At 70.7% G+C, this 49,394-nt stretch carries 38 protein-coding genes; 14 read left to right on the top strand and 24 right to left on the bottom strand.

Going from position 1 to position 49,394, the window contains the following annotated elements; translation table 11 throughout:
• Window positions 1-545 precede the first annotated feature (545 nt).
• The 3 genes from A3Q37_RS31170 to thyX all read right to left on the bottom strand — a co-directional run bounded on the left by A3Q37_RS31170 (window position 546) and on the right by thyX (window position 4,174).
• Entirely contained in the window at window positions 546-2,231 is a 1,686-nt protein-coding gene (locus tag A3Q37_RS31170; protein WP_010072342.1) for a ribonuclease J, read from the bottom strand.
• Between the two features lie 153 nt (window positions 2,232-2,384).
• Window positions 2,385-3,284, bottom strand: coding sequence for a 4-hydroxy-tetrahydrodipicolinate synthase (gene dapA, locus A3Q37_RS31165; RefSeq protein WP_032789265.1), 900 nt, complete (start codon window positions 3,282-3,284; stop codon window positions 2,385-2,387).
• Between the two features lie 152 nt (window positions 3,285-3,436).
• Window positions 3,437-4,174, bottom strand: a complete 738-nt coding sequence (thyX, locus tag A3Q37_RS31160; protein ID WP_006128002.1) for an FAD-dependent thymidylate synthase — start codon at window positions 4,172-4,174, stop codon at window positions 3,437-3,439.
• 216 nt (window positions 4,175-4,390) lie between these two features.
• Between thyX and A3Q37_RS31155 the strand changes: the two genes are divergently transcribed.
• The gene (locus A3Q37_RS31155; protein WP_065489748.1) at window positions 4,391-4,630 is read left to right on the top strand and encodes a hypothetical protein; all 240 of its coding nucleotides are present in this window, start codon (window positions 4,391-4,393) and stop codon (window positions 4,628-4,630) included.
• Between the two features lie 109 nt (window positions 4,631-4,739).
• On the top strand, window positions 4,740-5,291 hold the full coding sequence (locus tag A3Q37_RS31150) for a hypothetical protein (protein WP_065489746.1): 552 nt from the start codon (window positions 4,740-4,742) through the stop codon (window positions 5,289-5,291).
• Window positions 5,292-5,403: 112 nt separating this feature from the next.
• On the opposite strand, the gene A3Q37_RS31145 is transcribed toward A3Q37_RS31150, so the two are convergent.
• The 6 genes from A3Q37_RS31145 to eccD all read right to left on the bottom strand — a co-directional run bounded on the left by A3Q37_RS31145 (window position 5,404) and on the right by eccD (window position 12,703).
• The gene (locus A3Q37_RS31145; RefSeq protein WP_065489744.1) at window positions 5,404-5,967 is read right to left on the bottom strand and encodes a hypothetical protein; all 564 of its coding nucleotides are present in this window, start codon (window positions 5,965-5,967) and stop codon (window positions 5,404-5,406) included.
• 8 nt (window positions 5,968-5,975) lie between these two features.
• A complete protein-coding gene (gene dapB / locus A3Q37_RS31140; RefSeq protein WP_065489742.1) occupies window positions 5,976-6,728 on the bottom strand; it encodes a 4-hydroxy-tetrahydrodipicolinate reductase in 753 nt (250 codons plus the stop codon).
• A gap of 31 nt (window positions 6,729-6,759) precedes the next feature.
• Window positions 6,760-8,139, bottom strand: coding sequence for a pitrilysin family protein (locus A3Q37_RS31135; protein WP_065489740.1), 1,380 nt, complete (start codon window positions 8,137-8,139; stop codon window positions 6,760-6,762).
• Complete coding sequence (locus A3Q37_RS31130; RefSeq protein WP_065489738.1) at window positions 8,136-10,349, bottom strand: polyribonucleotide nucleotidyltransferase; 2,214 nt, start codon at window positions 10,347-10,349, stop codon at window positions 8,136-8,138. Before A3Q37_RS31130 ends, A3Q37_RS31135 begins: the two co-directional genes overlap by 4 nt.
• Before the next feature lie 343 nt (window positions 10,350-10,692).
• A complete protein-coding gene (rpsO, locus tag A3Q37_RS31125) occupies window positions 10,693-10,983 on the bottom strand; it encodes a 30S ribosomal protein S15 (RefSeq protein ID WP_006127995.1) in 291 nt (96 codons plus the stop codon).
• 217 nt (window positions 10,984-11,200) lie between these two features.
• The gene (gene eccD / locus A3Q37_RS31120; protein ID WP_065489755.1) at window positions 11,201-12,703 is read right to left on the bottom strand and encodes a type VII secretion integral membrane protein EccD; all 1,503 of its coding nucleotides are present in this window, start codon (window positions 12,701-12,703) and stop codon (window positions 11,201-11,203) included.
• A gap of 366 nt (window positions 12,704-13,069) precedes the next feature.
• Between eccD and eccCa the strand changes: the two genes are divergently transcribed.
• Entirely contained in the window at window positions 13,070-17,047 is a 3,978-nt protein-coding gene (gene eccCa / locus A3Q37_RS31115) for a type VII secretion protein EccCa (protein ID WP_079138068.1), read from the top strand.
• A gap of 185 nt (window positions 17,048-17,232) precedes the next feature.
• Here the strand turns inward: eccCa and A3Q37_RS31110 are convergent, their stop codons facing one another.
• From A3Q37_RS31110 to eccB, 7 genes are all read right to left on the bottom strand, one after another.
• The gene (locus A3Q37_RS31110) at window positions 17,233-17,529 is read right to left on the bottom strand and encodes a WXG100 family type VII secretion target (protein WP_065489736.1); all 297 of its coding nucleotides are present in this window, start codon (window positions 17,527-17,529) and stop codon (window positions 17,233-17,235) included.
• Between the two features lie 36 nt (window positions 17,530-17,565).
• Complete coding sequence (locus A3Q37_RS31105; RefSeq protein WP_065489734.1) at window positions 17,566-17,910, bottom strand: WXG100 family type VII secretion target; 345 nt, start codon at window positions 17,908-17,910, stop codon at window positions 17,566-17,568.
• A gap of 72 nt (window positions 17,911-17,982) precedes the next feature.
• A complete protein-coding gene (locus tag A3Q37_RS31100) occupies window positions 17,983-19,230 on the bottom strand; it encodes a S8 family serine peptidase (RefSeq protein ID WP_065489750.1) in 1,248 nt (415 codons plus the stop codon).
• Window positions 19,231-19,258: 28 nt separating this feature from the next.
• Window positions 19,259-20,911, bottom strand: a complete 1,653-nt coding sequence (locus A3Q37_RS31095) for a hypothetical protein (RefSeq protein WP_065489732.1) — start codon at window positions 20,909-20,911, stop codon at window positions 19,259-19,261.
• Window positions 20,908-21,363 (bottom strand): hypothetical protein, encoded by a 456-nt coding sequence (locus tag A3Q37_RS31090; protein ID WP_065489730.1) that lies wholly within the window; start codon window positions 21,361-21,363, stop codon window positions 20,908-20,910. Before A3Q37_RS31090 ends, A3Q37_RS31095 begins: the two co-directional genes overlap by 4 nt.
• A 172-nt stretch (window positions 21,364-21,535) precedes the next feature.
• Complete coding sequence (mycP, locus tag A3Q37_RS31085) at window positions 21,536-22,789, bottom strand: type VII secretion-associated serine protease mycosin (RefSeq protein ID WP_065489728.1); 1,254 nt, start codon at window positions 22,787-22,789, stop codon at window positions 21,536-21,538.
• 2 nt (window positions 22,790-22,791) lie between these two features.
• Window positions 22,792-24,318 (bottom strand): type VII secretion protein EccB, encoded by a 1,527-nt coding sequence (eccB, locus tag A3Q37_RS31080; RefSeq protein WP_065489726.1) that lies wholly within the window; start codon window positions 24,316-24,318, stop codon window positions 22,792-22,794.
• Between the two features lie 195 nt (window positions 24,319-24,513).
• Between eccB and eccE the strand changes: the two genes are divergently transcribed.
• The 9 genes from eccE to A3Q37_RS31035 all read left to right on the top strand — a co-directional run bounded on the left by eccE (window position 24,514) and on the right by A3Q37_RS31035 (window position 36,689).
• Window positions 24,514-25,878: a type VII secretion protein EccE gene (gene eccE, locus A3Q37_RS31075; protein WP_065489724.1), complete on the top strand. Its 1,365-nt coding sequence runs from the start codon at window positions 24,514-24,516 to the stop codon at window positions 25,876-25,878.
• Complete coding sequence (locus A3Q37_RS31070) at window positions 25,875-26,585, top strand: hypothetical protein (protein WP_032770050.1); 711 nt, start codon at window positions 25,875-25,877, stop codon at window positions 26,583-26,585. The genes eccE and A3Q37_RS31070 overlap by 4 nt, the downstream gene beginning before the upstream one ends.
• A gap of 112 nt (window positions 26,586-26,697) precedes the next feature.
• Complete coding sequence (locus tag A3Q37_RS31065) at window positions 26,698-26,931, top strand: DUF397 domain-containing protein (RefSeq protein ID WP_010061864.1); 234 nt, start codon at window positions 26,698-26,700, stop codon at window positions 26,929-26,931.
• Window positions 26,932-27,293: 362 nt separating this feature from the next.
• On the top strand, window positions 27,294-30,410 hold the full coding sequence (locus A3Q37_RS31060) for an SCO5717 family growth-regulating ATPase (protein ID WP_065489722.1): 3,117 nt from the start codon (window positions 27,294-27,296) through the stop codon (window positions 30,408-30,410).
• Between the two features lie 219 nt (window positions 30,411-30,629).
• The gene (locus A3Q37_RS31055) at window positions 30,630-32,504 is read left to right on the top strand and encodes an ABC transporter substrate-binding protein (protein ID WP_065489720.1); all 1,875 of its coding nucleotides are present in this window, start codon (window positions 30,630-30,632) and stop codon (window positions 32,502-32,504) included.
• A 3-nt stretch (window positions 32,505-32,507) separates the two neighbouring features.
• A complete protein-coding gene (locus A3Q37_RS31050; RefSeq protein ID WP_065489719.1) occupies window positions 32,508-33,599 on the top strand; it encodes an ABC transporter permease in 1,092 nt (363 codons plus the stop codon).
• Complete coding sequence (locus A3Q37_RS31045) at window positions 33,596-34,570, top strand: ABC transporter permease (RefSeq protein WP_079138067.1); 975 nt, start codon at window positions 33,596-33,598, stop codon at window positions 34,568-34,570. The genes A3Q37_RS31050 and A3Q37_RS31045 overlap by 4 nt, the downstream gene beginning before the upstream one ends.
• Window positions 34,567-35,643: an ABC transporter ATP-binding protein gene (locus A3Q37_RS31040; RefSeq protein ID WP_065489715.1), complete on the top strand. Its 1,077-nt coding sequence runs from the start codon at window positions 34,567-34,569 to the stop codon at window positions 35,641-35,643. Before A3Q37_RS31045 ends, A3Q37_RS31040 begins: the two co-directional genes overlap by 4 nt.
• On the top strand, window positions 35,640-36,689 hold the full coding sequence (locus A3Q37_RS31035; protein ID WP_065489713.1) for an ABC transporter ATP-binding protein: 1,050 nt from the start codon (window positions 35,640-35,642) through the stop codon (window positions 36,687-36,689). Before A3Q37_RS31040 ends, A3Q37_RS31035 begins: the two co-directional genes overlap by 4 nt.
• A gap of 12 nt (window positions 36,690-36,701) precedes the next feature.
• Here A3Q37_RS31035 and A3Q37_RS31030 read toward each other — a convergent pair whose 3' ends face one another.
• Entirely contained in the window at window positions 36,702-37,262 is a 561-nt protein-coding gene (locus A3Q37_RS31030) for a dihydrofolate reductase family protein (RefSeq protein ID WP_065489711.1), read from the bottom strand.
• Between the two features lie 174 nt (window positions 37,263-37,436).
• Here A3Q37_RS31030 and A3Q37_RS31025 point away from each other — a divergent pair, with 174 nt between their 5' ends.
• Window positions 37,437-38,060: a transcriptional regulator gene (locus tag A3Q37_RS31025; RefSeq protein ID WP_065489709.1), complete on the top strand. Its 624-nt coding sequence runs from the start codon at window positions 37,437-37,439 to the stop codon at window positions 38,058-38,060.
• Entirely contained in the window at window positions 38,060-39,382 is a 1,323-nt protein-coding gene (locus A3Q37_RS31020) for an MFS transporter (protein WP_065489707.1), read from the top strand. Before A3Q37_RS31025 ends, A3Q37_RS31020 begins: the two co-directional genes overlap by 1 nt.
• On the opposite strand, the gene A3Q37_RS31015 is transcribed toward A3Q37_RS31020, so the two are convergent.
• The 7 genes from A3Q37_RS31015 to infB all read right to left on the bottom strand — a co-directional run.
• Entirely contained in the window at window positions 39,377-40,495 is a 1,119-nt protein-coding gene (locus A3Q37_RS31015; protein ID WP_065489705.1) for an XdhC family protein, read from the bottom strand. The two genes, A3Q37_RS31020 and A3Q37_RS31015, sit on opposite strands and share 6 nt — an antisense overlap.
• Before the next feature lie 49 nt (window positions 40,496-40,544).
• Window positions 40,545-41,501, bottom strand: a complete 957-nt coding sequence (locus A3Q37_RS31010; RefSeq protein WP_079138066.1) for a bifunctional riboflavin kinase/FAD synthetase — start codon at window positions 41,499-41,501, stop codon at window positions 40,545-40,547.
• A 43-nt stretch (window positions 41,502-41,544) separates the two neighbouring features.
• The gene (locus A3Q37_RS31005) at window positions 41,545-45,096 is read right to left on the bottom strand and encodes a hypothetical protein (protein WP_065489701.1); all 3,552 of its coding nucleotides are present in this window, start codon (window positions 45,094-45,096) and stop codon (window positions 41,545-41,547) included.
• Window positions 45,097-45,342: 246 nt separating this feature from the next.
• On the bottom strand, window positions 45,343-46,242 hold the full coding sequence (gene truB, locus A3Q37_RS31000; protein ID WP_065489699.1) for a tRNA pseudouridine(55) synthase TruB: 900 nt from the start codon (window positions 46,240-46,242) through the stop codon (window positions 45,343-45,345).
• Window positions 46,239-46,715, bottom strand: a complete 477-nt coding sequence (gene rbfA, locus A3Q37_RS30995; RefSeq protein WP_006127970.1) for a 30S ribosome-binding factor RbfA — start codon at window positions 46,713-46,715, stop codon at window positions 46,239-46,241. Before rbfA ends, truB begins: the two co-directional genes overlap by 4 nt.
• Window positions 46,716-46,751: 36 nt before the next feature.
• The gene (locus A3Q37_RS30990) at window positions 46,752-47,045 is read right to left on the bottom strand and encodes a DUF503 domain-containing protein (RefSeq protein WP_065489697.1); all 294 of its coding nucleotides are present in this window, start codon (window positions 47,043-47,045) and stop codon (window positions 46,752-46,754) included.
• A gap of 179 nt (window positions 47,046-47,224) precedes the next feature.
• Window positions 47,225-49,394 (bottom strand): translation initiation factor IF-2 (gene infB / locus A3Q37_RS30985; RefSeq protein ID WP_107471624.1); only part of this gene is annotated, 2,170 nt, incomplete at its 5' end.

Genomic DNA, 49,394 nt, shown 5'->3' with positions numbered 1-49,394 from the left:
TCTCCGTGAATGTTTACCCGTAATCGGGTGCACACACACACGAGAGCGGAACAACCGGCCGGAATAAGACCCGTTGTTCACAGCGTCCTCGCTGTGTATTTCAAAAGGAACCACGTCCCGACCAAACCGGCCGGAGACGGGGTATCAACATATCTGGCGTTGACTTTTGGCACGCTGTTGAGTTCTCAAGGAACGGACGCTTCCTTCGGTCCCGTATCACCGGGGCCCTCCGGGCGCTTCCCTTCGTTTCACTTCTTTGTCCTGCTGTCTTGCGTTTCCGACTCTATCAGACTCTTTCTTGTCCGATTCCCGGTCGAAGCGGGCCGTGCAGTTTCGCTTTCCAGGTTCTCCGCTTTCGCGCTTTCCCTTTCCGGCGGACCCGACTTTATCAGAGATTCTGAGTCGGAATTCCCACCCCCGGCGGGGTGTTCCGGACGCACGAGTGCGCGCGGTGCTTCCCGTTCAGGCGGAGACGTAAACGTACTGGAGCGGGGCTCCCCGATGCAAATCGAGGGCCCCGCTCCAGGTCAGGCGGTCGTGAGGGGTCAGACCTCGACGACGACCGGAAGGATCATCGGGCGGCGGCGGTAGGTGTCGGACACCCACTTGCCGACCGTCCGGCGGACCATCTGCTGGAGCTGGTGGGGCTCCATCACGCCGTCCTGCGCCGACTTGTCCAGGGCTTCCTGGATCTTCGGGGTGACGCCGGCGAACGCGTTGTCGTCGATGCCGGAGCCGCGGGCCTGGATGTGGGGGCCGCCCACGATCTTGCCCGAGGAGCTGTCGACCACGATGAACACCGAGATGATGCCCTCGTCGCCGAGGATGCGGCGGTCCTTGAGGGAGGTTTCGGTGACGTCGCCGACGGAGAGGCCGTCGACGTAGACGTAACCGGCCTGGACCTTGCCGACGATCTTCGCCTTGCCGTCGATGAGGTCGACGACCACGCCGTCCTCGGCGATGACGATGTGGTCCTTCGGTACCCCGGTGAGGGCGCCCAGTTCGGCGTTGGCCCGCAGGTGGCGCCATTCGCCGTGGACCGGCATCAGGTTCTTCGGCTTGCAGATGTTGTAGAAGTACAGCAGCTCGCCGGCCGAGGCGTGGCCCGAGACGTGGACCTTGGCGTTGCCCTTGTGGACGACGTTGGCGCCCCAGCGGGTCAGGCCGTTGATCACGCGGTAGACCGCGTTCTCGTTGCCGGGGATGAGGGACGACGCCAGGATCACCGTGTCGCCGGGAACGATCCGGATCTGGTGGTCGCGGTTGGCCATCCGGGAGAGGGCCGCCATCGGCTCGCCCTGCGAACCCGTGCAGACCAGCACGACCTCGTCGTCCGGGAGGTCGTCGAGGGTCTTGACGTCGACGACCAGGCCGGCGGGGACGTTCAGATAGCCCAGGTCACGGGCGATGCCCATGTTGCGGACCATCGAGCGGCCGACGAAGGCGACCCGGCGGCCGTACTCGTGGGCGGCGTCCAGGATCTGCTGGATGCGGTGCACATGGCTGGCGAAGCTCGCCACGATGATGCGCTTCTGGGCGTTGGCGAACACCGTGCGCAGGACGTTGGAGATGTCCCGCTCCGGCGGCACGAAGCCGGGGACCTCGGCGTTCGTGGAGTCGGAGAGGAGAAGGTCGATGCCCTCCTCGCTGAGGCGCGCGAACGCGTGCAGGTCGGTGAGACGGCCGTCCAGCGGAAGCTGGTCCATCTTGAAGTCACCGGTGGCCACGGCCATGCCCGCGGGGGTGCGGATGGCGACGGCCAGCGCGTCCGGGATCGAGTGGTTGACCGCGATGAACTCGCAGTCGAAGACGCCGATGCGCTCCCGCTGCCCTTCCTGCACCTCAAGGGTGTAGGGGCGGATGCGGTGCTCCTGGAGCTTCGCCTCGATGAGCGCGAGGGTCAGCTTCGAGCCGATGAGGGGGATGTCCGGCTTCAGGCGCAGCAGGTACGGGACGCCACCGATGTGGTCCTCGTGGCCGTGCGTGAGGACGATGCCCTCGATGTCGTCCAGGCGGTCCCGGATCGTGGTGAAGTCCGGCAGGATCAGGTCGATGCCCGGCTGCTCCTCCTCGGGGAAGAGAACGCCGCAGTCGACGATGAGCAGGCGGCCGCCGTACTCGAAGACCGTCATGTTGCGGCCGATCTCGCCCAGGCCGCCGAGCGGGGTGACCCGCAGGGCGCCCTTCGGGAGCTTCGGCGGGGTACCGAGTTCAGGGTGCGGATGACTCAAAAGACTCTCCTTACCACGCACGCCACGTACCGCTGAGGCACGTGGCGCGCATGTCATTCGTGCACTTGCTGTTGTCTGGGGTGGTGCCCTGGCGAGTCGCCTCGCCTGTTCGGCTGTTCAGTTGTGAAGTCTGTTCAGTTGTGAAGTCCGTGATCAGAGCTCTACCCCGCCGGCGGCGAGATCGATCTTGAGCTGGGCCGTCTCCTGGGCGCTGAGCTCCACCAGCGGCAGGCGCAGCGGTCCGGCCGGGAGGCCCTGGAGGGTCAGGGCGGCCTTCGTCGTGATGACGCCCTGGGTGCGGAACATGCCGGTGAAGACCGGGAGCAGCTTCTGGTGGATCTCGGTGGCCTTCTGGACGTCGCCGCTCAGGTGCGCCTCGATCAGGGCCCGCAGGTCGGGGGTGACCATGTGGCCGACGACGGAGACGAAGCCGACCGCGCCGACCGAGAGGAGCGGCAGGTTGAGCATGTCGTCGCCGGAGTACCAGGCGAGGCCGGATTCGGCGATGGCCCAGCTGGCGCGGCCCAGGTCGCCCTTGGCGTCCTTGTTGGCGACGATCCGCGGGTGGTCGGCGAGCCGGACCAGGGTCTCCGTGTCGATCGGCACGCCGCTGCGGCCGGGGATGTCGTACAGCATCACGGGGAGGCCGGTGGAGTCGGCGATGGCCGTGAAGTGGCGGAGGAGGCCCTCCTGCGGCGGCTTGTTGTAGTACGGCGTCACCGCGAGCAGGCCGTGGGCGCCGGTGCGCTCGGCCGTCCGGGCGAGCTCGACGCTGTGCCGGGTGTCGTTGGTGCCGATGCCGGCGACGACGTGGGCCCGGTCTCCTACGGCCTCGAGGACCGCTCGTACGAGCTGGTCCTTCTCCGAATCACTGGTGGTCGGGGACTCACCGGTGGTGCCGTTGACGATCAGGCCGTCATTGCCTGCGTCCACCAGGTGGGCGGCGAGCCGCTGGGCGCCGTCGAGGTCGAGAGCGCCGTCCGCCGTGAAGGGCGTGACCATAGCGGTGAGGACCCGCCCGAAGGGGGTCTGCGGAGTGGAGATCGGAGCCATGGGTAACACGCTACTCGCTGCTCAGCGCGCGGGGTCCCCTCGGGGGGACGGGGAAGAGGAGCCCGGCACTGCCTGCTCGGGGGTTCAAGCAGTGCCGGGTCCGTTTGATCAGCCTAGATGAACTTCTCGAAACGCCGCAATACGGACACCGCCTATGGGGCGACCCGTCCATTTTTGTTGAAGGCGGCATGAGTGAGCGGCATGAGCTGCTGCCAGTGGGTTTCCATCTGTTCGCCGACCATCTCGATCTCGCGCTGCGGGAAGGACGGCACCTTCGCCAGCTCGTGCTGGGTGCGCAGGCCGAGGAAATGCATCAGGGAGCGTGCGTTGCAGGTGGCGTACATCGAGGAGAAGAGGCCGACGGGGAGGACCGCGCGGGCGACCTCGCGGGCCACGCCCTTCGCCAGCATCTCCTGGTACGCCTCGTAGGAGGCCCGGTAGGACTCCTCCATGGCGCGGGTCGTGACGTCGTACTGCTCCTCGGTGCCCTGGACGAACTCGTACTTGCCGGGGCGGCCCTGCTGGACGAGCTTGCGGGAGGTTCCGGGGACGTAGAAGACCGGCTCCAGCTCCCGGTAGCGGCCCGATTCCTCGTTGTACGACCAGCCGACGCGGTGCCGCATGAACTCGCGGAACACGAAGATCGGGGCGCTGATGAAGAACGTCATCGAGTTGTGCTCGAACGGGCTGCCGTGCCGGTCCCGCATGAGGTAGTTGATGAGTCCCTTGGAGCGCTCGGGGTCCTTGGTGACCTCTTCGAGCGACTGCTCGCCCGCGGTGGAGACCCGGGCGGCGAACAGCACGTCCGCGTCGCGCGCGTCGCTCTTCACCAGCTCGACGGTGACGTCACTGCGGAAGTGGGGCTTTGCGGGTTCGGGGGTGTCGGTCACCGACGGGGGTCCTTCCAGGGGCGGCGCGGGAGGCCCGGCGGCGTGGCTCGGGCGGCGACCACTCTACGGGCCGCGGGACCGTGCATGTACGCGGCGGTCTCGGGCAGCCGTTCGTGGAGTTCCCCCAACAAGTACGGCGATTCGGGCACCGATTCGGGCTGTCGTACGTCTGACTCAATAGCAGCACCCGTCAAGCAGATCAAGGAGAGTTTCCTCATGTTCCGCCGGCGTGAAGCCGTCCCGTTCTCGTTCGTCGCCGAGTCCGAGCGGTTCCGCAGTAATGTCACTCCGCCTCCCGCCGCCCGTGCCACCGTTCCCGAGCTGCTGGGGCGGTCCCTCGTCGGGCTGACCGTGGTCGCCGGTCTCGTGGGCTCTCTGCTGCTGGGCCTCCCGGCGCTGGATTCCGGACAGCCCGCGGAGCACGGCAAGCAGTCGACCGCGTCTCAGGGCCGCTGAGCCGTAGGCCGTCGACTCGTACGGACCCCCTGGGGTGGTCGGGCCGGGGGCTGCCTCGGTAGCCTCACCGGGCACAGCAATCGAGCGTGCTTGTGAGTGAGGATGAGTCGTGCCCCTGCCCTTTCTGACGGCCGACCGCGCATTCGACGCGAGCGCGGAGGACGTCGCCCTGCCGTTCGACGACCACGACAGCTGGCGGCGGCCCTACCGCCCCGGTCCGTGGCGGGTCGCGGCGGCGGCCACCCTGTTGTTGCTGGCCTCGTTCGTTCTGCTCGCGGCCATGATCATTGGTGTGGCCGGAGCGCCTTCGGGTGCCACGGTGTGTCTGGTGCTGGCCGGTGTCGTGATCGCCGCCGCCCTGCGGCTGCTGCGGGCGGGTGCGTGGGTCAGCCGCCACGGTGTGCGGCGCGTCGGCTTCTTCCGGACCGTCACGGTGGCCTGGAGCGACACGTCGGCGGTCCGTACGGTCCAGCAGCCCGTGAAGTGGATGGGCTTTCCCCGTACGGTCCAGGGCCAGGCGCTCGTCGTGGTCCGGCGGAGCGGTGAGACGTTGGCGCCGCTGGCCACGGACCACAATGCGGATTTCCTCGGGCGTGAGGAGGCGTTCGAGCGGGCGACGGATTCCGTTGAGGCCTGGGCGGATGAGTATCGGCTCGGGTGAGCCGGTTTTTGTCGGCTGTACGTGAGTGAGCCCGGGCCCATCGTGGGTGCCGGGCTCACTTGCGTACGGGCTGAAAGATGTCCTCAATCGCCGGACGGGCTTGATTTTGCCCTCAAGCGCCGGGCGGGCTGGAAGGTGCGGCCGGGCTTGAGGATGCGGGCTCGCCAGGCGCGGGCGAAGGTGCGGGCTCATCCGGCGCTGGCGAGGGGGCGCTCGGGGTGGAAGGTGCGGCCTTCGGGGGCGTTTTGTGCAAAGCGATGGCCCTCTGCATGGCCTTGCGGGCCCTTGGGGTGTCCCTTGCGTCCTGGTAGGCGATCGCCAGTCTGAACCAGGTGCGCCAGTCGTCCGGGGCGTCCTCGGTCTCCTCGCGGCGCTGGGTGAAGACCGCGTCGGCGGCGTCCCGGTCGATGCGGCCCGACGGGGTGCGGGCCAGGTCGTCGACCGGGAGGCCGCCCTCCGCGTCCAGCTCGGCGGCCAGGGCGTTGGCGCGGCGGACGAACTGGGTGTTCTTCCACAGGAACCAGACGCCGATCAGCGGCAGGATCAGCACGGCGACGCCGAACGTGACCGTGAGCAGGGTGCCGTGCCGGATGAGCATCAGGCCCCGGCTGCCGACCAGGACGAAGTAGAAGACCAGGACGGCGGCCGTGATGAAGTAGGTGATCTTTGCGCGCATGGGGGCCGTCAGTTCAGGTCGAGGAAGTGTTCCAGGCCGAACGTGAGGCCGGGAGTGGTCACCACGCGGCGGACGCCGAGCAGGATGCCCGGCATGAAGCTGCTGTGGTGGAGGGAGTCGTGGCGGATGGTGAGGGTCTCGCCCTCGCCGCCGAGCAGCACTTCCTGGTGGGCCAGCAGGCCGCGGAGCCGGATCGCGTGGACCGGGACGCCGTCGACGTCCGCGCCGCGCGCGCCGTCCAGGGCGGTGGTCGTGGCGTCGGGCTGGGGGGCGCTGCCGGCCTTCGCGCGGGCCGCCGCGATGAGCTGGGCGGTGCGGGTCGCGGTGCCGGAAGGGGCGTCGACCTTGTTGGGGTGGTGGAGTTCGACGACCTCGACGGATTCGAAGTAGCGGGCGGCCTGCTCCGCGAACTTCATGGTCAGGACCGCGCCGATAGAGAAGTTCGGGGCGATGAGGACACCGGTCTCCGGGGAGTTGTCCAGCCAGGTGGTCAGCTGCGCGAGCCGTTCGTCGGTCCAGCCGGTGGTGCCGACGACGGCATGGATGCCGTGCCGGACGCAGAAGTCGAGGTTGCCCATCACCGATGCGGGGGTGGTCAGCTCGACGACGGCCTGGGCGCCCGCGTCGGCGAGGGTCTCCAGCTTGTCGCCGCGGCCCAGGGCCGCCACCAGCTCCAGGTCGTCGGCGGCCTCGACGGCTCGTACGGCCTCGGAGCCGATACGGCCCTGAGCACCGAGAACGGCTACGCGCAGCTTGCTCATGGTGATTCCTTAGGGTGCGAGCGCTTGGGGGTTAGGAGACCGCTTCGTGGAGGCGGTCCGCCTGCTTGTCCTTGAGCGGGCCGATGACCGAGAGCGAGGGGCGGTGGGTGAGGAGTTCGCCCGCCACCTCCCGTACGTCGTCGGGGGTGACCTCCGCGATACGGGCCAGCATGTCGTCGACCGACATCTGCTCGCCCCAGCACAGCTCGCTCTTGCCGATACGGTTCATCAGCGCGCCGGTGTCCTCCAGGCCGAGGACGGTGGAGCCGGAGAGCTGGCCGATGGCGCGGGTGATCTCGTCGTCGTCCAGGCCGTGGGTGGCGACCCGGTCCAGTTCGTCGCGGCAGATCTTCAGGACGTCGTGGACCTGGCTGGGCCGGCAGCCCGCGTAGACGCCGAAGAGGCCGCAGTCGGCGAAGCCCGAGGTGTACGAGTACACGCTGTAGGCCAGGCCGCGCTTTTCTCGTACCTCCTGGAAGAGGCGCGAGCTCATTCCGCCGCCGAGGGCCGTGTTGAGGACCCCGAGGGCCCAGCGGCGGTCGTCGGTGCGGGCGAGGCCGGGCATGCCGAGGACCACGTGGGCCTGTTCGGTCTTGCGGTTGAGCAGCTCGACCTTGCCTGCGGCGCGCAGGGTGCGGGAGCCCTGGCGGGGCGCCATGGGCACCGCGTCCGTACGGGAGAGGGCGCCGGCCCTCTCGAAGGCGCGGCGGACCTGGGTCACGACCGTGGCGTGGTCGACGTTGCCCGCGGCTGCGACGACCAGGTGCGTGGGGTCGTAGTGCTTCTTGTAGAAGCGGGCGATCTGGCCCCGGTTCAGGGCGTTGATCGTGTCGACGGTGCCGAGGACGGGGCGGCCGAGCGGGGTGTCGCCGAGCATGGTGTGCGCGAACAGGTCGTGCACGCAGTCGCCCGGGTCGTCCTCGGTCATCGCGATCTCTTCGAGGATGACGCCGCGCTCGGCGTCGACGTCCTCGGGGGCGATCAGCGAGCCGGTCAGCATGTCGCAGACGACGTCGATGGCCAGCGGCAGGTCGGTGTCGAGGACCCGTGCGTAGTAGCAGGTGTACTCCTTCGCCGTGAAGGCGTTCATCTCGCCGCCGACCGCGTCGATCGCGGAGGAGATGTCGAGGGCGCTGCGCTTGCCGGTGCCCTTGAAGAGGAGGTGTTCGAGGTAGTGGGTCGCGCCGTTCAGGGTGGGCGTCTCGTCGCGGGAGCCGACGTTCGCCCAGATGCCGAAGGTGGCGGACCGGACGGAGGGCAGGGTCTCGGTGACGATCCGCAGACCGCCGGGGAGCACGGTCCGGCGGACCGTTCCGATGCCGTTGCTGCCCTTGAGAAGCGTTTGGGTACGGGCGACGGCCCGCCCCTCCGAGGAGGTGCGGGCCGTCGTCGCGGAACTACGGGACGTCACTTGTCGGTGTCGTCCTTCTTGTCGTCCTCTTCACCCTCGATGACGGGGATGAGGGAGAGCTTGCCGCGGGAGTCGATCTCGGCGATCTCGACCTGGACCTTGGCGCCGACGCCGAGCACGTCCTCGACGTTCTCCACGCGCTTGCCACCGGCGAGCTTGCGGATCTGCGAGATGTGCAGCAGACCGTCCTTGCCCGGCATGAGCGACACGAACGCACCGAAGGTGGTGGTCTTGACGACCGTACCCAGGTAGCGCTCGCCGACCTCCGGCATGGTCGGGTTGGCGATGGCGTTGATCGTGGCGCGGGCGGCCTCGGCCTGCGAGCCCTGCTGGGCACCGATGTAGATGGTGCCGTCGTCCTCGATCGTGATGTCGGCGCCGGTGTCCTCCTGGATCTGGTTGATCATCTTGCCCTTGGGGCCGATGACCTCACCGATCTTGTCCACCGGGATCTTGACGGTGATGATCCGCGGGGCGTTCGGGGACATCTCGTCCGGGACGTCGATGGCCTCGTTCATGACGTCCAGGATGTGCAGACGGGCGTCACGGGCCTGCTTCAGCGCGGCGGCCAGGACCGAGGCGGGGATGCCGTCGAGCTTGGTGTCGAGCTGGAGCGCGGTCACGAACTGCTTCGTACCGGCGACCTTGAAGTCCATGTCGCCGAAGGCGTCCTCCGCACCGAGGATGTCGGTGAGGGCGACGTAGTGGGTCTTGCCGTCGATCTCCTGCGAGATCAGGCCCATGGCGATACCGGCGACGGCGGCCTTGAGGGGCACACCGGCGTTCAGCAGCGACATGGTGGAGGCGCAGACCGAGCCCATGGACGTCGAGCCGTTGGAGCCCAGCGCCTCGGAGACCTGGCGGATCGCGTAGGGGAACTCCTCGCGGGTCGGGAGGACCGGCACGATGGCACGCTCGGCGAGCGCACCGTGGCCGATCTCGCGGCGCTTGGGCGAGCCCACGCGGCCGGTCTCACCGACGGAGTACGGCGGGAAGTTGTAGTTGTGCATGTAGCGCTTGCGGGTCACCGGGGAGAGGGTGTCCAGCTGCTGCTCCATGCGGAGCATGTTGAGGGTGGTGACGCCCAGGATCTGGGTCTCGCCACGCTCGAACAGCGCCGAGCCGTGCACGCGCGGGATGGCCTCGACCTCGGCGGCGAGCGTACGGATGTCCGTGACGCCGCGGCCGTCGATGCGGACCTTGTCCTTGATGACGCGCTCGCGGACCAGCTTCTTCGTCAGCGCGCGGTACGCGGCGGAGATCTCCTTCTCGCGGCCCTCGAACTCCGGGAGGAGCTTCTCGGCGGCGATCTCCTTGACGCGGTCCAGCTCGGTCTCGCGCTCCTGCTTGCCAGCGATGGTGAGCGCCTGCTTCAGCTCCGGCGTGACGGCCTTGGCCAGGGCGTCCAGGACGTCGTCCTGGTAGTCCAGGAAGACCGGGAAGTCACCCTCGGGCTTGGCGGCCTTGGACGCCAGGTCCGACTGCGCCTTGCAGAGGGTCTTGATGAACGGCTTCGCCGCTTCCAGACCGGCGGCGACGACCTCCTCGGTGGGAGCCTCGGCGCCGTCCTTGACGAGCTGGATGGTCTTCTCGGTGGCCTCGGCCTCGACCATCATGATCGCGACGTCGCCGTCCTCCAGGACGCGACCGGCGACGACCATGTCGAAGACGGCGTCCTCGAGCTCGGTGTGCGTCGGGAAGGCGACCCACTGGCCCTTGATCAGGGCGACGCGGGTGGCGCCGATCGGGCCGGAGAAGGGCAGGCCCGCGAGCTGGGTGGAGCAGGAGGCGGCGTTGATCGCGACCACGTCGTACAGATGGTCGGGGTTGAGCGCCATGACCGTCTCGACGATCTGGATCTCGTTGCGCAGGCCCTTCTTGAAGGACGGGCGCAGCGGGCGGTCGATCAGACGGCAGGTGAGGATCGCGTCCTCGGAGGGGCGGCCCTCGCGGCGGAAGAAGGAGCCGGGGATCTTGCCGGCCGCGTACTGCCGCTCCTCGACGTCCACCGTGAGGGGGAAGAAGTCGAGGTTGTCCTTGGGCCGCTTGGAAGCGGTGGTGGCCGACAGCACCATGGTGTCGTCGTCCAGGTACGCGACGGCGGAGCCGGCGGCCTGCTTGGCCAGGCGGCCCGTCTCGAAGCGGATGGTGCGGGTGCCGAAGGTGCCGTTGTCGATGACGGCCTCGGCGTAGTGGGTCTCGTTCTCCACTAGTGATTTCTCCATACTCGTCGTCTTTCGTCCGCGCGCCCGTGTGGCGCGGGACGGTGCGGGAGAGGCGCACCGTGGATGCGGGCCGGTCTTCGATCGAAGCTCCCGGGCATGTTCCCGGGGGCCACTACCGAGGACCGGCGGCGGCGTCGTAGCGCCTCTCCCTGAATCTTGCTCGTTCCGGTCTTACTCGTTCTTGCGATCGCGCGTGTTCGTCGCGCGGGTCTTACGGGTCCTACGGGTGTCGCTGCACCCAGGTTACTGAGCTTGACACCGGTCCTGCACGTACGGCAAAGGGAGCGGTCCCCTCAAACGCGGGAACCGCTCCCTCTCCACAGCGTCCTTACTTGGCGCCGCCGGCCGCGCCACGGCGGATGCCGAGGCGGTCGACGAGCGCACGGAAGCGCTGGATGTCCTTCTTGGCCAGGTACTGCAGGAGGCGGCGGCGCTGGCCGACCAGGATCAGCAGACCACGACGGGAGTGGTGGTCGTGCTTGTGCGTCCGGAGGTGCTCGGTCAGGTCCGAGATCCGGCGGGAGAGCATGGCGACCTGGACCTCGGGGGATCCGGTGTCACCCTCCTTCTGGGCGAACTCGGCCATGATCTGCTTCTTCGTAGCGGCGTCGAGCGGCACGCGTACTCCTCTTGATGTTCGAAGCGCCCACGAGTGCCCCTGGTCTTGGTCTCAGGGGAGCTTCCGTGACTCGGAGGCGAAGGTCCGATGAGCGCAGCCCCCAGGATGATCCGGGGGCGCGTACACAAACGGCCACCGCACAGACTACCAGCCGTTCGGGTCACGCCCCGCCGGTCATCGGCTTGACGGGGCGGTCATCGGCTTGACGGGCCGGTCATCAGCTGGTGAGGGACCGGATCGAGTGGTAGACGTCGAAGACCGCGAGGCAGAGCGGGAGCAGTGTCAGCAGGACGACCGTCTCGGCGATCTCCAGGAAGCGGCCCCAGAACGGGGTCACGCCCTTGCTCGGCACGATCAGGCCGATGGCGGTGATCAGAACGGCGACGCCCGCGACCGCCGCGGCGAGCCACACCGTACGGAGGTCGAGTGCGGCCCCGTCGCCGCGCAGCGCGTCGCGCACGATGGCGGCCGGCGGGTTCAGGGACAGCCCGAGGCCCAGGAACACCAGGGAGGCGAGGCCCGCGGCGAGCGCGCAGCCGACCTGGGCGGTGTAACGGAACAGGTGGGCGCGCATCAGCATGGCGACGCCGGTGGCCAGGGCGAGCAGCTGGCCCCAGACGTTGTCCGAGAAGCCCAGTACGGCGGCGGCCGCCACGGCGACCAGGGCGCAGCCGCCGACCAGGCCGAGGAGCAGTTCGTGGCCGCGGCGGGCCTGGGCGGCGAGGCGTACGGCGTCGACCGGGCCGGTGGCCGCGGGCTCGGAGGTCCCGTAGTCGCCGACCGTGGTGCGGGGCGGCTCGAATCCGATGGGGATCCGGGCGAAGCGGGTGGAGAGCCCCGGCAGGAAGGCGAGGGCTCCGACGGCGAGCGGGGAGCACACGGCGGCGGCCTCGATCGGCCTCATGTCGGTCATGATCGCGATGAAGGTGACCAGGAGGCCGACGGCGCTCGCGAAGACGAACGCGACGAACGGACCGTCCCCGCCGGGCGCGACGATCATCAGGATGACCGCGACGACGAGGACCGCCGCGCAGGCGAGCAGGAACTGGAGCCGTCCGATGCCCTGCCCGGTACTCAGGGGCAGCAGGCCGGAGCCGGCCACGGCCGCGTTCACCAGGGCGCCGGTACCGAGCGCGATCGACGAGGCCCGGTCGTCGTAGATCCGCGCACGCACGCACGCGAACGCGAGGAGGAGCAGGGCGACGACGGCGGCCAGGATGCCGGGCAGCCCGTTCATGTCGTGGCGCGGGTCGGCGGTCCACAGGACGAAGCCGAGCAGGGCGAGCAGGACGGAGCCGCCGAAGAGCCCGGCACCGCGCATCAGCGCGTCGCCCCAGAGGGTGCGGTCCTTGGCCACGGCGGTGGCGACGGCGTCCGAGACGTCGTCGAAGACCGCGGGGGGCAGCGATTCGGAGAAGGGCCGCATCGACAGCAGCTCGCCGTCGAGGATGCGGTGGCCGGCGAGCGTACGGGCGCTGTCGAGGACGGTGCCGTCGCGGCGCACCAGGTGGTAGCCGACCGGTGCGCCGGGGGCGGGGCTCTGTCCGGACAGCCGGAGGATCTCGGGGTAGAGGTCGGCGACGGGGATGTCCTCGGGCAGGGCCACATCGACCCGGCCGTCGGGCGCGACGACCGTGACCCGGCAGAATCCGGTGCTGCTGCCGGACGGGGTCCCGAGACTCGGCCGACCGGATCCGGTGGCTGCCGCTTGGGCCGTCATGGTCACCTGGTGCTCCCCCTGCTGGCTGCTACTGGCTTTTGCTGCGCGTTACTGGTTCTGGCTCTTGCTGCGCGTTACTGGCTTTTGCCGCGCTTGCTTGGCTTTACTGCGCTTGCTTTTGCTGCGCTGTATCGCACGTGCTCTGCGCTGCTCCGCTGTCCGTTCCGCGCTTCGGGTTCCGCGTTCGTCCCGAATGACCGTCTTCTCGCGACAGTTACGCGAGAGTTAGCGGATGCGTACACGCGTCGCGACACCCTACCGCCATGGGGGTGGCGCCACGCCAGTAGGATCCATCCCGCGGATGGAGCCCGTCGCCACGGGGGCGCCGATAGGAACACTTCCGTCCGGCAAGGGAATTGGTGAGCTGTGAGCCAGATCGTCGTCAAGCGCCCACCGCGGGCTCTGCCCACCGAAGTGCCGGTCGAGCAGGTGCAGTTGCAACCTCCGCCGGAACTCCCCCGGGGCCAGCAGGAGGGGGCGCTGATGCAGCTCCTGCCGATGCTGGGCATGGGTGGTTCGGTCGTCTTCTTCTTCATGACGCCGAACCCGGTCATGCGCATCATGGGCATGGTGATGATCGCCTCGACGCTCGGTATGGCCGTCGCGATGCTCGTACGGTACCGACGGGGCACCCAGGGCGAACTGGCGGATATGCGCCGCGACTACCTGAAGTACCTGACGCAGACCCGGCGTACGGTGCTGAAGACGGCCCGCAAGCAGCGCGACGCGCAGTTCTACCTCCACCCCTCTCCCGACCAGTTGTGGGCGCTCGTCGCCGAGGGCAGCCGGGTGTGGGAGCGGCGCGCGGGTGACGCGGACTTCGCGCAGGTGCGTATCGGTCTCGGCAGTCAGGAGCTGGCGACGCCGCTCGTCGCGCCCGAGACGGCGCCCGTGGACGAGCTGGAGCCGCTGGCGGCCGGGGCGATGCAGCAGTTCCTGGCGACGCACTCCACGCTGGACGGTCTGCCCATGGCCGTCTCGTTGCGGGCGTTCTACCACCTGACGATCAGCGGCCACGCGGAGTCCGCGCGCTCCGCGGCGCGGGCGATGGTCGGCGGTCTTGCCTCCCTGCACTCCCCCGAGGACCTGGTGATCGCGGTCGCGACGGGGGCGGAGGCGGCGCCGCAGTGGGAGTGGACGAAGTGGCTGCCGCACGCGCAGGCTCCGGGTCCCGCGGACGGGGCGGGGAGCAGGCGGCTGATCACCACGAGTCTGCCGGCCCTGGAGGATCTGCTGGCCGGCCGGCTGGAGGGCAGGCCGCGCTTCCAGCCCGGCGGGCAGCCGCTGGTGGAACAGCCGCATGTCGTCGTGGTCCTGGACGGTGAGTCGGTGCCGCCCATGTCGGTGCTGGCGTCGGCGGAGGGCCTCCAGGGTGTGACGGTCATCGAGGTGGTGCCGGGTGAGGTGACCGGGGCGCGCGGGGGCCTCTCGATCGTGGTGCAGCCGAAGACGTTGCAGCTGGAGTCGGGCCAGGGGCTGGTGTACGACGGGGTTCCGGACCTGCTCAGTTACGAGGCGGCCGAGGCGCTCGCCCGGCAGCTGGCCCCGCTGCACATGGCGACGGGCGGGGACGACGACGAACCCCTGCTGGCCAACCTGGAGTTCACGGATCTGCTGAACCTGGGGGACGCCGCGTCGATCGAGGTCAGCCGGACCTGGCGGCCGCGGTCGCAGGCGGAGCGGCTGCGGGTGCCGATCGGTGTGGGCGAGGACGGCTCGCCCGTGATGCTGGACCTGAAGGAGGCGGCGCAGGAGGGCATGGGCCCGCACGGCCTGTGCGTGGGTGCCACCGGTTCCGGTAAGTCCGAGCTGCTGCGCACCCTGGTGCTCGGCCTGGCCGTCACGCACACCTCGGAGACGCTGAACTTCGTCCTCGCCGACTTCAAGGGCGGTGCGACCTTCGCCGGTATGGCGCAGATGCCGCACGTCGCGGCCGTGATCACCAACCTCGCGGACGACCTGACGCTGGTCGACCGTATGGGTGACTCCATCAGCGGTGAGCTCAACCGCCGGCAGGAGATGCTGCGCGACGCGGGCAACTACGCCAACATCCACGACTACGAGAAGGCGCGGGCGGCCGGTGCGCCGCTCCAGCCCATTCCCTCGCTCGTGCTGGTCATCGACGAGTTCAGCGAACTCCTCACCGCGAAGCCCGACTTCATCGAGATGTTCGTCCAGATCGGGCGTATCGGCCGTTCGCTGGGCGTGCATCTGCTGCTGGCGTCGCAGCGGCTGGAGGAGGGGCGGCTGCGCGGTCTGGAGACGTATCTGTCGTACCGGGTGGGTCTGCGGACGTTCTCGGCGGCGGAGTCGCGGGCCGCGATCGGGGTGCCCGACGCGTACCACCTGCCGAACGTGCCCGGTTCCGGGCTGCTCAAGTTCGGTACGGAGGAGATGGTCCGGTTCAAGGCCGCGTACGTCTCCGGGGTGTACCGCTCGGGCGCGCACCGGGCGGCGGCGGCCCCGGGTGCTCCCCTGCCGGTGGACCGCAGGCCGGTTCCGTTCACGGCCGCCCCGGTCGCGGTGCAGTACGTTCAGCCGGCGGCGCAGGCCGGGGGCGTACCGGAGCAGCGCACGGCGGAGGACGACGCGCTGGCGGACACGGTGCTCGATGTGATCGTGCGCCGGCTGGAGGGCCGCGGGGCCTCCGCCCACCAGGTGTGGCTGCCGCCGCTGGACAATCCGCCGTCGCTGGACGAGCTGCTGCCGGGGCTCTCCTCGGTGCCGGGCCGGGGGCTGACGCAGCCTGGTTTCGAGGGCGCGGGCCGGCTGGTCGCGCCGATCGGTGTCATCGACAAGCCGTTCGAGCAGCGGCGCGACACCCTCTACCGGGATTTCTCCGGTGCGGCCGGTCATATGCAGATCACCGGTGGTCCGCAGTCGGGGAAGTCGACGCTGCTGCGGACGATCATCGCCGGTTTCGCGCTCACGCACACGCCGCACGAGGTCCAGTTCTACGGGCTCGACTTCGGTGGCGGCGGCATGTCCTCGATCGCGGGTCTGCCGCACGTCGGTGGGGTGGCGTCCCGTCTCGACCCCGAGCGGGTCCGCCGTACGGTCGCCGAGGTGTACGGCGTCATGGCGCGGCGCGAGGAGTACTTCCGCAGCGCCGGGATCGACTCCATCGCCACGTACCGCCGGCTGCGGGCGCGCGGCGACATCTCGGTGACGGACCAGCCGTGGGGTGACGTCTTCCTGGTCATCGACGGGTGGGGCAACTTCCGGACGGACTACGAAGGTCTTGAGGACGCGGTCATGGACATCGGCGCCCGTGGACTGGGTTACGGCATCCACCTGATCATCACGGCGTCGCGTTCCATGGAGGTGCGGGCCAGCCTCAAGGACCAGCTCATGAACCGCCTGGAGCTGCGGCTCGGTGATGTCATGGACTCCGAGCTGGACCGCAAGGTGGCGGCCAACGTGCCCGCCGGGGTGCCGGGTCGCGGCCAGACGCCGGAGAAGCTGCACTTCATGGCGGCGGTGCCGCGGATCGACGGCATCAACTCCGACAGCGACCTCTCCGAGGCCACCGCGGCGATGAACCAGGAGGTCACCCGCCACTGGACGGCGGCGCCGGCCCCCGCGGTACGTCTGCTGCCGCGCGAGCTTCCGGCGAGCGAACTCCCGGCCGGGTACGCGGTACCGGAGCGCGGTATCGCCTTCGGCATCGACGAGAACAACCTGGAGCCGGTGTACCTGAACTTCGAGCAGGACCCGTTCTTCCTGGCGTTCGGCGAGAGCGAGTCGGGGAAGTCCAACCTGCTGCGGTTGATCATCAAGCAGCTGACCGAGCGGTACGACGGTGATTCCTGCAAGCTCTTCGTCATCGACAACCGGCGTTCGCTGCTGGACGTGACTCCGCGCTCGCACCTGGCGGAGTACATCCCGATGTCCAACAACATGGAACATCACATGACGGCGCTGTACGACCTGATGAAGCGCCGCACCCCGTCGGCCGACGTCACGGCGCAGGAACTGCGCGACCAGAGCTGGTGGCAGGGCCCCACGGTGTACGTCGTCATCGACGACTTCGACCTGGTCGCCACGTCGAGCGGCAACCCGCTGGCACCGATCACGGAGATGCTGCCGTTCGCCCGCGATGTGGGCGTCCGCTTCATCATCGCCCGCAGTTCGGCGGGGGCCAGCCGCGCCCTGTACGAACCCTTCCTCCAGCGCATGATCGAGCTGGGCGCCCAGGGTCTGATGCTGTCGGGCGACCCGGCCGAGGGCGACATCATGGGCAACGTACGGCCGCGGCCGATGCCGTCGGGGCGGGGCATCTTCGTGAGCCGGCGGCGGGGGAATCCGTTGGTGCAGACGGGGGTTATGGGCGGGGAGGGGTAGGACCGGGTCCCGGGGTCGGTCCGGGGCCGGGTTGCACTCACTCGGATCGTGGAAGGGAGAAGGTGCGGGGCCGTTGGGGCTCCGCACCTTCTTGGTTTCCGTCGCGCTTGCGACGGCTCAGGGTGGACATCTCCCGCGCATGTCCACCCTGATGTGCTGTGCTGTGCTGTGCTGTGCGAACTAAGTTAGAAGTTCGCCGCCGCGCGCTTGTCACCGCTGCGGTAGGTGGGCGACGCCTCCAGGACCTTCGTGGCGATGGAGTCAAGGTTGGCGCGGATAGCGTTGGCGTCCGCCTTCCACTTGTTCTGCGCGGCGACGTAGGCCTGCTTGGCCTCACCTTCCCACAGCTCCGAAACGTTCGCGATCATGGCCCTGATCTCATCGAGATCCCTCGCGAGTGCTGCGGCCTGCTTCTTGATCTCGCCGGCCGCGAGATCCAGGCTCGCGTAAGTGACGACCGTCGTACCGTCGTTCTTGCCCATGTGGTCCTCCGCTGAATTCTGTTTACGAGATGAGGGTTAGAGGTCGTTCAGGCGGCTCTTCGGCCCGTCGCTGGAGCCGGCTTGAACGTCCACGGACGCGAGTGCCGCGCGAATCTCTTCCTCGTTGTCGCCCGAAATGGTGCGGGCCGCCTTGATGGAATCCTGAAAGCGGGCAAGCTGCTTGGCAAGCTTGACCATGCGGTTGTTGATCTCGGTCTGCTTCGAGTTGAAGTGGTTGGCACCGATGCCCTGCCACTTGCCTTCGAGGTTGTCGATCGTCGCGTGGAGCTTCTTGACCTGCCCCTTGACCGCTTCGAACTTGATGGAGAGGTCGCTCTCCAGCTTCAGGAGAGCGGCATCTGAGACCTTCTGGTCTGCCATGGTTCTCTTTCCCTTTCCGTTGGTTCTGCAAGGCCGACATGGGTCGCCGGCCGGTACATGTGGAACGTGCGGTCAAGCGGCCTTACGCCTGCGGACCACGACGTAGGCCACGCCTCCGAGTACGGCCACGGCTGCGGCCAGGCCGAGGATCAGGCCCAACTGGTTTCCGTCGTCGGAGGAGTTGGACTCCTTCACCGCCACGGCCTTGTCGCCCTCCGCGCCGTTCTTGGCGGGCTGCGGCGAGGCGGAGGTGGAGGTGGAGGCGGAAGGCTCGGACGACTTGGCGGGGCCGGTCGTCCTCTCCTTGGTGAGCGGGCTGATGTCCGGGTCACCGGGGTCGCCCTTGCCCTTAAGGATGTTCATCGAGGGGCGGATCAGGCCTTGCCCGAGGTATTCGCTGCGCTCGCCGTCCTTCCAGTCGCGCGCAGCAGTGTCGAAGAGGACGTTCAGGACCTGGTTCGCGGTCCAGTCGGGATGGAGGGACCAGACGAGGGCTGCGGAAGCGGAGGCGATGGCGGTGGCGGCACTGGTGCCGCCGTCGCCGTCACAGTAGCTCTCGAAGGATTTGTCGCACCAACTGGGAACGTCACTCCCAGGTGACGCGACATCTACCGTGCCCACATGCTGCGAATAGAACGAGACCTTCCCCGCTCGGTCTGCTGAAGCAACACCCACTACCTGAGGATAGGCCGCCGGATAGCCGAGCTCGTTCTGCTTATGCCCTTCGTTCCCTACAGCCGCGAAGAGCAACTTTCCTTTGCTTTCCGCGTACTTGATCGCTTCGCGATCCTGAGGCGTGGTGTGCCGGCTTCCGAAGGACATACTGATGATCTGCGCATCACTGTCGGCAGCAGCGCGGATGGCATTTGCTATGTCCTGGATCGAGCTGGAATGCTTCTCTTGAAACTCACCCAGGGCAATACGCAGAGGAATGATTTTGGCTCCCGGAGCGAGTCCTTTCAGGCCGCCCCCCTTACCCGTGCCCGCGATTAGCTCAGCCATGGTCGTACCGTGACCCTCATAGTCGTCGGTTTCGTCGCCCGGGGCACCGGTTGCATCGACTCCCTTGAGGACTTGTCCCCGCAGCGACGGCGTGGACGAGTTCACCCCCGTGTCGACGACAGCGACCTTGACGCCTTCGCCGGTCGTGACCTTCCACATGTCCTCGGCCTGCATCGCGGCGAGGTACCACTGCTTCGACTGTGTGTCGGCTGCGGCAGGCTGCGCCGCCCCGACGAACAACACACTCCACGAAGCGGCCACAGCCAGCGCGCCGAGCACACGCACGCGCCTCCGAGCTCGGCTCATTCCTGCTGTCATCCCGGCTTCCGAACCTTCCCTGGAACTGCTACTCGACCACCGGCGGCACGGCTCCGCGCCGTCCGGCATTCCACGTTTCTTCGTCTTCTGTCAGGTAGTCCGGGCGGGTCGACCCGTTGGCCTCGTCCTCCCGGCCGTTGTTCCGGCGGCCTGCGGGGCCCCGAACGAGGCCCGCGCCACCGGCTGTGAAGCCCTTGGCGTTCGAGCCGGTTCCGGCAGCCTTGCGGGGTGCGCCGACGACTCCGTTGGCACCGGAAGCGGGAGTGGGCCGCCCACCGGGACGAGAGGGAGCAGCTGCTGCTCCACGTCCCCCGATCACTCCGCGCTGACCGGTACCTCCGGCAGTGGCCCTGCCCTGCGGCGACGCCTGCTGGGGGGTCCCCCCGACGATGCCGTTCCTGCCTCCGGCACGGGGACCGGTGCCGGTGGACGTACCACCGGGGCCGACGGTGGGCCGACCGCCCGTCACACCGGATCGACCGGCAGTCGGCGCCTGCGACTGCGGTCCGACCGGCGGACGACCGTTGAACGCCCCTCCGCCCGCCATCGGGCCGGGACGACCGATCGGGGGACCGCCCTGCCCCTTGCCGACGGGACCTGCCCCGATGGGCTGAGCCTTGCCCATTCCCTGGCCGGCCCGACCGACCGTTCGCGGCATGCCCGTCGGCCCCGTCGAACGCTGCGTGCCGCCCTGCACGGGGTTGGTGAGACTGGGCGGCATGAACGTCGGCGGTGCTCCGGACGGGCCCGTCGTGGGCGTGGGCGACGGTGGCGGTGGTGTGCCGTTGATCGTCGTCGGAGCCTGTGGAGGCGCGACGGCGTTGATCTCCGTGCCGATGGTCCTGTCCGGCAGGGGTGCTGAGCCGAGAGCCTCAACCGGTGGCAGGTTGGTTGCAATTGCCGGAGCAGAGCGCGCTGAGTTCGTGCGTCCTGCCGCGTCTAGCACTGCACTCTTGCCGAAGCTCTCGGAGCGCTCGCCGGAAGCACCAGACGACGGACTCTCACGACGATCGGTCGTCGGCGGCGGCACATTAATACCCAGCTGCTTATCGAACCGCGGCGGCTCCTGCCCCTCCAGCCGCTCCCCCGAGACCGAGTAGTACGAAGCCAGCCGGTTGATCTGGTTGATGGCCTCCTGGCGGTCCTTCTCCACCTTGAGGGCGGCCTGGTACTCCGGGTTGTCCGCGACCCGGCCCGGGAGCTCGATGTCGTCCGGGCTCTTGCGTACCTGGCGGCTGTCGCGGGGCGGCATGGCGCTGCGTACGGAGGCAAGACCGGTGCCCGCGACCGTGATCTGCGTGCCGGCCACGTCCGCGAATTCGCCCAGCTTCCGGGCGTGGGCGACCAGACCCTTGCCGAAGGCGCGGAAGGCCGTTCCGGACTCGCCCTGCCAGTCGACGCCTTTCATGTTGTCTTCCAGCTCCTGCGCGGCCCTCTTGATGGCGTCCCTGGCGTCCCAGAGCGCCTTGCCCGCGTTCTCCAGATCTTCCGGCTTGGTCTTCTCCACCAGGTCAATCATGGAGTTGAGCTGGAATCCCTCGAAGGAGGTACGGCCGGCGGGCGCACTGGCGAGGGGCATCTTGCGGACAGCCTCGGAGATGTCCGTCTGCGCCATCTGGATCTTGACCCGCGCGTCGTCCTGCTTCCGCTGCTCGGCGGGCGTCAGGTTCTCGTCGCTCATTCCGCTCCCCACCCGGAGTCGACCTGCTTGTCGTTGTTGGTCGGTTCAGGCTTGGTGTTCTTCTCGTTCTCTTCGTACAGGCGGGTCTGGATCTCGTGGAAGCGCTGCCTGATGTCATTTTCGACGTTGTCGAAGCCCACCGCCGCCGCATGCACCCCCAAGCTCAGATACTCGATCTGGTCACCCAAGGACTTGGAGAGCGAGACAAGGGAGGAGTGCACCCGGTTGTACTGGGTGTACAGGCCGTCCGCCTCGGCGAAGCAGGCGTTCTGGCCGCTCAGTGAGGCTCGCGTGATCTTCTGGTCGGCGACCTTCGACTTGCTGGCCGCCGAGCCCTCGAAGTCCGCCAGCAGAGCGTCGACGCTCTTCTTGAACTTCTCCAGCGCGCCCACCCCGCGCTTGAGGTCACCCGTACCGTCTTCGGCCACAGCGCCGCCCTCCCCGTTCTGCATCCCCGTTTGCTCGGACCGTTCCGCGTTGCTATCGCACTGACACGGTCCGATCCGATCTCATCGTGACAACTCTAGTCACTGCCTACGACAGCGCCAATCGACTTGGTGGCCACGTGACTTGTCTCATGACCGGTCTCTTGACGGACCTTCACCGTTCGTCCGCTGCCGCACCTCACCCGGCCACCTGCCCCGTGCGCCGCCGCTTGTCCCGTACCGCGACCGCCGTGCCCGCGATCGCCGCCACCAGGACGCCGCTGCCGACCATGACGTACGTCGCCAGGCGGGCGTTGCGCTCGTCGGCCGTTTCGCCGAGGTGGAGTTCGGCGGGGGTGGGGGCTTTGCCCTTGCTCATGCCCTCGCTCGCGATCGGGCGGTCGATCGGCTTGTCGTCCTCGGTGAGGGCGCGTACCGGGTCGACGACGCCCCAGCCGACCGCGCGGTCGTGGCCGGCGATGGAGCGTTCCGCGGTCTGCTGGATCTGCGCGACGATCTGCGCCTGCGTCCAGTCGCGGTGCTTCGCCCTGATCAGGGCGGCGACCCCGGCGACGTACGGGGCGGAGAAGCTGGTTCCGTTGTCGACGCAGTGTCCGCCGCCGGGGACCGTGGAGATCATGTCCACCCCGGGGGCGGCGATGCCGACGAAGTCTCCGGACTGGGAGAAGGCCGCCCGTTCGTTGTTGCGGTCCGACGAGGCGACGGCCAGGACGCCTTCGAAGGAGGCCGGGTAGGTCTCCTTGACGTTTCCGCCAAGTCCGTCGTTGCCGGCCGAGGCGACGACCACGATGTTCCGGGCGAGGGCGCTGTCGACGGCTTGCTTCAGGGCCGCCGACGGCCTTACGGCGTCTGCCGTGTCCTGGGAGATGTTGATGATGTCGGCCTTCGCCTCGGTGGCGGCGTAGGTGATGGCCCTGGCGAGGGTCGCCGTGTTGCCGTGGCCCTCGGCGTCGTTCTGCTGGATCGGGATGATCGTGGCGTCGGGGGCGAGGCCGCTGAAGCCGGTGCCCTTCGCCTCGCGGGCGGCGATGATGCCGGCGACCTTGGTGCCGTGGCCCACGGTGTCCGTGGTGCCGTTCTCCTTGCCGCGCTCGATCTTTCTGCCGTCGTCGGTCTTGAGGCCCTTCGGCAGGTAGTTGCGGCCCGCCTTGACGTCGACCGCCGACGTGAGCTGGTCGTTCTTGATGTCGACGCCGGTGTCGATGACCGCGACGCGGACGCCCTTGCCCGTGGACTGCTTCCACAGCTCGTCCAGCAGGACGCGCTGCAACGCCCAGGGGCGGCCCGGGTACTTCTTGGACGGGAACGTGCACTGGGTCGAGTCCTCCGCCGCCGCGCGGGCCACCGGAAGGGTGATCAGGAGGACTGCCGTTGCCGCGGTGGCTGTGAGGAGGCGACGGGCGGCACGGCCGGAAGCAAAGGTGTCTGCCATCGTCATGAGCCCTGCGGCTGGCTCGCCGCGCCGGTGGAGAGCCGGGGGCCGGTCGGCAGGAGGGCGGACCAGGTCGCCGGTACGGGGTTGGGGTCGACGTCCTTGTAGCCGAGCCGGTTCTGCGCCTGCTGCGCCTCCTGCTGCTGGTCCTCCCGGTCCTTCTTGCTGCCGGATTCGCCGATGCCGGAGTCGTCCTGGCCGCTGTCGCTGTTGGACTGCATCGCGTAGCGCAGACCGGTGTCCGTGGCCAGGAAGAGGAAGCCCGCGCTGGTGGTGGACCCCTTGAACTGGCGGAAGAACTCGCCCGATCCGGGCGTGACGTAGGCGCTGCTGGAGCCGGTGGGGAGCGTCGCGGGGAAGCTCGTACCCACCCAGGTGCTCAGGGTGGTGGCGCCGCTGTCGGCGTCCACGCCCCGCAGAACGTTGCACACGGTGTTCCGGCTGCCCTTCGTGACATCGGGGGAGTTGACGGGCTCGGGGCAGTCGGCCGGCCAGTCCCGCTGCTGGCCGAACGGGGCGCCCGGTTCGAGTTCGGCGGCGCTCACGGGCTGTGCCGTGCCCGCCTGCTTGAGGGGCACCAGCTGCCGGCTGCTGAGCAGGAGCTTCGCGGTGAAGTCCGAGACCGGAGCGACCCTGCCCGGCAGGACGACATAGCTCTGGGTCCTGGTTCCCGCCGTCGCGGTCAGGACCATGCCGACGCGGTTCGTCCGCTCGTCCAGGGTGCCGGGGGCGCCCGCGGGGTCTCCGGGGTTGCCGTTCACGGTCGGGAAGGTGATCGGGTCCCCGGTGTGCAGCGTGGCCAGCCAGGCGGCGGAGACCCGCTGGGGCTTGGAGTTCTGGCCGACCAGGGTGCGCAGGAGCAGTTCGTCCTTCTGGACGGGGTAGGCCTTGCCGGAGGCGTCGACGATGTAGCGGGTCCGGTCCGGGCCCTCGACGTACATCAGCTCGCCGCCCCGCAGGGCGTTCTTCCCCTCGGTCTTCTTCTCTTCCCGCTCGGCGAAGATGAAGGTCGCCTTCTGGATCGCGCGGCCGCCCTCCCCGGGGCGTTCGCAGACCGCCCAGCGCTTGGCCGCGCCCGCTTCCTTGGCGTCGGGCAGCCGGTCGGGGGCGTACGGGATGCCGAGGGTGGCGCCGTGCGGGATCTTGCCGTTGTCCAGGACGGACTCGTTGACGTTGACGACGGTGCCCTTGTCCGGGGCGAGCAGGAGCTTGGCGGAGGCCATGTTCAGAACGGGGTGCAGCTGCTTCTTGCCATCGGTCGTCAACACCACGTACCGGGTGGTGGACTTGCTGGCGATGATGACGTGTTCCTTGGGGGTGTCCCATTTCTGGGGGGCCACCGGCTTGAACATGCCCCAGGCGCCGAACACGGCGAGAACCACGACGGCGATGATGGCCCCGGGCAGCACCGCGCGCAGCGGCCGCGGGGCGCCTTCCTCGGAACCGGTGGGGTTGGGTTGCAGGAACTGTGCGATCAACCTCCGCTTCGCAAAGGTATAGGCGTTGAGCTCGTCCCGCCGTGATGCCATGTGTTCGCTGACCCTTCGTCCCCAGTGATCGAAAGTGATCGAAGCAGGGTCCCACACGCACCGTCGGCCCCCGCTGCCGTACCGCGCCCCTACTATGCCTGCTGGGCTTCCGCTCCCCGTGCTCAGGTAGGGTGACGACCCGATCAACACCCGTGTAAAAAGCGGTGAATACGGACACGAGGGGGCAACGCGGCGATGGGTGCAGCTACGCGCGAGCGTACCGGGCGGGCCGGCCGTCGAGCCGCCGGAACTTCCCGGAGGCAACGCAGCAACCAGCCGCCCGCACCGGCCCCCGATCCGTCCTCTCCCGCCGCCTCCCCCGGGTCGGCCGCACCCGCCGCGACGACCCTGCGTTCGATCTCGCGGACCGACCGGGTACGCCCGGTACTGCGGCAGTTGGTGATCGTCGAGGTGGGTCTCGTGATCGCCGCCGTCGGTGCGGCGCTGGGCGGCGCGTGGCTGATCCCCTCTCTCGTACTGCTGTGTCTGTTCATTGCCCTCGCGGTGGTACGCCGACGGGGCCGCGCGCTCCAGGACTGGGCGTCGAGCGCTCTGGGGCTGCGGGCCCGCCGCCGGGCCGCCGCCGCTCTGTCGTCCGCGGACGCGGAGCCGATGCTGGCCCCGGTCGCCGAGAACGTTCCCGGCTTCGCCCCGCAGGTCTACGTCGACCGGAACCACCGGACGGTGGGGATGCTCGGCGACGGTACGTTCCTGACCGCCGTGGTGCGGGTCGAGGCGAGCGGTGAGTCGCTGCGGCCCGCGTTCGGCGCCCGGTCGCTTCCGCTGTCACTGCTGGGCGACGCCCTCACGGTGGACGACATCGTGGCGGAGTCGGCGCAGTTGGTGCAGCAGGTGCGGTGCGCACCGGCCCCTCATCTGCCGCAGCAGTCGGTGGCCCGCCTCTCCTACGCGCCGCTCCAGGACCAGACCGGTGCGCCCGCCCTGCGGATGACGTGGGTGGCGGTGAAGCTGGATCCGGAACTGTGCCGTGAGGCCATCGAGGCGCGCGGCGGCGGGATCGAGGGCGCGCAGCGCTGTCTGGTGCGGGTCGCCGACCATGTGGCGAGCAGGATCACGGGCGCCGGTTTCCAGGCCGCTGTGCTGGACCAGGACGAGCTGAACTCCGCGGTGGCCACCTCCGCCTGCGCCAATCCCATCCTGTCGGGCCGGGCGGGCCGCCCGGACGCCGCACCGCAGCGGCGCACCATGGAGACGTCACGGGTCTGGCGGTGCGACGACCGCTGGCACACCACATACGCGGTGGACCGCTGGCCCGAACTGGGGCGGGGCGCGACGCCGTTGCCGCAGCTGGTCGCGCTGCTGACGTCGGTGCCCGCGTACGCGACGACGTTCAGCCTGACGGTACGTCGCGGAGCGCGCCAAGGGTCGGCGAACGTGGCCGGCCATGTGCGGGTCACGGGTGGTTCGGACACCGAACTCATCGGCGTGAGAAGGACGTTGGAGCAGGCCGCCCGGCACGCCAAGGTGGGTCTGGTACGGCTGGACCGCGAGCAGTTGCCGGGTGTCCTGGCCACGCTCCCGCTGGGAGGCGCACAGTGAGCAACCGGACCGAGCCCCGGCGCGGGCTGCGCGGCCCCCGCCACGCGGGTCACACGGTGCCCGCGGACCATCTGGGCGCGCTGTCGCTGCCGGTCGGCGACGACGGCGTGATCATCGGCAACGACGCGAACAACAAGCCGCAGCTGATCGGGTTCCATCGCCCGGTGCCGTACGACGTCACGCTGATCGGCGGGCTGTGGACGGCGCAGGTCCTGGCGCTGCGGGCGGCGGGCACGGGCGCCCGGGTGGCGGTCGAGACCGGTCGCGTGCAGGCCTGGACGACGCTCGCCCAGGCGGCGGGCGCCGGTCTTGAGTGCGTGTCCCTGTACGACGTGGGGCGCGTTCCGCCGACGGGTGCGACCGTGGGCAGCCCCGTGGTCGTCGTACGGGACTGCGGGATGCGGCCGCCGCGTGGCCGGGTGGTGTCCTCGCCGTGGCAGTCCGTGCTGACGCTGCTCCCCTATCTCAGCCCCGTCGCACCGCGGTTGATGCGGTCCTCGGCGCTGGTGGGCGTCCAGCGGGTCTCCCCCGGCGAGGCCGAGCAGATCGGCCGGATTCTGGGTCTCGCGCGCGCCGAGTACGAGGCGCTGCCCACGCTGGCGGACGGCGTCACGTTGTGGGTCGCAGGGCGCGAACACCATTGGGTGATGACGAACCCGACCGATGCCGAGACCGGTCTGCTGGGCACAGCTCGCCGGATGGACTGATTCCTGCCCCGTTTTCTATCCCGTCTTCCTGGCCCGTTCGGCCCACGCACGCCCCTGTCACCAGGGAACATGGACCACGCACCGAATCCGCTCGATCGAAGGGACGCCAGTCATGGGCACCCAGCAGGAAAAGGACGAGCTCTACGCTCTCGACATCTCCGACGTGACCTGGCTCAGCGCCCCGGGCACCGAGGAGGCGGAGGAGCGCGTCGAGATCGCGCATCTGCCGGGCGGCGGCGTCGCCATGCGTTCCTCGCTGGACCCGGACACCGTCCTGCGGTACACGGAGGCGGAGTGGACGGCGTTCGTCCTGGGCGCTCGCGACGGTGAGTTCGACCTCACGTAGGTCCGGCGTCACGCGGGTCCGTCACCGCGAGAGGCGCGGGACGCGGTGACGGACGACCGCCGAAGTGACCTTCCCCCCTTCGTCTCGTACGCGTATGGCCGGTAATGCCCGGCTCGCGACCGCCCTTCCCTCACACGGGGTTCACCGGGCTGTGACACAGCGCCGGTGGGGCGGGTTTTGCCGTGCCCTACGCCCTGCCTGAGTTCCCCGGATGGCGATTAGGGTGGGTGGGGCGCGGCAGAGGAAACCTGCGAGCAGGTGATGCGCGTCGAACAGGGGGAGAGCCGGGCGGACCGGCACATCGGGAACGGTCGCCCCCACCCACCACGGCACAAGGGTGCTCGACCACACCAGGAGGCAAAGTGAACGGCGATCGGGACGAGATCCGCGGCGGATGGGACCTGCCCGTCGACGAGTCGTCCGACGCGGATCCCGCCGAGATGACGGGTGAGTTCACCATCGACTACACCCCTCCCGCCTGGTACACGCAGAACGCGGCGGGGGACTCGTCGGGAGGAGCGGGCTCGCATCTGGCGCCCCCTCCGCCGCCGGTCGGGGCGCCCCTGTCCTCGCCCGGTCTGTCGGCGGCGCCCGGCGGCTTCGAGCCCAACTGGACGCCCACACCGCCGGTGCCCGCTCCCTCGGCCGCGGAGGCCCCGGCCGCGCCGGAGGGTCCGCAGGCGCAGGCTCCGGCCGCTCAGGCCGCCGACAGCGCGGATTCCGGTCCGTTCGGCGGGGGCGATGTGGAGAGCGGCGCGACGATGCGGTTCTCGCCCGCCGCGCTGAAGCGGGAGATCGCGGAGCGCGAGGCGGAGGCCGCGGCGGCGGCCGGCTCCGGCTCCGGCTCCGCCACGGACAGTGCGCCCGACGCCGGTGCGAAGGCCGACGAGACGGATGACGAGAAGGCCGGGGAGGGCGACGCCCCGGGCTCCCCTGAAGCCTCCGGTACGGACTCCGAGGACGCGTCTCCGTCCGGTACGTCTTCGTCCGGTACGTCTTCGTCCGGTACGTCCTCCGAGTCGGCGGCCTCCCCTGACTCGCTCTCCGACGCCGACTCCGCTGCCGTCTCCCGTACGGACGCGGGCTCTGCGGAGGTCGAGGGCGGCGACGCTGCCGAGACCGCCGCCGATGACGCGCCCGCCGCCGTTACGGACGCGGGCCCTCAAGACGCCGCGCCCCAGGACGCGCCCCCGCCCGCCACCGACGCCCCGCAGGCCGCCGCCGCACCCGTGCCGTGGTCGCCGCCCGCGCAGGGCGGCGCGCTGCCGCCCCTGCCGCCCGCCTTCCAGCCAGCTGCTCCGGCGCCCTCCGCACCGCAGCCCGCGGCGCAGTGGCCCGGTGCCGCCCCGGCGGACCAGGCGCCCGGCGGCTACGGCTTCCCCCAGGCGGCCCCGGCTGCCCAGCCGCCGCAGGCACCCCAGACTCCCCAGGCACCCCAGCCGGCGCACCAGCAGCAGCCGTTCCCCGGTCAGCCCGCCCAGACCGGCCCCGGCGCACCGCTGCCTCCGCAGGCCCACCCCCAGTCCCCTCAGGGCGCGGGCGGTTACGGCTTCCCGCAGCAGGGCGGTTACGGCTTTCCGCACACCGGCCAGCCGGGTCAGCAGCCTCAGCAGCCTCAGCAGCCTCAGCAGCCTCAGCAGCCTCAGCAGCCTCAGCAGCAGGGTCAGCCGGGCCAGGCCCCCAACGCCCCCCAGCCCCCCGCGCCCTTCCCGGCCCAGGGCACCCCGAACCTCCCCGCACCCGTCGCACCGCAGCAGCCAGAGGCGTACGGACAGCAGCCCCAAGCCCAGCCCCCGGCACAGGGACAGCCACAGGCCCAGCCGCATCAGCAGCACCCCGTCGACCCGCGTGCGGGCGGCGCCTGGCCCACCCCCGTCGCGCACGACCAGCGCGAGCGGTCGGTGCCGGGCGCCCCGCTCGGGTACACCGCGGCCGTCGAGCTCTCCTCCGACCGGCTGGTGCGGGGCAAGCAGAAGGCCAAGAGCAGCCGTAACCCCTCCGCCGCCTCCCGGTTCAAGCTGGGCGGCAAGAAGGAGGAGGCCGAGCGGCAGCGCAAGCTGGACCTGATCCGTACGCCGGTGCTGTCCTGCTACCGCATCGCCGTCATCAGCCTCAAGGGCGGCGTGGGCAAGACCACCACGACCACCGCCCTCGGTTCGACGCTGGCCACCGAGCGGCAGGACAAGATCCTCGCCATCGACGCCAACCCGGACGCCGGCACGCTGGGCCGCCGCGTGCGCCGCGAGACCGGGGCGACCATCCGCGACCTGGTCCAGGCCATCCCGTACCTCAACTCGTACATGGACATCCGCCGGTTCACCTCGCAGGCGCCCTCCGGTCTGGAGATCATCGCCAACGACGTGGACCCGGCCGTCTCGACGACGTTCAACGACGAGGACTACCGGCGCGCGATCGAGGTGCTCGGGAAGCAGTACCCGATCATCCTCACCGACTCGGGCACCGGGCTGCTCTACAGCGCGATGCGCGGGGTCCTCGACCTCGCCGACCAGCTGATCATCATCTCGACCCCCTCGGCCGACGGCGCGTCCAGCGCCTCCACGACGCTGGACTGGCTCTCGGCCCACGGGTACGCGGACCTGGTGCAGCGTTCGCTCACCGTCATCTCCGGGGTCCGCGAGACCGGCAAGATGATCAAGGTGGACGACATCGTGCAGCACTTCGAGACGCGCTGCCGCGGCGTCGTCGTCGTGCCGTTCGACGAGCACCTGGCGGCGGGCGCCGAGGTCGACCTCGACATGATGCGGCCCAAGACCCGTGAGGCGTACTTCCACCTCTCGGCGCTGGTGGCCGAGGACTTCGCGCGCGCCCAGCAGCAGCAGGGACTCTGGACGGCGGACGGCCAGAACCCGCCGCCGCAGTACGCCCCGCCGCTGCCCGGCCAGCAGGGCTTCCCGGGACAGGGCCAGCAGATCCCAGGCCAGCAGATCCCTGGCCAGCCGATGCCAGGCCAGCAAATGCCGGGCCAGCCGGGCGGCCCCGGTCAGCCCGCGGCAGCACAGCCGATCCCCGGCCAGCAGATCCCTGGCCAGCAGCCGTACGCCCCCCAGCAGCCCGGCCCCGGCCAGCCCTACGCCCCACAACCCCAGCAGCCCGGCCAGCCGCAGCAGGGCCAGCAGCCCCAGCCCGGCCACCAGCCCTACAGCGGTCAGCCCTACGGTGGACAGCCGCCGTACGGGGGATATCAGACGACCGGTCAGCCGGGCGCGCCTCAGGCCCCCTACCCGCCGCAGCCGACGCCGGGCGGACCACAGAACGGGTGGCAGCAGACGCCTCCGCAGCAGTCGCCTCCCCCGCAGGCCGGGCACGGTACGCCCGGGGCCGGTGTGCCGCAGCAGGGGCAGCCCGAGCAGCAGGGCGGACCGGCCAACCCGGCAGGCCAGCCCGATCTCCAGGGTCCGGTGCCTCCGGCCGGGTGGCAGCAGACGCCTCCGCAGCCGCCCCCGGCACCGCGGCAGTAGGTCGGCCACGGGGCCGCCGAAACGGCCGAAGTGGTTGAGACCAGTGAGGGCTCGCATCGCTCACGCGGTGCGAGCCCTTCCGCATTCCCGCAGCCCACACGCGGTTTGACACACCGTTGACGAGCCTCGACCACCGCTGATAAACCTTCGCTTCACCAACTGGCGAACCAGAGATCTACCCGCCCTTCTTCAGCGAGTGATGACGCGAGGTCACCGTCCATGGTCACAAGAGTTCCTCACCACTCCGTCCGGCCACGCCGACGCCTACGCCTCCTGCTGGCCTCCGGAGCGGCCGCCCTGGCGCTCGCCGCCGGGTCCGTCGTCCCGGGCAACCCGCTCGCGCCCGCGCCCTCCGAGGCCCGCGCCGACGACGGGAAGACGACGCTCACGGTCGCCGTCGCGCAGAGTGTCGACTCCCTCAGCCCGTTCCTGGCGCAGCGGCTCGTCAGCACGAGCATCCACCGGCTGATGTACGACTACCTCACCAACTACGACCCCAAGGACAACAAGGCGATCCCGGGGCTCGCCACCGCCTGGGAGCCCTCCGCGGACAAGCTGACGTGGACGTACACGATCCGCTCGGACTCGAAGTGGTCCGACGGGCAGCAGGCCACCGCCGAGGACGCGGCCTGGACGTTCAACAAGATGATGACCGACGAGGGCGCGGCCACCTCCAACGGCAGCTTCGTCGGCAACTTCGAGAAGGTGACCGCCCCCAGCAAGGACAAGCTGGTCATCACGCTCAAGGAGCCGCAGGCCACGATGGCCGCGCTCGACGTCCCGATCGTCCCGAAGCATGTCTGGGAGAAGGTCGGCGACTTCTCGAAGTTCAACAACGACAAGGATTTCCCCATCGTGGGGAACGGTCCGTTCATCCTGACGGACTACAAGGTCGACAGCTATGTGAAGCTCAAGGCCAACAAGGACTTCTGGCGCGGGTCGCCCAAGTTCGACGAGCTGGTCTTCCGCTACTACAAGGACCAGGACGCGGCCGTGGCCGCCCTGCGCAAGGGTGAGGTCTCCTTCGTCGCGGGCAGCCCCAGCCTGACCCCCGCCCAGTCCGCCTCGCTGAAGAACGCCCCGGACATCAAGGTGAACGACGCCCCGGGCCGCCGCTTCTTCGCGCTCGCCGTCAACCCCGGGGCGCGGACGAAGGACGGGCAGAAGTTCGGCGACGGCCACCCGGCGCTGCTGGACCAGAAGGTGCGGCACGCGCTGTTCATGGCGGTCGACCGCAAGACCATCATCGACAAGGTCTTCCAGGGCCACGCCGTCGAGGGCGAGGGCTACATCCCGCCGCGCTTCGGCGACTACTTCTGGAAGCCGGCGGACGGTCAGAAGCTCGCCTACGACCCGGCGAAGGCGTCCTCCCTCCTCGACGAGGCCGGGTACAAGAAGAACGGTGCGGGCAAGCGCGTCGGCAAGGACGGCAAGCCGCTCGACTTCCGTATCCTCTGCCACGCCACCGACCCCAACGACAAGGCGATCGGCAAGTACCTCCAGGAGTGGTGGGGCGAGCAGGGCATCGGGCTGAAGGTCGACTGCCTCGACAACGTTTCCGACCCCTGGTACGCCGGTGAGTACGACCTCGCCTTCGACGGCTGGTCCGTCAACCCCGACCCGGACTTCGTCCTCTCCATCCACACCTGCGCCGCGCTGCCGTCCAAGGCGAAGGAGTCGGCCGCGACCGACAACTTCATCTGCGACAAGCAGTACGACGAGCTCTACAAGAAGCAACTGGCGGAGTACGACCCCGCCAAGCGGGCGGATCTGGTCAAGCAACTGGAGTCGCGGCTGTACGACACCGGGTACATGAACGTCATGGCGTACCCGAATGCCGTCGAGGCCTACCGCACCGACCACATCGAGTCCATCACCACCATGCCGTCGGCCGCGGGCAACATCTACGGCCAGGACGGCTACTGGAGCTGGTGGTCGGCGGTCCCGGCCGCCGGGGCCTCGTCCGGTTCCTCCGACTCCGGTGGTTCCTCCACCGGGGTGCTCGTCGGGGTCGGGATCGCCGTCGTCGTCCTCGCCGGTGGCGGACTCCTGTTCGCCATGCGTCGCCGCTCCACCGCGGAAGACCGTGAATAGTCCATGAGCTCAGAAAGCACTCCCGCCCTGCTGAAGGGCGCGGCGGGCGTGGAGAGCACCGCATCCGGCGGCCCGGCTCCGGCCGGGCCGTCGGCCCGCTCCCCGCGCTCCCGCAGTACGGCCGCCTACGCCCGCTACGCGGCGGGCAAGCTCGCCGGGGCGGCCGTCTCCCTCTTCGCCGTCCTCGTCACCAGCTTCTTCCTCTTCCGGCTGATCCCCGGCGACCCGGTCAAGCAGATGACCGGCGGCCGTCAGGTGTCGACCGAACAGATCGCGGCGATGCGCCGTGAGTTCGGGCTCGACCTGCCGCTGTGGCAGCAGTTCACGCAGTACTGCGGCAAGGCGCTGACCGGCGACTTCGGTACGTCGTACCAGTTCCGCGCCCCGGTCGTCGACAAGATCACCGAGGCGCTGCCCGCGACCCTGCTGCTGACCGGGACGGCCTTCGTCATCTACACGCTGCTCGGCATCTGGCTGGGCGCGCGCTCCGCGTGGCGCAACGGCAGTGCCGGGGACCGGGCCAACACGGCGTTCGCGCTGACGCTGTACTCGGTGCCCTCGTTCTGGCTCGGTCTGCTCCTCATCATCACCCTGTCGGTGGGCATCGGTCCGATCCCCGGGATGTTCCCGACCGGCGGTATGGAGTCCGGCAACACCGAGGGCTTCGCCCGGGTGCTGGACATCGCCCACCACCTGGTGCTGCCCGTCGTCACGCTGGTCGCCGTGGAGTACGCGCGCACCCTGCTGGTGATGCGCTCCTCGCTGCTGGACGAGATGGGCAGCGACTATCTGACGACGGCCCGCGCCAAGGGGCTGCGCGACGACCTCGTCCGCCGGAAGCACGCCGTGCCGAACGCGATGCTGCCGACCGTCACCCTGCTCTTCGTCAACCTCGGTACGACGGTGGCGGGGGCGATCCTGGTGGAGACGGTGTTCTCCTGGCCGGGTCTCGGCGGTCTCTTCTACCAGGCGCTGAGCGTGCCCGACCTGCCGTTGGTGCAGGCGCTGTTCTTCGTGTTCGCCGCCGCGGTGATCCTGATGAACACGCTGGCCGATGTGATCTATCCGCTGCTCGATCCCCGGGTGGGCCGATGACGACGTCGATGGAGAAGCCCTCCGAACCGCAGGAGCCGGACGCCCGCAAGCCCTCAGGGACCCCCGGGGACGTACGGGCGCAGAGCCCGCGCGCCCTGACCCGGGCGCGGCGGCGACAGGCGGTGACCCGCTTCTGGCGGCAGTACCGCACGCACCGGGCCGGCCTCGTGGGGCTCGCCGTGCTCGCGGTGATCGCCCTGCTGGCGCTGACCGCCCCGCTGCTGGTCGGGGCCGACTCGCAGAGCGTGACAAACACCTCGGGCGGCCCGCTGGAGGAGCCGAGCGGTGAATTCCCGCTCGGGACCGACCAGTTCGGGCGCAGCCTGCTGGCCCTGATGCTGTGGGGGACGCGGGTGTCGCTGACGGTCGGGCTGCTCGCCGCGTTCCTGTCGGTGGCGATCGGCACCCTGATCGGGATCACCGCGGGCCACTTCAAGGGCTGGTACGCCACCGTCATCATGCGGGTGACGGACTGGTTCCTGGTGATGCCGACCCTCGTGCTGGCGATCGCCCTGGCCACGGTCCTCTCCCGGTCGATCTGGACGACGATCCTGGCGATCGGCGTGACGACCTGGCCGACGACCGCCCGGCTGGTCCGCGCCCAGACGCTGTCCGTCGAGTCCCGCCCGTACATCGAACGCTCGCGGGCGCTCGGCGGCGGTCACGGGCACATCATGTCGCGCCATGTCCTGCCCAATGTGATGCCGCTGGTGCTGGCGCAGACCACGCTCGTGATCTCCACCGCCATCCTCACCGAGGCGACCCTCGCCTTCCTCGGGCTCAGCGATCCCACGATCGTCTCCTGGGGCGGTCTGCTCCAGGACGCCCGCGAGGCCGGCGCGGTCAGCTCCGGAAACTGGTGGTACCTCGCTCCGCCCGGACTCGCCATCGCCGTGGTCGCCCTCGCCTTCACGCTGTGCGGCCGCACCATCGAGTCCGTGCTCAACCCCAAGCTGGGGGTGTCCCGTTGACCGCCACGACCACGACCACCACGCCGAACCCGGACCCGTCCGGCTCGCCCGGCACGCCGGAGCCGGTCGGCGACCCCCCGCTCCTGGAGGTGCGGAATCTGACCGTCACGTACGGGGACGGGTCCGGCGCCGTCCCCGCCGTGCGGGGGGTCGATCTGCGGGTCGAGGCCGGGCAGAAGCTCGGCATCGCCGGGGAGTCCGGCTGCGGGAAGTCCACCCTGGCTCTGGCGCTGCTCCGGCTCCTGCCCGCGACGGCGAAGCTGACGGGCGAGATCCTGCTCGACGGCGAGGACGTCCTCGCCATGAAGTGGGGCCGTCTGCGGGCGGTCCGCTGGGCGGGGGCGTCGATCGTCTTCCAGGGCGCGATGCACTCGCTGAACGCCGTCCACCGGGTCGGGGACCAGATCGCCGAGCCGATCCTGCTGCACAGCAAGGCCACTCCGGCGGCCGCCCGCAGGCGCGCCGGTGAGCTGCTGGAACAGGTCGGCCTGCCCGCCGCCCGCGCGCAGGCGTATCCGCACGAGCTGTCCGGCGGGCAGCGCCAGCGCGTGATGATCGCGATGGCGCTGGCCTGCGATCCGCGGCTGATCGTGGCGGACGAGCCGACGACCGCGCTGGACGTGATGATCCAGGCGCAGATCCTGCGCCTGATCGAGCAGCTCGTGTCCGACCAGAACGTCGGCCTGATCATGATCAGCCACGATCTGGCGGTGCTCGCCGACACCTGCGACCGGCTCTCGGTGATGTACGCGGGCCGGGTCGTGGAGGAGGGCCCGGCCCGGCAGGTGTACACGGACGCCCGTCACCCGTACGGCAAGGCTCTCTCGGCCGCGTTCCCGAGGATCGGGGACCTGTCCTCGCGGCACGCCCCGCGCGGGCTGCCCGGCGACCCGCCGGACCCGGCCGCGCTGCCGGGCGGCTGTACGTTCCATCCGCGGTGCCCGGTGGCGCTGGACGTCTGCGACACCGAGGACCAGGAGCTGCGGGAGGCCGGGGCGGAGCGCCGTGCGGCCTGCGTCCTGGTGGACGAACCGGTCTCCCCGGGGGCCGACGACACGAGGAGCACCACATGAGCACCGTCCCTCCGGCCGGCGCCGCGCCCCTCCTCAGCGCCGAGACGCTGAAGGTCGCGTTCCCCGGCCGGCGCGGGGCCGCCACCGCCCGGGCCGTCGACGGCGTCGACCTGGACATCCGCCCCGGCGAAATCGTCGCGCTGGTCGGCGAGTCCGGCTGCGGCAAGACGACGCTCGCCCGTTCCCTGCTCGGCCTGGTCCCGCCCACCTCCGGGCGGGTCACCTTCGGCGGCGCCCCGCTGGACTACACGGGCCGGGCGCTGAAGGCGTACCGCAAACGCGTGCAGCTGGTCCTCCAGGACCCCAGCGGCTCGCTCAACCCCCGGCACACGGTGTACGACGCGGTGGCGGAGGGCCTGCGCATCCACGGGTACGCGGGCGACGAGCGGGCCGCCGTGTCGGACGCCCTCTCCCGGGCCGGCCTGCGCCCGCCGGAGCGGTTCTTCCTGCGTTTCCCGCACGAGCTGTCGGGCGGTCAGCGCCAGCGCGTCGTGATCGCCGGGGCCCTGGTGCTGGAGCCGGAGCTGATCGTGGCCGACGAGCCGGTGGCGTCGCTGGACGCGTCGGTACGGGGCGAGATCCTGGCGCTCCTGCTGCGCCTCCGGGACGAACTGGGGCTCTCGGCGCTCGTCGTCACCCATGACCTCGGGCTCGCCTGGAACATCGCGGACCGGGTGGCGGTGATGTATCTGGGCCGGATCGTCGAGACGGGCCCGGTCGAGCAGCTGCTCACGGCCCCTCAGCACCCGTACACCCGGGCCCTGTTGTCCGTCCTTCCGGAGGCGGAGGGCGAACCGGTGGTGCTGGCGGGCGAGCCGCCGGACCCCTCCAAGGTGCCGTCCGGCTGCCGCTTCCACGTCCGCTGCCAGGTCCTGGCCTCGGGCGAGGCGGAGCGGGCGGGGGTGGCGGAGGCCTGCCGCACAGTGGATCTGCCGGTGCTGAACGGGGGCGGGGACGCCCAGGTGGCATGCCACTGGGCGGCGGCGTGCGGTGCGGAGGGCAAGGGCGGGGGCGGGGGCGAGTCCGCCGGCGTACCGACGGACTGAGGCCGCCGGCCCTCAGCGGGTCCGGTAGCGGGCGTAGATCAGCCCACTTGCGGCGAAGGCGCGCTCCTCGACCAGTTCGAGGTCGAGGCGCACGCCGTCGGGGAAGAACCGCTTGCCGCCGCCGACCACGCTCGTCGTGATGAACAGGTGGTACTCGTCCACCAGACCGGCCGCGATGGCCTGAGCCGCGAGGTTCGGGCCGTCGACGGTCAGGTCGGCGTCCGCCTCGTCCTTGAGCCGGCGTACCGCGTCCGGGTCGAAGGACCGCTCGATCCGGGTCTTCGCACTGGACACCGAGTCGAGCGTCGTGGAGTACACGACCTTCTCCGCCGCCTGCCAGTCCCGGGCGAACTGCGCGATGTGCGGCGGCTGGTCCGGCTCGTCGAGCGCGGTCTCCCAGTAGACCATCGTCTCGTACATCCGCCGGCCGTAGAGGTAGGTGCCGACCGGGCGGAAGAGGTCGTTGACAAAGGTATGGACCTCCGGATCCTCGGCCCCGGCGCCGAGGCCGCCCTCCGCCGCCTCGGCGTAGCCGTCGAGCGAGGTGATCATCGAGTAGATCAGCTTGGCCATGGTGTCCCCTTCGGTACGGACGCACGCCTTCCGGCAGTTCCTCAGATGATGACCTTTCCGCGCTCCCGAATTCATCGGTCGGCAGCCATCTGGGCCACTGGTGACACCCAACCGCAAAGAGTTCTTCGCGAACACCTCTTTGCGAATGACTCTTTGCGGTCTACTCTGCGGTGCATGACAGATGCGCTGGAGACGCCGGACGGCCCTGCCGCCGAAGAGGAAACCGTTGTTCTGGATGCCAAGGGGCTACGTGCCATGGCGCATCCGGTCCGTGTGCAGGTGGTCGGGCTGCTGCGGAAGCACGGTCCGTCCACGGCCACCCGCCTCGCGGAGCGACTGGGGGTGAACTCCGGAACGGCCAGCTACCACCTGCGCCAGCTCGGCGCGGCGGGCTTCGTCGAGGAGGACACGGAACGCGGCAACGCCCGCGAACGCTGGTGGCGTTCGGTGCACCGGATGACAGAACTCAGCGACCGAAGCCTGGCCGATCGGGAGCCCGAGGCCACACTGGCGTACCTGCAGTCGGTCGCCGCCACCTACACCCTTCGGACGCAGCAGACGCTGAACGGGCTGCAGACGCTGCCCCACGCGTGGCGGGGAACCTTCGACATGAGTGACTGGACCCTGCGACTGACACCCGAGGAAGCCGTCGCTCTGCGACGGGAGTTGAGAGACGTCGTCGCCCGCTACCGCCGCGACGTCCCCGAGGTGGCGGCGCATGCCCCCGAGGGGGCCGAGCGGGTCGGGGTCATCACGCATGTCCTTCCCGAACTGGACAGCCCTGCGGAGACGCCGTGATGCCCCAGGCGCCGACTGTGCCGGACAAGCGGTCCTTAAAGCCGCTCGGCGGGGTACTGGCAGCGATAGCCGTATCCCTGACCGCTACGCGGATCTCCTTGGTGGCCCTGCCCTGGTTCGTGCTCGTCACGACGGGCAGCGCGACTCGGACCGGGCTGGTCGCCTTCTGCGAGATGGCGCCATACGTGCTGGTCAAGGCGCTGTCCGGCCCTCTGGTGGACCGGATCGGCGCGCGGGCCGTCTCCTGGACCACGGACCTGGCCAGCGCGGCAGCCGCCGCAGCGATCCCGCTGCTCCACGCCCTGGGCCTGCTGTCCTTCCCGGTCCTGCTGGCCTTGGTCGCGGTGGTCGGGGCCGCTCGCGGTCCGGGCGATCTGGCCAAGGATGTCATGGTGCCGGAGGCCGCCGAGCGTGGCGGGATACCGCTGGAGCGGGCCACCGGGCTGTCCGGTGTGGTCGAGCGGCTGGCCTCCACCGTCGGCCCGGTGGTGGGCGGCGCCCTGGTGGCGCTGCTCGGCCCCCTGCCCGGCCTGGTCCTCAACGCGGGCTGCTTCGTCCTCGGCTCAGTGATGGTCGGCATCGCACTGCCGCGTGGCATGGGGCGTCCCGCCGTGGACCCTTCAGCACCTGCCGACGCCGAGGAACCGGGCTACTGGCGCCGGTTCGGCGAGGGCTTCACGTTCCTGCGGGGCGAGCCGTTGCTGCTCGCCGTCATCGTCATGGTCGGGATCACCAACTTCCTGGACGCTGCAATGAGCACTCTGCTGCTGCCCGTCTGGGCGAGGGAGTCCGGGAGCGGCCCGACGGCGATCGGCCTGATCGGCAGTGTGATGGGGGCCGCCGCGGTCGCCGGGAGCCTCATCGCCGCGATGGCCGCGCACCGGCTGCGTCGCAGGATGGTGTTCCTCGTCGGATTCCTGCTGGCCGGGGCGCCGAGATTCCTGGTCCTGGCCGTCGACGCTCCGCTCGGAGCGGTGATCGCCGTCTTCGCCGTCAGTGGATTCGGGGCCGGATTCATCAACCCCGTGCTGGGGGCCGTCCTCGTCGAACGGGTGCCGCGCCGGATGCTGGGTCGGGTCAAAGCGCTCAGCAACTCGCTGACCTGGTCCGGCATCCCGCTCGGCGGGCTGGTCGCCGGTGCGGCGGTCTCCGCCGTCGGACTGACCCCGGTGCTGTTCGCCTGCGGGGCCGCGTACTTCCTCACCACGAATATGGCTGGACTGCGGCCGGAATGGCGCGAGATGGACCGCCCGGGCGGGCGAGGCGTCCCGCCGCCCTCCGGGGAACAGGCCTCGCACGACGGGACGAAGGCGGTGTCATGACGTTCCGCCGTGGTGGATCGCCCCCGTCAGCTCACCGAGCGGCCGTCCCGTCCCGCCCCAGCGGTGCTGGATGACCTCGGCCGCGATGGAGACCGCCGTCTCCTCCGGCGTACGGGCTCCGAGGTCGAGGCCCACGGGGGAGGCGAGGCGGGCGAGGGCCGCCTCGTCCGCGCCGGCCTCGCGCAGCCGGGCGAGCCGGTCGTGGTGGGTGCGGCGGCTGCCCATGACGCCGATGTACGCGGCGGGCGTGCGCAGGGCCGCGAGGAGGAGGGGCACGTCGAACTTCGGGTCGTGGGTGAGGACGCAGATCACCGTGCGGGCGTCGACCTCGGTGGACTCCAGATAGGTGTGCGGCCAGGCGCGGACCACCTCGTCGGCCGTGGGGAAGCGTTCCCGGGTCGCGAAGGCGGGGCGGGCGTCGCAGACGGTGACCCGGTAGCCGAGGAACGAGCCGATGCGGGCGGTGGCGGCCGCGTGGTCGATCGCGCCGAAGACGAGCATGCGGGGCGGCGGGGCGTACGTCCGGATGAAGACGGCCACCTCCTGCATCCGGCGCTGGCCGTGCGCCCCGTACCACTGGGTCGCGGTGTGGCCCTGGGCCAGCAGTCCGCGGGCGTCGTCGGTGACGGCCGCGTCGAGCCCCTCGGAGCCGAGCGTTCCAGTGGTGGGCCCGGCGCCGGAGGGGCGGATCACCAGACGGGCCCCGGTCTCCGCCGCGCCGGACAGGACGGTCGCCTCGGCCACCGGACGGTCCGCGGCGATCAGGTCCAGGAGAGCCCCGAGATCCGCCAGCTCGGCTGCGGAGACATACGCGCGCACCAGGACCTCGATCGTCCCGCCGCACGTCAGCCCGACGCCGAACGCCTCGTCGTCGCTGATCCCGTACGCCACCACACGCGGCCCCGCCCCGGCAAGGACCTCGCGGGCGACCTCGTACAGATCGCCCTCGACGCAGCCCCCGGAGACGCTGCCGACCACCGCGCCCGCCGCGTCGACGGCCATGACGGCGCCGGGGTCGCGGGGCGCGCTGCCGTGCACGGCGGCGACGGTCGCCAGGGCGAGGGGGACGCCGTCGGCGCACCGGGCACGGAGGTCGGGCAGGATGTCGCGCACCCTGCCAGCATCCGTCGTCCCCGGGCGGAACGCACGGCCGACCCGTGCGTCAGTGGGTGCGGTCGTACGCGGCGGTCAGCTCGCTGGAGCGCTTCACATCAGCGGCCATGGCGACCAGGAGCTCGTCGATCGAGTCGAACTTCAGCATGCCGCGCACGTACGCGAGGAAGTCGACGGCCACGTGCAGCCCGTAGAGGTCGAGGTCGACGCGGTCGATGGCGTACGCCTCCACCGTCCGCTCGGTGCCGTCGAACTGCGGATTCGTACCGACGGAGATCGCGGCGGGCATCGACTCGCCGTCCACCTCCAGCCAGCCGGCGTACACGCCGTCGGCGGGGATCGCGGTGTGCGGCAGGGTCTCGACGTTGGCCGTCGGGAAGCCCAGCTCCCGGCCGCGCTGCGCGCCGCGCACCACGATGCCCTCGACCCGGTGCGGGCGGCCGAGGATCTCGGCGGCCCCCGCGACATCGCCCTCGGCGATCAGGCGGCGGGTGAGGGTGGAGGAGAACGGCTGTCCGCCGCCCGCCTCGCCGGTGACGTACAGGTCGATGACCTCGACGGTGTAGTCGTAGGTGGCGCCCAGCTCGGTCAGCAGCGCGACGTTCCCCGCGGCCTTGTGGCCGAAGCGGAAGTTGGGGCCCTCGATGACGGCCTTGGCGTGCAGGCGGTCGACGAGGACCTTCGCGATGAAGTCGGCGGGCGACAGCTTCGAGAACTCGGCGGTGAACGGCAGGATCAGCACCGCGTCCACGCCCAGCTCCGCCATCAGCTCCGCGCGGCGGTGGTGCGGGGCGAGCAGCGGCGGGTGGCTGCCGGGGCGGACGACCTCGCTGGGGTGCGGGTCGAAGGTGACGACGACCGACGGGATGCCCAGCTCACGGGCGCGTTCGACGGCCCGGCCGATGATCAGCTGGTGTCCGCGGTGCACGCCGTCGTAGGAGCCGATGGTGACGACGCTGCGTCCCCAGTCCTGGGGGATGTCCTCCAAGCCACGCCAGCGCTGCACTGTGACCGCTCCTCGCCCGAACCTGTGTACGTGTGTATGTCGATTACGCAGGTCTAAGACTGCCATGCTCACGTCCCGCCGCCTGCATCGGCATCGGCATGGAGGGACGTGATGTCTCCAACGCCTCCACCGTGCGCCGGGCGCTCGGACCGACGACCGCCGCCCACTCCTCGGGGGCGTCGGCCAGCCAGCGGGTGACGAGGGCGGCGAAGCCGGGCACGTCGCGGGCGCACTCGACGAGGCCCCGGTCGAAGCGGGCGGCGCCTTCGGGGGTGCGGACCAGCAGCATGCCGGTGCGGTGGACGAGGGCGCGGGTACGGATCTCGGGGCGGCGCTCGGAGCCCCGGGCGGCGGCCCGGAGCAGGGCTTCCAGCACGTCCGGGTCGCGGCCGGTGGTCTGCTCGAACTCCAGCAGGACCTCCAGCAGCTCGGCCCGCAGCGGCCGGGAGTCCACGCTGCCGGGCCCGGCGAGGACGGCGGCGAGCGCGGCGCGCACCGGCGGCGGGGCGGGGCGGTCCCGCAGCAGCCCGGTGACCAGAGGCAGCAGCAGGGCGCGGGCGGCCGGGCCGTGTTCCAGGCGGAGGTCGACGTACTCGGCGGCGTGTGTGCCGTCGTCGGGGTGGGCGTCGATGTACTCCCGTACGAGTCCGGCGACGTGCAGCGCGAGCGCGGGCGTGTCCAGGCCGGCCAGGGCCCGCAGCACCGCTCCCCCGCCGTCGCCGGGGCGGGCGAGACGGGCGCGGAGGGCGGCGAGGACCGGCTCCTGGTGGGACGGGAAGACCTCGGCGAGCAGTTCGACGGGCAGCCGGGGGTCTCCGGCGGCGAACGCGCGCAGGGCGCCCGGAAGATGGCGGCTGCGGGCCTTCGGGTCGCGGACGAGGAGGGTGTGGGCGGCGGCGTGCAGCTCGGTGTCCTCGGGGCGCTCCAGCAGGATCTCGGCGGCGGAGCGCAGCAGGGCCCGGTCGCCCTCGGCGGTGACGCGCTGCTGGAGGAGTCCGGCGTAGCGGGCGGCGGCGGAACGGCGGGCCGGGCGGTCCTCGTCGCGGGCCCAGCGCTCGACGGCCCGGCAGAGCGCGGTGGGCTCGTCCTCCGCGAGGGCGGCCAGCAGCTCCCCGGCGCGGGTGTGCGGGGTGGCGATCAGCGCGTCGGTGAGGCCGTCGAGGTCCAGGTCGCGGCGGGCGTACAGCAGGGCCTGCGCGGCGGCGGCGACGGTCGGGCGCAGGGGTACGTCCGGGGCGTCGGGGCCCACGAGCAGCGGGCGTTCGTCGGTGAACCAGCGGCACAGCAGCGGCTGCACGGCCGGGGCGTCCAGGGCGAGGCGGCGGGCGACCGCGTCCAGATAGCGTTCGTCGCCGTCGGTGCGGGGCAGCCCGTCGGCGGGCACGAGGCGGCGGAGCAGGTCGATCCGGTCCTCCTCGGGCAGCCGGAGCCGCCGCCAGAACCAGGGCCCGAACTCTCCGTACGCCCCGAGGTCCCCGGGTCCTTCGGGGGCGGCGGAGCGGCGGGTGATGCGTCCGGCGAGGACCCGCAGGACGCCGAGATACGGGCGGGCGTCGGGCACCCGCAGCAGGCTGCCGTTCAGCAGATGGGCGGCCCACCAGGCGGCGTCCTCGTCGCGCGGGCCCTCGTCGGTCCAGAGCCGGTCCAGCGCCTCGATGAGGTCGGCCATCCGGTGCGCGAGGGCGGCGGTGCCCTGGCGGCGGCCGAGGAGCACCATCGCCTGGATCACCGGTCCGATGCGGTGCCGGGGCACGGGGAGGCTGCGGGGTTCGCCGGAGTCGTGGGGGTGCGGGGTGCGGTCCGGGGTTTCGCTCCCCCGGTGCCAGCGGTGTACGAGGGAGCGCAGGGCCGCGTCCAGGTCGAGGTGGGCGCCCTGCACCCAGTCGCCGAGCTCCTCGTGGGCGAAGCGGTAGCCCGCCCCGGCGGGGACGAGGATGCCCTCGGTGAGCACGGCGGAGGCCCAGCCGGTGCGCCAGGGGAAGATCTCCTCGAACGCCGCCCGGTCCAGCTCGCCCTGGCCCGGGCCCAGACAGCGGCGGGCCGCCTCGTGGACCTGGCCCGCCACCCGGGCGGCCAGCCGGCGCACGGCGGCGCCGTGGGGCTGTTCGTCGGCGGCGGCCGCGATCCGGACGGCGGCGCGCACGCACAGCAGGTCGAGGTGGGCGCCGAAGACGTCCTCGGTGTCGGGGCGGCCCGGCACACCGGGCGGCAGGGCGGCGCGGACCTCGGCGAGGAGCCGCAGGGTCAGCGGGTGCCGGTCGTGGCCGGGGGCGAGCGCGGTGGCCGGGATGCCGTACGCCTCCTTGGCGCTCTCGGCCTGCTCGGGGGTGAGGTCGCCGAGCCGCAGGGCGGGGGGCAGCCGCCGGGCGGGGCGCTGCGGGCGGTGCAGGGCGTCCCGGGGCCAGAGGGCGCCCGCGGTCTCCCAGTGCTCGGGGCGGCAGGCGACGACGAGCCGGACGGCGTTGTCGCGGAGCCAGCCGAGGGTGGAGCGCGTCCAGTCGGCCAGCCGGTGGGCGAGCAGCGGCGGCATCTCCTCGGGGCCGTCGAGGACCACCAGGAGCGGGTGCCCCGCGTCGGCGGCGAGCCTGGCGACGCGCTCCGGGGTGGCCGTACTCATGTCGCCGTGAGCGCCCGCCGCGGTGACGATCCGGGCGGAGCGGGTGAGCGTACGGCTCGCGGCGTCCGCGATCGAGACGTCCTCGGCCAGCAGGTCCGCGCCGCGCAGCCAGAGCGTGGGGGCGGGCGCGCCGCCGTCGGCGCGGCGGGCGGCGAGGGCGGCCAGCTCGGTGGTGCGGCCGGTGCCGGGTGCGCCGACGAGGCCGAGGACCAGGCCCGTACCGGCGGCGAAGGCGGCCAGCTCGGCGTGGACGTCGGCGCGCTCGACCGGTGCGGTGCGGGCCTCGGGGCCGTCCGCCGAGCCGACGGAGGTGGCGGTGATCTGGAGGGCCCCGGCGAGGTTGAGGTGGGGGCCGTAGGCGGGGGCGACGGCGGCGTTGCGGCGGAGCAGGGCGTCCAGGGTGTCGTCCGTGCCCCGGGTGATCGGGAGGGCGAGGCCGGCCGCCTCGTGCGGGGCCGTGAGGGTGGTGCTGAGGATGCCGAGGACCGCGCCGGTGGCCGGGTCGGTGACCGGTCCGCCGACGGCCGCGCCGCCGGAGCGCAGGGCGTCGCGCCCGTCGGTGCCGAGGGCCAGCTCCAGGGCGGCGGGGACCGGGTGGCCGACGCCGTCAGGTGTGGTGTACGTGGCGGGGGTGGTGCCGAGCACGCGGGCCTCGCGCCGTCCGTGGGCGGCGATGTCCACATAGCCGCCGGGCTCGGCGCGGTCGCGTCCGGCGATGGGCAGCGGTTCGGCGTCGAGGGCGTCGGGCCCGCCGGTACGCAGGAGGGCGAGGCCGAGGGCGGGCAGCGCGGTGATGTCGTCGGGGGCGACGGAACAGGTGCGGCCGCCGGTGCCGTGGAGGAGGAGCGGGCCCGGGCAGATGACGGCCTGGTGGGCGGTGACGACCGTGCCGCGCTCGTCCGCGACGAATCCCGTCCCTCGCGGCCGGCCGGCCTGATCGCAGATTTTTACCAGCTTCGACCGGTCCCCACTGCCCATGGTCCGACGGTAGGCCGCCGGTGATCGCCCGGAGCGCGAGGACGGGGAAAGCGCCCCCCGTGCCCCCGCCGTTCACTCCGAGCGCCCGTCCAATGGGGTGAATAAGCGTGTCCTGCGGGGAGCAGGGATGGTGCCGGGGAGGGGAAAAGGTGGAGCGGGCACCGGTTGGGGGGTGGTGCCCGCTCCACACAAGCGGTCGACGCGTCGGCGACAAGCAGTCAGCGCGTCTTCCGGCCACGCCTCGGGTCAGGCGAAGACGGCGAGGCTCTTGGCCTTGCCCTTCTCCTCCTCGACGAGCACGAGGAACGTCCCGTCGGGCCCGAAGACCGCGACCGGCCCCGGCGGGTAGGCGGGCATGTCCAGCCGTACGCCGTTGAGGAGCAGCTTGGCGCGCTTCTCGTCGACGTCCCAGCGGGGGAAGGCCGCGTTCGCCGCGTCGGCGACGGGCATCACGGTCAGCTCCTCCTGGTGCTGGTCCAGGGTGCGGGCCGCGTCCAGGCCGTACGGGCCGACCCGGGTGCGGCGCAGCGCGGTCAGATGGCCGCCGACGCCGAGCCCGGCGCCGAGGTCGCGGGCCAGCGCCCGGATGTACGTCCCCGAGGAGCAGACGACGGAGACGACCAGGTCGAGGACGGGGGTGCCGTCCTCGGCGACGGCCTCGCGGACGTCGTAGACGCGGAAGGAGGAGACGGTCACCGGGCGGGCCGGGATCTCGAACTCCTCGCCGCCGCGTACCCGGGCGTAGGACCGCTTGCCGTCGACCTTGATGGCGCTGACCTTGGACGGAACCTGCATGATCGCCCCGGTCAGCGCGGCCACCCCGGCGTCGATGCCCTCGCGGGTCACCTTGGAGGCGTCGGTGGACGAGGTGATCTCGCCCTCGGCGTCATCCGTGATGGTGTCCTGGCCGAGCCGGATCGTGCCGAGATACTCCTTCTCGGTCAGGGCGAGATGGCCCAGGAGCTTGGTGGCCCGCTGGACACCGAGCACCAGGACCCCGGTCGCCATGGGGTCCAGCGTGCCGGCGTGGCCGACGCGTCGCGTACGGGCGATGCCGCGCATCTTGGCGACGACGTCGTGCGAAGTGAAGCCGGACGGCTTGTCGACGATGACAAGGCCGTCCGGCGTGGTGGTCTGCTCGGTCATGCGGAGGCCGGGCCCTCGTTCTTCTCGGAGGGGCCGTCGGTCTCGTCCTCGTCGTCCTCGGGCTTGCGGTACGGGTCGGCCTCACCGGCGTACGTCGCTCCGGTGGAGACCTGGCGCACCTCCGCGTCCTTGGCCCGCGCCTTGTCGAGGAGGTCCTCGATGGTGCGGGCGTTGTCCGGGAGGGCGTCCGGCACGAAGGCCAGGGTCGGCGTGAACCGGACCCCGGTCTGCCGGCCCACCTCGGAGCGGAGCACGCCCTTGGCGCTCTCCAGGGCGGCCGCGGAGGCCGCGCGCTCCTCGTCGTCGCCGTAGACCGTGTAGAAGACCGTGGCCTCCCGCAGGTCGCCGGTGACCCGGGCGTCCGTGATCGTCACGAATCCCAGCCGCGGATCCTTGATTCGCCGGTCCAGGGTCTCCGCGACCACGACCTGGATGCGATCGGCCAGCTTGCGGGCCCGCGCGTTGTCGGTCACCGGTCCGTCACTCTTCCTTCTGATTTCGCTCGACTGTCAGTCTTCGTCACTGTGCAGCCGCCGTCTGACCGACAGCAGCTCCACCTCGGGGCGTCCCGCGACCAGCCGCTCGCAGCGGTCCAGTACGTCCGTGAGGTGTCCGGTGTCACCGGAGACCACGGCAAGGCCGATCTCGGCCCTGCGGTGGAGATTCTGCCCGCCGGTCTCGGCCACGCTCACCGCGAACCTGCGCTGGAGCTCGGCGACGATCGGGCGGACGACGGAACGCTTCTCCTTCAACGACCGTACGTCGCCGAGGAGCAGATCGAAGGACAGGGTCCCCACATACATGTGTGTGTCCGGATGTCCCGCCGGTTCGGGTTCGTGCCCCGCCAGAGCTTGCCGGGGACATCCAAACCGTACCGGAACGGCCGGAGCCGATCGACGGAAATACGACCCGCCGACCGGCTCCGACCGTGGTGACCGGGTCCCGGGGGCGAACCCCCGGAACCCGGCCCAATCCTTGCGGATCAGCCTCGCGGCTTCTCGCGCATCTCGTACGTCGCGATGACGTCGTCGATCTTGATGTCGTTGAAGTTTCCGAGGTTGATACCGCCCTCGAAGCCTTCGCGGATCTCGGTGACGTCGTCCTTGAAGCGGCGCAGACCGGAGATGTTGAGGTTCTCCGCGATGACCTTGCCATCGCGCAGCAGGCGCGCCTTGGTGTTGCGCTTGACCTCGCCGGAGCGGACCAGCACACCGGCGATGTTGCCCAGCTTGGACGAGCGGAAGATCTCGCGGATCTCCGCCGTGCCGAGCTCGACCTCTTCGTACTCCGGCTTGAGCATGCCCTTGAGGGCCGCCTCGATCTCTTCGATCGCCTGGTAGATGACCGAGTAGTACCGGACGTCCACGCCTTCGCGCTCGGCCATCTGCTCGGCACGCCCCGCGGCGCGCACGTTGAAGCCGATCACGATGGCGTCGGAACCCGTCGCCAGGTTGATGTCCGACTCGGTGACCGCACCCACACCGCGGTGCAGGACCCGGATGTCGACCTCTTCACCGACGTCGAGCTGGAGCAGCGAGGACTCGAGAGCCTCCACCGAACCGGACGCGTCGCCCTTGATGATGAGGTTGAGCTCCTGGACCAGACCGGCCTTGAGCGCCTCGTCCAGGTTCTCCAGGGAGAACCGGACGCCCTTCCGGGCGAAGTTGGCGTTGCGCTCGCGGGCGGCGCGCTTCTCGGCGATCTGACGGGCCGTACGGTCCTCGTCGACGACCAGGAAGTTGTCGCCGGCGCCCGGGACGTTGGTGAGACCGAGCACCAGGACGGGGGTCGAGGGACCCGCTTCCTGCACGTTCTGACCGTTGTCGTCGAGCATGGCGCGGACCCGGCCGTAGGCGTCGCCCACGACCATCGTGTCGCCGATGCGCAGCGTTCCGCGCTGGACCAGGACGGTCGAGACGGCACCGCGGCCGCGGTCGAGGTGGGACTCGATCGCAATACCCTGCGCGTCCTGGTCAGGGTTGGCCCGCAGGTCGAGCGAGGCGTCGGCGGTGAGGACGACGGCCTCCAGGAGCGCCTCGATGTTGAGGCCCTGCTTGGCGGAGATGTCGACGAACATGGTGTCGCCGCCGTACTCCTCGGCCACCAGACCGAACTCGGTGAGCTGACCGCGCACCTTGGTCGGGTCGGCGCCCTCGACGTCGATCTTGTTGACCGCGACCACGATCGGCACCTCGGCCGCCTTGGCGTGGTTCAGCGCCTCGATCGTCTGGGGCATCACACCGTCGTTGGCCGCCACCACGAGGATCGCGATGTCGGTCGACTTCGCACCACGGGCACGCATGGCGGTGAACGCCTCGTGACCCGGGGTGTCGATGAAGGTGATCTTGCGCTCTTCGTCGTTGACGTCGGTCGTGACCTGGTAGGCACCGATGTGCTGGGTGATGCCGCCGGCCTCGCCCGCGACCACGTTGGTCTTGCGGATCGCGTCGAGAAGCCGGGTCTTACCGTGGTCGACGTGACCCATGACGGTCACGACCGGCGGACGGGAGACCAGGGCCTCTTCGCCGCCCTCGTCCTCGCCGAACTCGATGTCGAAGGACTCGAGCAGCTCGCGGTCCTCCTCCTCGGGGCTGACGATCTCCAGGACGTAGTTCATCTCCTCGGCGAGAAGCCGGAGCGTCTCGTCGGAAACGGACTGCGTGGCGGTGACCATCTCGCCGAGGTTCATCATCACGGCGACGAGCGACGCCGGGTTGGCGTTGATCTTCTCCGCGAAGTCGGTGAGCGAGGCGCCGCGCGACAGCCGGACGGCCTGTCCGTTGCCGCGGGGCAGCATGACGCCGCCGACCGACGGGGCCTGCATGGCCTCGTACTCCTGGCGCCTCTGCCGCTTCGACTTACGGCCACGGCGCGCGGGACCGCCGGGACGGCCGAACGCACCCTGCGTGCCACCGCGGCCACCGGGACCACCCGGACGGCCACCGAAGCCGGGACGACCGCCGAAGCCGCCGCCACCACCGGGACGACCGGCACCGCCGCCGCCACCACCGGGACCGGCCGGACGGCCGGCGAAGCCGCCACCGCCGCCGCCACCGGGACGACCCGCGAAGCCGCCGCCACCGGGACGACCGCCACCGGCACCGCCGGGACGACCGCCGCCGCCGGGACCGCGGCCACCGCCGCCGGGACCG

Origin of the sequence: Streptomyces sp. PTY087I2, assembly GCF_001687325.1 — a bacterium.
In the GTDB taxonomy this organism is placed as follows: Bacteria; Actinomycetota; Actinomycetes; order Streptomycetales; family Streptomycetaceae; genus Streptomyces.
Note: the sequence above shows the minus strand (reverse complement) of the source record. Positions and strands in the feature narration are given on the sequence as shown.

What these genes read in the sequence shown, in the direction of transcription:
- dapA (WP_032789265.1), bottom strand. Translation starts at nt 3,284, where the DNA reads ATGGCTCCGATCTCCACTCCGCAGACCCCCTTCGGGCGGGTCCTCACC.
- A3Q37_RS31155 (WP_065489748.1), top strand. Translation starts at nt 4,391, where the DNA reads ATGTTCCGCCGGCGTGAAGCCGTCCCGTTCTCGTTCGTCGCCGAGTCC.
- A3Q37_RS31145 (WP_065489744.1), bottom strand. Translation starts at nt 5,967, where the DNA reads ATGCGCGCAAAGATCACCTACTTCATCACGGCCGCCGTCCTGGTCTTC.
- dapB (WP_065489742.1), bottom strand. Translation starts at nt 6,728, where the DNA reads ATGAGCAAGCTGCGCGTAGCCGTTCTCGGTGCTCAGGGCCGTATCGGC.
- eccD (WP_065489755.1), bottom strand. Translation starts at nt 12,703, where the DNA reads ATGACGGCCCAAGCGGCAGCCACCGGATCCGGTCGGCCGAGTCTCGGG.
- A3Q37_RS31110 (WP_065489736.1), bottom strand. Translation starts at nt 17,529, where the DNA reads ATGGGCAAGAACGACGGTACGACGGTCGTCACTTACGCGAGCCTGGAT.
- A3Q37_RS31105 (WP_065489734.1), bottom strand. Translation starts at nt 17,910, where the DNA reads ATGGCAGACCAGAAGGTCTCAGATGCCGCTCTCCTGAAGCTGGAGAGC.
- A3Q37_RS31100 (WP_065489750.1), bottom strand. Translation starts at nt 19,230, where the DNA reads ATGACAGCAGGAATGAGCCGAGCTCGGAGGCGCGTGCGTGTGCTCGGC.
- A3Q37_RS31095 (WP_065489732.1), bottom strand. Translation starts at nt 20,911, where the DNA reads ATGAGCGACGAGAACCTGACGCCCGCCGAGCAGCGGAAGCAGGACGAC.
- A3Q37_RS31090 (WP_065489730.1), bottom strand. Translation starts at nt 21,363, where the DNA reads ATGCAGAACGGGGAGGGCGGCGCTGTGGCCGAAGACGGTACGGGTGAC.
- mycP (WP_065489728.1), bottom strand. Translation starts at nt 22,789, where the DNA reads ATGGCAGACACCTTTGCTTCCGGCCGTGCCGCCCGTCGCCTCCTCACA.
- eccB (WP_065489726.1), bottom strand. Translation starts at nt 24,318, where the DNA reads ATGGCATCACGGCGGGACGAGCTCAACGCCTATACCTTTGCGAAGCGG.
- eccE (WP_065489724.1), top strand. Translation starts at nt 24,514, where the DNA reads ATGGGTGCAGCTACGCGCGAGCGTACCGGGCGGGCCGGCCGTCGAGCC.
- A3Q37_RS31065 (WP_010061864.1), top strand. Translation starts at nt 26,698, where the DNA reads ATGGGCACCCAGCAGGAAAAGGACGAGCTCTACGCTCTCGACATCTCC.
- A3Q37_RS31055 (WP_065489720.1), top strand. Translation starts at nt 30,630, where the DNA reads ATGGTCACAAGAGTTCCTCACCACTCCGTCCGGCCACGCCGACGCCTA.
- A3Q37_RS31050 (WP_065489719.1), top strand. Translation starts at nt 32,508, where the DNA reads ATGAGCTCAGAAAGCACTCCCGCCCTGCTGAAGGGCGCGGCGGGCGTG.
- A3Q37_RS31045 (WP_079138067.1), top strand. Translation starts at nt 33,596, where the DNA reads ATGACGACGTCGATGGAGAAGCCCTCCGAACCGCAGGAGCCGGACGCC.
- A3Q37_RS31035 (WP_065489713.1), top strand. Translation starts at nt 35,640, where the DNA reads ATGAGCACCGTCCCTCCGGCCGGCGCCGCGCCCCTCCTCAGCGCCGAG.
- A3Q37_RS31030 (WP_065489711.1), bottom strand. Translation starts at nt 37,262, where the DNA reads ATGGCCAAGCTGATCTACTCGATGATCACCTCGCTCGACGGCTACGCC.
- A3Q37_RS31025 (WP_065489709.1), top strand. Translation starts at nt 37,437, where the DNA reads ATGACAGATGCGCTGGAGACGCCGGACGGCCCTGCCGCCGAAGAGGAA.
- A3Q37_RS31020 (WP_065489707.1), top strand. Translation starts at nt 38,060, where the DNA reads ATGCCCCAGGCGCCGACTGTGCCGGACAAGCGGTCCTTAAAGCCGCTC.
- A3Q37_RS31005 (WP_065489701.1), bottom strand. Translation starts at nt 45,096, where the DNA reads ATGGGCAGTGGGGACCGGTCGAAGCTGGTAAAAATCTGCGATCAGGCC.
- truB (WP_065489699.1), bottom strand. Translation starts at nt 46,242, where the DNA reads ATGACCGAGCAGACCACCACGCCGGACGGCCTTGTCATCGTCGACAAG.
- A3Q37_RS30990 (WP_065489697.1), bottom strand. Translation starts at nt 47,045, where the DNA reads ATGTATGTGGGGACCCTGTCCTTCGATCTGCTCCTCGGCGACGTACGG.